Annotated in this window: 48 protein-coding genes and 1 tRNA gene (2 of these 49 cut by a window edge); 19 read left to right on the forward strand and 30 right to left on the reverse strand. The window is 43.3% G+C overall.

The window, feature by feature from the left end:
- Positions 1-425, reverse strand: the 5' portion of a protein-coding gene (locus CH367_RS01345; RefSeq protein ID WP_125226080.1) for a hypothetical protein. Its footprint begins 301 nt before the window's first position; the window shows 425 of its 726 coding nt (coding positions 1-425); the start codon lies at positions 423-425; its stop codon lies off the left edge, out of view.
- A 539-nt stretch (positions 426-964) separates the two neighbouring features.
- Complete coding sequence (locus tag CH367_RS01350; protein WP_100760719.1) at positions 965-2,341, reverse strand: sugar-binding protein; 1,377 nt, start codon at positions 2,339-2,341, stop codon at positions 965-967.
- Between the two features lie 126 nt (positions 2,342-2,467).
- Between CH367_RS01350 and CH367_RS01355 the strand changes: the two genes are divergently transcribed.
- Both CH367_RS01355 and CH367_RS01360 read left to right on the forward strand, forming a co-directional pair.
- Positions 2,468-4,582 (forward strand): adenylate/guanylate cyclase domain-containing protein, encoded by a 2,115-nt coding sequence (locus CH367_RS01355; RefSeq protein WP_100760720.1) that lies wholly within the window; start codon positions 2,468-2,470, stop codon positions 4,580-4,582.
- 87 nt (positions 4,583-4,669) lie between these two features.
- On the forward strand, positions 4,670-6,808 hold the full coding sequence (locus CH367_RS01360; RefSeq protein ID WP_100760721.1) for an adenylate/guanylate cyclase domain-containing protein: 2,139 nt from the start codon (positions 4,670-4,672) through the stop codon (positions 6,806-6,808).
- Between the two features lie 25 nt (positions 6,809-6,833).
- Here the strand turns inward: CH367_RS01360 and CH367_RS01365 are convergent, their stop codons facing one another.
- Complete coding sequence (locus tag CH367_RS01365) at positions 6,834-9,182, reverse strand: dual specificity protein phosphatase family protein (protein WP_100760722.1); 2,349 nt, start codon at positions 9,180-9,182, stop codon at positions 6,834-6,836.
- A gap of 277 nt (positions 9,183-9,459) precedes the next feature.
- On the opposite strand from CH367_RS01365, the gene CH367_RS01370 reads away from it, so the two are divergent.
- Entirely contained in the window at positions 9,460-10,395 is a 936-nt protein-coding gene (locus tag CH367_RS01370; protein ID WP_100760723.1) for an alpha/beta hydrolase, read from the forward strand.
- On the opposite strand, the gene CH367_RS01375 is transcribed toward CH367_RS01370, so the two are convergent.
- Entirely contained in the window at positions 10,392-12,014 is a 1,623-nt protein-coding gene (locus tag CH367_RS01375) for an N-acyl amino acid synthase FeeM domain-containing protein (RefSeq protein WP_100760724.1), read from the reverse strand. The two genes, CH367_RS01370 and CH367_RS01375, sit on opposite strands and share 4 nt — an antisense overlap.
- Entirely contained in the window at positions 12,004-14,880 is a 2,877-nt protein-coding gene (locus CH367_RS01380) for a SpoIIE family protein phosphatase (RefSeq protein ID WP_100760725.1), read from the reverse strand. The genes CH367_RS01375 and CH367_RS01380 overlap by 11 nt, the downstream gene beginning before the upstream one ends.
- Positions 14,881-15,143: 263 nt before the next feature.
- Here CH367_RS01380 and CH367_RS01385 point away from each other — a divergent pair, with 263 nt between their 5' ends.
- On the forward strand, positions 15,144-16,130 hold the full coding sequence (locus tag CH367_RS01385; protein WP_100760726.1) for a phenylacetate--CoA ligase family protein: 987 nt from the start codon (positions 15,144-15,146) through the stop codon (positions 16,128-16,130).
- 106 nt (positions 16,131-16,236) lie between these two features.
- Here CH367_RS01385 and ccrA read toward each other — a convergent pair whose 3' ends face one another.
- The 3 genes from ccrA to CH367_RS01400 form a co-directional block, all read right to left on the reverse strand.
- The gene (gene ccrA, locus CH367_RS01390) at positions 16,237-17,484 is read right to left on the reverse strand and encodes a crotonyl-CoA carboxylase/reductase (RefSeq protein ID WP_100760727.1); all 1,248 of its coding nucleotides are present in this window, start codon (positions 17,482-17,484) and stop codon (positions 16,237-16,239) included.
- A gap of 110 nt (positions 17,485-17,594) precedes the next feature.
- On the reverse strand, positions 17,595-18,119 hold the full coding sequence (locus CH367_RS01395) for a hypothetical protein (protein WP_100760728.1): 525 nt from the start codon (positions 18,117-18,119) through the stop codon (positions 17,595-17,597).
- A gap of 23 nt (positions 18,120-18,142) precedes the next feature.
- A complete protein-coding gene (locus tag CH367_RS01400) occupies positions 18,143-19,561 on the reverse strand; it encodes a zinc metalloprotease (RefSeq protein WP_100760729.1) in 1,419 nt (472 codons plus the stop codon).
- Positions 19,562-19,806: 245 nt separating this feature from the next.
- Between CH367_RS01400 and CH367_RS01405 the strand changes: the two genes are divergently transcribed.
- Entirely contained in the window at positions 19,807-20,577 is a 771-nt protein-coding gene (locus tag CH367_RS01405) for a YqjF family protein (RefSeq protein WP_100760730.1), read from the forward strand.
- A 213-nt stretch (positions 20,578-20,790) separates the two neighbouring features.
- Positions 20,791-21,549, forward strand: coding sequence for an LIC10244 family PerRA/PerRB upregulated protein (locus CH367_RS01415; protein WP_100760732.1), 759 nt, complete (start codon positions 20,791-20,793; stop codon positions 21,547-21,549).
- A 137-nt stretch (positions 21,550-21,686) separates the two neighbouring features.
- Here the strand turns inward: CH367_RS01415 and CH367_RS01420 are convergent, their stop codons facing one another.
- Genes CH367_RS01420 through CH367_RS01430 form a run of 3 tightly spaced genes read right to left on the reverse strand, consistent with a single transcriptional unit; the run spans position 21,687 to position 23,946 of the window.
- Positions 21,687-22,403 carry a PPK2 family polyphosphate kinase gene (locus tag CH367_RS01420; protein WP_100760733.1) on the reverse strand — a complete coding sequence of 239 codons (717 nt, stop codon included), beginning with the start codon at positions 22,401-22,403 and terminating at the stop codon, positions 21,687-21,689.
- Between the two features lie 29 nt (positions 22,404-22,432).
- The gene (locus CH367_RS01425) at positions 22,433-23,119 is read right to left on the reverse strand and encodes a TetR/AcrR family transcriptional regulator (protein ID WP_100760734.1); all 687 of its coding nucleotides are present in this window, start codon (positions 23,117-23,119) and stop codon (positions 22,433-22,435) included.
- Positions 23,116-23,946: an ankyrin repeat domain-containing protein gene (locus CH367_RS01430; protein ID WP_100760735.1), complete on the reverse strand. Its 831-nt coding sequence runs from the start codon at positions 23,944-23,946 to the stop codon at positions 23,116-23,118. Before CH367_RS01430 ends, CH367_RS01425 begins: the two co-directional genes overlap by 4 nt.
- Before the next feature lie 187 nt (positions 23,947-24,133).
- Between CH367_RS01430 and CH367_RS01435 the strand changes: the two genes are divergently transcribed.
- The 3 genes from CH367_RS01435 to CH367_RS01445 are packed head-to-tail and all read left to right on the forward strand — an operon-like array spanning position 24,134 to position 25,545.
- A complete protein-coding gene (locus CH367_RS01435; protein WP_100760736.1) occupies positions 24,134-24,484 on the forward strand; it encodes a PadR family transcriptional regulator in 351 nt (116 codons plus the stop codon).
- A gap of 1 nt (position 24,485) precedes the next feature.
- A complete protein-coding gene (locus CH367_RS01440) occupies positions 24,486-24,992 on the forward strand; it encodes a hypothetical protein (protein ID WP_100760737.1) in 507 nt (168 codons plus the stop codon).
- Positions 24,993-24,999: 7 nt separating this feature from the next.
- Positions 25,000-25,545 (forward strand): GyrI-like domain-containing protein, encoded by a 546-nt coding sequence (locus CH367_RS01445; RefSeq protein ID WP_100760738.1) that lies wholly within the window; start codon positions 25,000-25,002, stop codon positions 25,543-25,545.
- 14 nt (positions 25,546-25,559) lie between these two features.
- Here CH367_RS01445 and CH367_RS01450 read toward each other — a convergent pair whose 3' ends face one another.
- Positions 25,560-26,489, reverse strand: a complete 930-nt coding sequence (locus CH367_RS01450; RefSeq protein ID WP_125226081.1) for an alpha/beta fold hydrolase — start codon at positions 26,487-26,489, stop codon at positions 25,560-25,562.
- A gap of 175 nt (positions 26,490-26,664) precedes the next feature.
- Between CH367_RS01450 and CH367_RS01455 the strand changes: the two genes are divergently transcribed.
- Entirely contained in the window at positions 26,665-27,201 is a 537-nt protein-coding gene (locus CH367_RS01455) for a redoxin domain-containing protein (RefSeq protein ID WP_100760740.1), read from the forward strand.
- 3 nt (positions 27,202-27,204) lie between these two features.
- Here CH367_RS01455 and CH367_RS01460 read toward each other — a convergent pair whose 3' ends face one another.
- The 3 genes from CH367_RS01460 to CH367_RS01470 all read right to left on the reverse strand — a co-directional run bounded on the left by CH367_RS01460 (position 27,205) and on the right by CH367_RS01470 (position 28,827).
- A complete protein-coding gene (locus CH367_RS01460) occupies positions 27,205-27,672 on the reverse strand; it encodes a MarR family winged helix-turn-helix transcriptional regulator (RefSeq protein ID WP_100760741.1) in 468 nt (155 codons plus the stop codon).
- A gap of 86 nt (positions 27,673-27,758) precedes the next feature.
- Positions 27,759-27,953 carry a KTSC domain-containing protein gene (locus tag CH367_RS01465; RefSeq protein ID WP_100760742.1) on the reverse strand — a complete coding sequence of 65 codons (195 nt, stop codon included), beginning with the start codon at positions 27,951-27,953 and terminating at the stop codon, positions 27,759-27,761.
- A gap of 1 nt (position 27,954) precedes the next feature.
- Positions 27,955-28,827: a hypothetical protein gene (locus CH367_RS01470; protein ID WP_100760743.1), complete on the reverse strand. Its 873-nt coding sequence runs from the start codon at positions 28,825-28,827 to the stop codon at positions 27,955-27,957.
- Between the two features lie 76 nt (positions 28,828-28,903).
- Between CH367_RS01470 and CH367_RS01475 the strand changes: the two genes are divergently transcribed.
- Both CH367_RS01475 and CH367_RS01480 read left to right on the forward strand, forming a co-directional pair.
- Entirely contained in the window at positions 28,904-29,464 is a 561-nt protein-coding gene (locus CH367_RS01475; RefSeq protein WP_010573585.1) for a polyhydroxyalkanoate synthesis regulator DNA-binding domain-containing protein, read from the forward strand.
- A 50-nt stretch (positions 29,465-29,514) separates the two neighbouring features.
- Positions 29,515-30,393: a HEAT repeat domain-containing protein gene (locus tag CH367_RS01480; protein ID WP_100760744.1), complete on the forward strand. Its 879-nt coding sequence runs from the start codon at positions 29,515-29,517 to the stop codon at positions 30,391-30,393.
- Positions 30,394-30,580: 187 nt separating this feature from the next.
- Here the strand turns inward: CH367_RS01480 and CH367_RS01485 are convergent, their stop codons facing one another.
- Both CH367_RS01485 and CH367_RS01490 read right to left on the reverse strand, forming a co-directional pair.
- Entirely contained in the window at positions 30,581-31,783 is a 1,203-nt protein-coding gene (locus CH367_RS01485) for an MFS transporter (RefSeq protein ID WP_100760745.1), read from the reverse strand.
- Positions 31,784-31,837: 54 nt separating this feature from the next.
- Positions 31,838-31,914, reverse strand: a tRNA-Val gene (locus tag CH367_RS01490).
- A gap of 267 nt (positions 31,915-32,181) precedes the next feature.
- Between CH367_RS01490 and CH367_RS01495 the strand changes: the two genes are divergently transcribed.
- The gene (locus CH367_RS01495; protein WP_100760746.1) at positions 32,182-33,015 is read left to right on the forward strand and encodes a metal-dependent hydrolase; all 834 of its coding nucleotides are present in this window, start codon (positions 32,182-32,184) and stop codon (positions 33,013-33,015) included.
- 114 nt (positions 33,016-33,129) lie between these two features.
- Here the strand turns inward: CH367_RS01495 and CH367_RS01500 are convergent, their stop codons facing one another.
- The 8 genes from CH367_RS01500 to CH367_RS01535 all read right to left on the reverse strand — a co-directional run bounded on the left by CH367_RS01500 (position 33,130) and on the right by CH367_RS01535 (position 40,955).
- A complete protein-coding gene (locus CH367_RS01500; RefSeq protein WP_165783211.1) occupies positions 33,130-33,738 on the reverse strand; it encodes a DUF1569 domain-containing protein in 609 nt (202 codons plus the stop codon).
- A 175-nt stretch (positions 33,739-33,913) separates the two neighbouring features.
- Complete coding sequence (locus CH367_RS01505) at positions 33,914-34,405, reverse strand: Mpo1 family 2-hydroxy fatty acid dioxygenase (RefSeq protein WP_100761303.1); 492 nt, start codon at positions 34,403-34,405, stop codon at positions 33,914-33,916.
- Between the two features lie 51 nt (positions 34,406-34,456).
- Entirely contained in the window at positions 34,457-35,215 is a 759-nt protein-coding gene (locus CH367_RS01510) for a helix-turn-helix transcriptional regulator (RefSeq protein ID WP_100761304.1), read from the reverse strand.
- A 106-nt stretch (positions 35,216-35,321) separates the two neighbouring features.
- Positions 35,322-35,729 carry an STAS domain-containing protein gene (locus CH367_RS01515; RefSeq protein ID WP_100760748.1) on the reverse strand — a complete coding sequence of 136 codons (408 nt, stop codon included), beginning with the start codon at positions 35,727-35,729 and terminating at the stop codon, positions 35,322-35,324.
- A 14-nt stretch (positions 35,730-35,743) separates the two neighbouring features.
- Positions 35,744-36,736: an LB_137 family protein gene (locus tag CH367_RS01520; RefSeq protein ID WP_100760749.1), complete on the reverse strand. Its 993-nt coding sequence runs from the start codon at positions 36,734-36,736 to the stop codon at positions 35,744-35,746.
- On the reverse strand, positions 36,733-38,181 hold the full coding sequence (locus CH367_RS01525) for a hypothetical protein (protein ID WP_100760750.1): 1,449 nt from the start codon (positions 38,179-38,181) through the stop codon (positions 36,733-36,735). Before CH367_RS01525 ends, CH367_RS01520 begins: the two co-directional genes overlap by 4 nt.
- A 5-nt stretch (positions 38,182-38,186) precedes the next feature.
- Entirely contained in the window at positions 38,187-39,668 is a 1,482-nt protein-coding gene (locus CH367_RS01530) for a SpoIIE family protein phosphatase (protein WP_100760751.1), read from the reverse strand.
- A 303-nt stretch (positions 39,669-39,971) separates the two neighbouring features.
- The gene (locus CH367_RS01535) at positions 39,972-40,955 is read right to left on the reverse strand and encodes a c-type cytochrome (protein WP_100760752.1); all 984 of its coding nucleotides are present in this window, start codon (positions 40,953-40,955) and stop codon (positions 39,972-39,974) included.
- A 259-nt stretch (positions 40,956-41,214) separates the two neighbouring features.
- On the opposite strand from CH367_RS01535, the gene CH367_RS01540 reads away from it, so the two are divergent.
- The gene (locus tag CH367_RS01540) at positions 41,215-41,829 is read left to right on the forward strand and encodes a hypothetical protein (protein WP_100760753.1); all 615 of its coding nucleotides are present in this window, start codon (positions 41,215-41,217) and stop codon (positions 41,827-41,829) included.
- 86 nt (positions 41,830-41,915) lie between these two features.
- On the opposite strand, the gene CH367_RS01545 is transcribed toward CH367_RS01540, so the two are convergent.
- Positions 41,916-42,542 carry an Lcl C-terminal domain-containing protein gene (locus CH367_RS01545; protein ID WP_100760754.1) on the reverse strand — a complete coding sequence of 209 codons (627 nt, stop codon included), beginning with the start codon at positions 42,540-42,542 and terminating at the stop codon, positions 41,916-41,918.
- 14 nt (positions 42,543-42,556) lie between these two features.
- Positions 42,557-44,740: an Lcl domain-containing protein gene (locus CH367_RS01550; RefSeq protein WP_100760755.1), complete on the reverse strand. Its 2,184-nt coding sequence runs from the start codon at positions 44,738-44,740 to the stop codon at positions 42,557-42,559.
- A 709-nt stretch (positions 44,741-45,449) separates the two neighbouring features.
- Here CH367_RS01550 and CH367_RS01555 point away from each other — a divergent pair.
- Together CH367_RS01555 and CH367_RS01560 are read left to right on the forward strand one after the other, a co-directional pair.
- Positions 45,450-46,613, forward strand: coding sequence for an AraC family transcriptional regulator (locus CH367_RS01555; protein ID WP_100760756.1), 1,164 nt, complete (start codon positions 45,450-45,452; stop codon positions 46,611-46,613).
- 310 nt (positions 46,614-46,923) lie between these two features.
- Positions 46,924-48,117, forward strand: a complete 1,194-nt coding sequence (locus tag CH367_RS01560) for a DUF1554 domain-containing protein (protein WP_165783192.1) — start codon at positions 46,924-46,926, stop codon at positions 48,115-48,117.
- A gap of 7 nt (positions 48,118-48,124) precedes the next feature.
- Here CH367_RS01560 and CH367_RS01565 read toward each other — a convergent pair whose 3' ends face one another.
- Complete coding sequence (locus CH367_RS01565) at positions 48,125-49,093, reverse strand: hypothetical protein (protein ID WP_100760758.1); 969 nt, start codon at positions 49,091-49,093, stop codon at positions 48,125-48,127.
- 65 nt (positions 49,094-49,158) lie between these two features.
- Positions 49,159-49,662, reverse strand: a complete 504-nt coding sequence (locus CH367_RS01570; protein ID WP_425268776.1) for a tellurite resistance TerB family protein — start codon at positions 49,660-49,662, stop codon at positions 49,159-49,161.
- 116 nt (positions 49,663-49,778) lie between these two features.
- Here CH367_RS01570 and metG point away from each other — a divergent pair, with 116 nt between their 5' ends.
- The 3 genes from metG to CH367_RS01585 all read left to right on the forward strand — a co-directional run bounded on the left by metG (position 49,779) and on the right by CH367_RS01585 (position 56,399).
- Positions 49,779-51,866 carry a methionine--tRNA ligase gene (gene metG, locus CH367_RS01575; RefSeq protein WP_100760760.1) on the forward strand — a complete coding sequence of 696 codons (2,088 nt, stop codon included), beginning with the start codon at positions 49,779-49,781 and terminating at the stop codon, positions 51,864-51,866.
- Positions 51,867-51,904: 38 nt separating this feature from the next.
- Complete coding sequence (locus CH367_RS01580) at positions 51,905-54,535, forward strand: bifunctional uridylyltransferase/uridylyl-removing protein GlnD (RefSeq protein WP_100760761.1); 2,631 nt, start codon at positions 51,905-51,907, stop codon at positions 54,533-54,535.
- Between the two features lie 166 nt (positions 54,536-54,701).
- Positions 54,702-56,399 (forward strand): acyl-CoA dehydrogenase family protein, encoded by a 1,698-nt coding sequence (locus CH367_RS01585; RefSeq protein WP_100760762.1) that lies wholly within the window; start codon positions 54,702-54,704, stop codon positions 56,397-56,399.
- Between the two features lie 38 nt (positions 56,400-56,437).
- On the opposite strand, the gene CH367_RS01590 is transcribed toward CH367_RS01585, so the two are convergent.
- On the reverse strand, positions 56,438-57,671 hold the 3' portion of the coding sequence (locus CH367_RS01590; RefSeq protein ID WP_100760763.1) for a GGDEF domain-containing phosphodiesterase. 485 nt of this gene lie beyond the right edge of the window; the window shows 1,234 of its 1,719 coding nt (coding positions 486-1,719); its start codon lies off the right edge, out of view; the stop codon is at positions 56,438-56,440.

A 57,671-nucleotide genomic window follows, 5' to 3' on the forward strand; every position in this document is an offset into this window, starting at 1 on the left:
ACTTTAAAAGGCGCAATTCCTTCCGCACGTAGGTCGGCAATCGGATAGAATCTGGTTTTCTCAGCGGTTGTATCAAAAGCGGTTTGAGCCGCGGCGGTCGAGTTTGTAGTCGCTACGTTGTTTTTTGAATTTGTTAAGTTCGTGATCGTGGTTGAATTACAGCCTAATGACGTCGCTAACGTGATTGCGGTATCATATTTACCTTGGGTCAGCACGGTTGCATCGGCTAAAGTGGAACCCGTAAGTGTTGCTTGGTTGCAACCTCCCTTTGGAATGACGTTCAATTGCGCTGAATACAAAGTTGAGCTTGTTCTTGTAACCATAGCGCAGTTCCCGCTGGTTTGATCCACTAAATAAAGCAATCCCGCCGTTACGACATCATCGTTTCCATCATCCTTTGGTTTGCAAGCTACCAATGTAAGCATCAGTGCTAACCCCGCGATTGCTTTTGTTATATTTCCTTTCATGAAAAACCTCATTTGTTTTGTTTAAGTGAGTAACTATCACTTGTAGGTTATTTCTTTTGCTTGTGAATGTAGGTCAAAGTTTTTAATAAAAATATAAAAAAACACAAATGATTTGTTTTTAATAATAACTATTAAAAAATAATAATATTCTAATGTGTGTTTAATTTAATTAAGATGTAGGCAATAAAATTAATTCTAATTATAGAAATGAATAGGATTGCTATAGTATTTTTTTATTCATTTGATAAGGCGATAAGCTCTTTTCTTGCCTGCCTTATCTTTGTTCGTTGAATAGTTTTGTTTTAAAAGTTGAAAAGTTTTTGATATTGCGGTAGGTGCGAGAATGATTGTTAGGGAAGTTTTTTCACACTTCGAATTTATAATTCAGATAATGTTGATAACAAACTAAAAATAGTTTCGATTGAGTGGAGGAAGTTTTTTTGAATGAGAAGTGGGAATATCATAATTCTATCATATTCCCTTTCCGGATTTTATCTTTAGTTTTCTTGCTTCCAAGTTCCCAAAGAATATTTTCCGGAAATAAGTTCCAATTCTCCCAATGTATACGGATCTTGGTCCTCGATCTCCGAAGTCGCCATTTTCTGTAAAGGTTTTGAATCCCCGTCGAAATCCAAAACGGCAACGCTTGCTAAGAATTTAAAACCCTCGGAAAGACCCGAAACGTTTTCTTTTCCGAACGTCTTCCATGGAATTTTAAACCGAATCGTATAACCGTCCGAAGACGATTGAAGAGCGGCTTCCACGTCTTCTTTGGGATATTTTTTGCCGTTCCGGAGTATTTCTATTTTGCCGTTTTCTAATATTCGAAACGAAAGGAGAATTCCTTTGGGGCCGATTTTTTTACGAAGTCCGGCATTCGTGTCGAAGTCGAGGAGAGTGGAATCGAGATCGGCGGTAAACTCGACCCGATCACAATCCCTCGACGCGAATTGAGAATTGCAAAATCGAATTTGATCGTCTTTGACGGAAACCTGTAGCGCAAGAAATTGAGAATTCCAACCGGATCGAATCCGAAACGAAAGATCCTGCGGTCCTTTCCAAGAATTGTTTTTGCCGATCATCCAATTTCGATCCTGAATTTCAAAAGGAAGAACCGGTAAAAAATCCCAAGCCGCGCCGAAGGAAAATCCGTTTTGAGTTTGAGAGGAGAGAATTTTTTTAAACCGAATTTCTTTTCGGGGCGGAATGGATTCCTGTTCCGATTCCATTTTTCCATCGTAACTTCGGGAAGAATCGAGATTGATCCGATTGAAGGAATGTTTCAAACCGTCCCCGAAAGAAGTATGATAACTGTAAGTATCGCTTCCGATCCATTGCCAAGCTGAAGATTTAAACCGGATCGTTTCCGAGTTGGACCATCTCCAATTCGAACCGCCGTACGAATTTACTTTGATCTTTCCGCCTGAGCACTGTAAGGTGATCTCCGGTCTTCCGTAAACTCCTCCGCAGGCGTTGCAGGGAATCATCGGTATCATCGAATCGAAACGGTAATTTCCTTTCGGATCTCCTAAGGCGATCCCAAGAAATCCGTTTTGATCCATGGCTTTTTCATCCGAAGAATCCGTTTGTTTGACGCGCATCGTGAACGCGAAGTCTTCGATTCCGTCCTTGTTCCAATCGTTTTTGCAGAATTCTTCTCCGCTTCCGAACTCGAAGGAAAACGGAAAGTTTTTCTTTTTCCATTCTTCCTCGAATCTTTTTTTGATAACGGATAGATTGTCGCCTTCCGATCCGAGCGGAATCCAGGCGCCGAGAACGGCGATTGAAAGAATCGAGATTGCGTAAACCGATTTTATTAAAAGGACGAACGCGTTCGTCTGCGGGAGAATGAATTTAAACCGAAGCTGTGACATCTGATTGTTAACAAATCAATCCGGAATTCTTGATGAGAATTGATTTATAGAGTTTGAATATTCATTGACCTATTCGTTTAACAACGCATAATTTCGTATAACTCGAAAGAACTTTTCGGTATCATTATGAGCCTTGTGCGATTTTCCGTCTGCCTATGTTGTCTTCTTTTTTTATCCTGCGATTGGCTTTCGCCCACTCAGTTTCCAAAAGCCGAACGCGGTGTTCTGGATTTGAGAGAATGGGATTTTGATAAAAACGGTCCCGCTCTTTTGGAAGGAGAATTTCGATTCTTATGGAAGAATTTTTCCTCCGAAGTGTGGACGGAAAATTCGGATTTCGCAGTCGTGCCGAAGGCTTGGATCAAACTTCCGGATTCTCAGGAAAAGAATTATACCTCTCTTGGTTACGCGACTTATTTTTTAAAGATTCGTTTACCGGATTCTTTTCTCGATCAGGAACTTGCGTTTCAGACGGATATTTCCGAAACCGCGTATGAAATCTATCTGAACTCGCAAAAACTCGGCGAGGTGGGTAACGTGGGAGTTAGCGCCGAAACTTCCAGACCGGAATGGAACAAAAAGATTTTTTCGTTCCACAACAAGGATAAGGAAATAGTTCTTAAAATTCTAATATCAAATTTTCATCATGCACGGGGAGGGCTTACCGGAAAATTTTTTATCGGCAAAAGTTCTTCGATTCAATCGATCCGGGAAAAAAGACTTACGTTGGAGGTCTTCGTTTTCGGAAGTCTTGCGATTATGGCCTTGTATCATTTGACTTTGTTTTTCTTGAGACAAGAGGAGAAGTCGGTTCTCTATTTCGGTATATTGTGTTTTATTTATTGTTTTAGGGCCATGAGTACGGGGGAGAATCTGGTTCAGATTCTGGTTCCGGGTTTGGATTATTCGATTCATTCCAAACTCGTTTATCTTTCCATTTATCTGGCCGTTCCGGTTTTTGCGGCGTTTTTTCGTTCTTTGTTTCCGACCGAATTCAATTCTTATTTATATTATGGAATTCTAATTATCGGCGGTTTGTCCTCCGCGATCGTAGCGATCACTCCTCCTTCGTTCTTCACCGGAACGATAGACGTTTATTATCTTTTCACGTTCTTCGTTTTCTTTTACGGTTTTTTTATTCTTGTGACGGCGATTCTTAAAAAAAGAAGCGGCGCGATTCTTTTGCTCAGCGGTTTGCTCGTGTTCTTTGCCGTTTTTCTTCAGGATACGCTCTACAATAAAAGAATCATCAATACGGGTTATTTTTCGCCGATCGGTCTGCTCGCGATGGTTTTTTCACAGGCTTATCTTCTTGCGAACCGTTATTCTCAGGCGTTCGGCGCGATCGTGGATCTTACGAAGTCGCTTAACAAAACGAATACTTCGTACGGACTTTTTGTTCCGAGGGAATTTCTGAAAATTCTGAACGAACACAATTTCATCGACGTAAAACTCGGAGACGTCGCCGAAGAGGAAATGACGATTCTTTACAACGAGATCCGAACGGCTCAGTTCATCGGTGATCAAGCCAACGCAAAGGAGAATTTCGAATTCATCAATTCTTACTTGGGTAAGGTCGGGCCTTTGATCCGGGATAAGAACGGATTCATCGATAAATATTTCGGAGACGCGTTTCTGTCCCTATTCTCCCAAAAGGCGGAAGACGCTCTGGAAAGCGCCGTTGGGATCCAGGGTATATTAAAAGAAATTAATATGATTCGAATCGGCAAGGGTAAAGAAGCCGTTCGAGTCGGAACGGGTCTTCACAAAGGGCCGATTCTTCTCGGAACTATCGGAGAATCGGAACGGATGGAAGGCGCAGTGATTTCTCCTTCCGTTACTTTAGCGACTCGAGTCGGACAGCTTTGCAGATTGTTCGATTCTTCGATTTTGATTACGGATCACGTTTTATTCGGTTTGGAAAATCCCGAAAAGTATTCCATGCGTGTCATCGATCGGATTCAGTTGAAAGGTCACAACTCGGTTGTGACGATTTTAGAAGTTTTTAATGGACAATCCGAATCCCTTCTCGATCAGTTTATGGACACGAAAGAAGAATTCGAACGCGGAATCGCAAACTTCAGACAAAGAAATTTCGAGGAAGCCTGCGTGATTTTCAATCGGGTTTTGGAAAGAAACAAAATGGATCAACCCGCGCGCTGGTATCTTGAAAAGTCGATTCATTACTGTAGATTCGGTTCCCCAAACAATTGGGACGGTATTACGGTCTTGGATGTTTAAAAAAAAATCTTCGTTTCGCAAATAGGTCAGGTCGAATATTCAACTTGACCGACTCGAACTTCGAGGGAGAGAATCAAGAAAGGCTCCATGACTTTCCATAGCTTTTTTCAAAGACGAGTATTTGTTCTTCTTGGACTCTTTTTTGTTTTAAATCATTGCGCTTTGGAATCGGAGCGTCCTCATATCTCCGCGTCTTCCGGCGCGATCGATCTTTCGTCTTGGAATTTTGAAGAATACGGCCCCGTAGCTCTACAAGGCGATTGGACTTTTCGTTGGAACGAATTTGCGGAAAGCCCGAACATCGAGCCTGAAAAAAACAGAATCATGCCGGTTCCAAAGGCTTGGACCCGGATTCAAGACTCCGATGGAAAGAATTATCCGGGAACCGGAATCGCAACATATTTTTTGAAAGTGATTCTTCCCGAAAATAAGAAGCCGGTAAATTTTGCGATCTTGGCCGAAACTTCCGAAACCGCTTACGAAGTTTGGATCGACGGAAATAAAATTGGAGCGCACGGAGTTCCGGGGAAAGCCGCGGATTCTTCCACTCCGGAATGGAACGTGAAGATTCTTCCGTTTCAAATACAAAAACAGGAATTCCTAATACGAATTCCTATATCAAACTTTTATCATGCAAGAGGCGGTTTGACAGCGCGTTTGATATTGGGAAACGAGGATCAGATCATTCGTCTCCGTGAAAAAAGAATGACCGTGGACGTTTTTCTTCTCGGGTTCTTGGTCGCGATGGCCTTGTATCATTTCACTCTTTATTTTTTGAGAAAGAAGGACGTCGCCCTTTTATATTTCGGAACTCTTTGTTTCGTTTTTTGTTTTAGAGAGATCACCACGGGGCAGAATCTCATCCAAGTGATTTTCCCCGGAGTTTCCTATCACCTTCACATGAGAATCGTGTATTTGAGTTTTTATCTGATTCCTCCGATCACCACCGCGTTTTTACGAGCGTTGTTCCCGGATGAAATGAGAAAGGAACTTCACTACGCGGTCGTTTTTATCGCTTCGATCTTTTCCTTGGTCGTGGTTTCTCAGGATCCGGTTTTGTTTACGGGAACGATCGAATACTATTACGTTTTTACGTTCCTTTGTTTTGCGTCAGGGTTCTTCGTATTGATGCTTGCGTTAATCCGAAAAAAACCGGGTGCGATCGCGATTATGATCGGTATGTCCGCGATTTTTCTCGCGTACAGTCAGGACATCTTCTACAACAAAAGAATCATTCCCACGTTTATCCTCGCGCCCTTCGGTTTGATCGCTCTGATTTTTTCCGAAGCATTCCTTTTGGCGAAACGATATTCTTTGGCCTTCGACGCGGTGGAGGATATGTCCGAAAGTTTAAAGAAGGTGAATTCTTCTTACGGGCTGTTCGTTCCGAGGGAACTTCTTAAAATATTAAATAAACATGATATTCTCGACATAAAACTCGGGGACATCGCGGAAGAGGAGATGAGTCTTCTCTACAACGAAATTCGAACCTTTTCCGAATTCGCCGAACAGATGGACGGAAAGGAGAATTTCGAGTTCATCAATTCCTTTCTCGGAAAGGTCGGGCCCGCGATTCGGGAACGTGACGGATTTATCGATAAGTATTTTGGCGAAGCGTTTCTTGCGCTTTTTCCACCCGAACCCGAAAAGGCGTTGGAAAGCGCGGTTGAAATTCAAAGAATTCTAAGAGAGTTCAATCGAGAAAGGATCGCGAAAGGAAAAGATCCGGTCCGTTCCGGAAGTGGGATTCATACCGGGCCGATTCTTCTCGGAACGATCGGTGAAGCGGAAAGAATGGAAAGTACGGTTATTTCCTCGTCGGTGAGCGTTGCGTCTAAGATCGGTCAGTTGTCGAAGATGTATGATTCTTCCCTGTTGATTACGGACTCGACTTTATTTCGTTTAACAAATTCATCCAAATACTATTATCGAGTTGTGGATCGGGTTCAGATTCGGGAACAAAGAAGTGTCTATACGGTTTTGGAAGTGTTCAACGGGCTTCCCGAAACCTTAATCGATTCCTACATGAACACACGCGAGGAATTCGAGCGAGGAATTCTTTTGTTCCGTGAGAAACATTTCGAGGAAGCCTGCGTCGTTTTCAACAGGATCTTGGAAAAAAATCGGGCCGATCAAGCCGCCCGAGTTTATCTGGAAAAATCGGTTCACAACTGCAGATTCGGAGTTCCCGAAAATTGGCAGGGAGTGACCTTGCTCGGAGATTGACGGAATATTCTAAAATTAGAATATTCTAATGTTTTACTTTGATTTCGAAGTCCGCCAGGAATTCTTCCTGAATTCTGGATTCGATCGCTCTTCCGCTTCTGGATTCCCGCACTAAGGAGATCGCTTCCTTCGCGTCGAGTTTTTCCTTCCAGATCGTATACGCCGCGGCCAAGGTTCCCGATCTTCCCAAACCTCCCACGCAGTGTATGAGAACTTTTCCGTTTTTTGAGATCGCTTTGTCCATCCATTCCAACGCGGGAATCGCCTGGTCGAACAAGGGCGCGGTCTGATCCAAAACCGGACAATGATAGACTTTCAATCCGTGTTTTTCGTATTGCGTTTTGAGATCCTTCACTCCGTATTCTAAAAATTCGTTTTCGGTCAACAGACAAAGTATATGAGTGATTCCTTCTTTTTGAATCGTGTCTATGTCCTCTTCCAAATTTCTATCACGATCCTTTCTTCCCGGAAGAATGGTGAGTCCGATCTTCGAAAAATTTTGATCGTGCGGATCCGTTTTGAGAAAATCGATTCGAAGAGTTTTGGATCTTTGAATGTATTCTCGGATTCCTTCTATACAAAGACTTCCGTGATACAAGGCCCATTTCTTTTGCCATTCGTTCGATTCGTCGAAAGAAAGTGTGTGCATCGCGTATCGAAGTGCGGCCGCGTGTAGTTGATACGGATCGCGATCCATTCTTATCAAGGAAGGATAAAAAGAACGGAGATGTGAGATCACTGAATAAGCCTTTGCGATCTTAGGATGTTTCCAAATTCTTTTGGAAGTTTCGGGAAGCGGAACTCCTAAGTCCGCGACTTTCATCAGTTCGTCGCTGAGTAGAATCGCTTCTTTCCATTCTTCGACGTTTTGAATTTTCGTGAATATGAATAGAATGTCGTTCTCGAGTTTGATCAGATCTCGGAGAATATGTCCTTTGTGAGTGTGAAAAAAATCGATCAACCACACGTTGTTCTGAGCGTCCAGTATGATGTTGGCCCCGTTTAAATCCCCGTGTACATAAGAAGTATAATGAGCGACGGCCGCGTATTCTTTAAGAGAAACCAGATCCTCTTCGTAGAATTTACAAACGTTTCGAACGGAAACTCCGGAATCGATTTCGATCGTATCGCCCGTGGCCGGTTTCCCGAGAATGGTTTCGGTTCTTTTGCGAACACCCGGCGCATACTTGGATTGAAAATCATAATATTCTAATAAGTTTAACTTCTCTTGGGAGGCCGCTTCGTATAGTTTTCCGAGTTGTTTTAAGAACACCACGTCTAGGACGGAGTTCAATTCCTGCACATTCTCCGAATTTTCAAACGTTTTTTGGAACGTTCTTACGTTCCCTTCGAGCATTGCCGCGTAACGGTATTTGATCGCACCCCTTGTTTCCAGTTCGGCGAAGTCCACGATCGAAGGAGCGTTGTTTCCGAGAACCTCTTCGATTCTTTCAAAGGAAATTCTTTCCTTGGCGATCAAATCCCTAGGCCCGATCTTAATCACGGAAGGAACCTGATTGTGACCGATGTGATCCACCGACTTGGATTTTAATACAACATTGCCGGAAAACCCTCCGTCCAAACAACGGAACTCCACGTCTTTACAATCGCGGAAAAGATATAGAAGAAGTTTTTCGTCCGTATCTCCGATCCTGTACGAATCGTCGTAACGAAAATGATCCGTTGAAATTCTAGAGTGTGTGATTCTTTTTTCCAAGTTAGGAACGGTCCCGCTTAAAAAGGAAGTGAACGCTCCGATGGACGGAAAAATTTTTACGCCTAAAATTTCGCGCATCTGATCCAAGGCAATGAAGTGCATTCCGATCGAAGAGGACGCGGTAAGAGCGGGGCAGATCGCCAACTCCCATTCGGGATAACGAGTTCTGAGATCGTATGCAAGAAATTGAATCTTTGCTTCGGTCCAAACTCCGGTGATTCCCACCTTGATCGAATGTCCTTTTAACGGTTTGAGAATTTCCTCCAAGGACGTGTCCACAAAATCGTTCAAACCGGACGCGTTTACGATTTCGTGTCTGTCCTTTTGATTTCCGATCCAGGATTCGAAAACGAACTCGGCGCCTTTGGTATTTTTAATACAATGAGAACCGAATTGGGAAAGATGTTCTTTTTGAGAAGAATCCGTTAGGTCGTGCCAGTCGCGTATATGAACGATCCAAAGATCTTTTTTATCCACGGAATAAGCCCATTCTATCAAAGAATGAACCGGACCGTATTCGACCATCTCGCCTAATAGACGTTTTGCTTCCTGATAACCGACGTGTAAAGCGTTTGGAAGCGGATCGTATTTTTCGATGAGAGCCGTAAAATCGTTTTGAAGACATTGAGTGAAAAGAATCGCTTTGGGAAGGTGCATGAGTTTTTAAAACAATCGATGGATTGGGAAAGAAACGGTATCTAAAAAAACGAAAAAAATCAATCCGTTTTATAGGACGTTCATTCCTCTTTTCGAAAAGAAATCGTATCAAAATAGAATAATATTCAAATTAACGGTTCGTTCTTAAATTATGTTTTTTTAGTCCGATTGTTAGATAAAAAACTTTTTTTTGTCATTTTGTTCACTTCGTACGCAATAATAGATTGACTGAAGGTTCGATTTCCTTAAATTACATTTTTCGAATGGTAGCCTATCTATGAAACGATTTGTCATAATTTTAAGTTTAGTTTCCGTTTCTTATGCACTCGCAGTGTTTTATTTTTCGGATCAGATCATTCATTTTAAGAAAAAAACTTTAGAAGAAGATAAAAGGGAGCAGAACATCGCGTCTCTCGCCAAATTCGGTTTAGACGATAATCCTACCGAGGTAACGATTCCTTTAAACCAAGTCACGATCAAGGCTTGGTTGTTCGAACCGAAACATAAGAAACGTTGCGGTTCGGTGATTACTCACGGTTATACGGTCACTCGATACGCGGTTCTCAAATACGCGCAGTTTTTTTATCGTTTGGGATGTTCTTCCCTGGTTTATGACGTTCGTTATCACGGTTTGAGTACGGGAGAATCGTCCACTTACGGTTATTACGAGAAGGACGATCTTTTGGATATCATACAGTGGTTTAAAAACAGAACCGGTTTGAAATCCTCCGAAATTGCGATCGCCGGTCAATCCATGGGCGCCGCGATTTCTCTACTCGCTCTTGCGAAGTCGGGGGAACGATTCTCCTTTCTTCTTGCGGATTCTTCTTACAGCAAGGCCACTGCGGTGTTTCAAGAACGGGCCATCGTTCAATATTCTTCTTTGATCTTGACGATGTTGCCTTCCGCGATATGGCTTGCGTCTGTGCGATCGGGTGCGGACTTAAAGGATTCTTCCCCCGAGTCTTTTGCGGAGGATATCAAAACTCCGACCTTGTTGATGCACTCCGCCGCGGACATTGCGACTTTGCCTTCTCATTCGGAAAGAATTTTCTCCAAGTTATCCGTTCAGGAAAAGGAAATTCACCTAACAACGTGGAATGCGAAACACAGCGAGAATTGGAACAGAAATCCGAAAGAATACGAACGGATCATACGTTCCTTCATCATCCGTTATAGAATCGCACCCTTTTACAACCTCATCGAACGTTAGGAGTTTCTTTCTCCGTCCGAGTTGTTGTTTTTTCCGTTCTCGGATTGATTTTGATAGTTATCGATAAATCGTTTTATGATTTCGTAATCCAATACTTTTTGAACGATTCCCGATTGGATGATTCCCTGCTGAGTCTGTTTGATCATCTGATGAGAATTGTCCAAAAACTTCGCGTATTCGATATAGGTTTTGTAGATCGGAGAAAGAATCTTATAACCCATTGTCTTCGGCAACGCGCCTTGACCGTCCAAATATCTGGACATGTCGCGATAGAGTTCGTTCCAACGCATCGGATCCAGTTTTAGACCGCCGTATGTTCCCACCCTTCTGTGAACCATGATTACGTCCAGAACCAGTTCTCTCGTTTTATGAAGAGTGTATTTGATTCCGGTTTTTTCAAAACCTAAAGGTTCGTACACTTTCCAAAGATAAGGATCGGAAGCCGCAACGATATAGGATTTGTTGGTCGTGATCAAAACGTGGAAGATTCTTTCGAAGATTCCCATCAGAATATCGCTTTTGCGATAATCGTGATGCATACACAAACCCACAACTTCGATCATGTCCTTAGGATTCGGAAGTTTTTTGAATTCTTCCGGTTTGATATGTCTTTGCAGTTCGAAAGGGATGTCTTCTCCGTTTGCAAAGAATACGTTCGCACTTCCGATCAGACGATTGTGATGCCAAGCGGTGATAATCCTACTGTTCGGATCGTACCAATGGGAAACGTCCGAAAGATCCGCTTCCTTACTCAGTTTTTTAACCGCGGAATACGCAAGTTTTCTTAACTTCAATACTTCGACGTATTCCTGCTGAGACTTGACGAAACGATACGTCATGATGTTTTTTATATTAGCGGTATTGAATCCGATTTTTCTCAGAGCGAACGGACCGATGTCTATCAATCGGAGAAAATAACGGACGATCGCCTTTTCTGTGTTTTCCGAAAGAAAATCTATGTTCGCCAAGAAGCTGATCCCGCCGGCGATCGGACGAACGGCCTCGACCTTTGCGTGAATCGGTTCGTTACCCGTGAATAGATTCAGACTGAAGACGATTTCCATGGAAGGGAAGATCGCAAGAGACAGATCGTAGTTTTCGATCAGGAATTGTTTTTTGGAGATTCGTTTCACTTTGATAAGCGAAGTCTGATCGTATAAAAAAGGATGATCCATTAAACCGAAAAGAGGAATCTGATCCGAGATTTCCATGAGGCTTTCGGCTTTATCGCCGAACATATCCTCCGAACCCAAAAGACGATGAAGTCCCAATCGAACCGGTTGGTTCTCCTTTTGCGATTTGTTGGCGATACGACAGATGAAGTTGTACGGGTTTGTGTCTTTCGGTGAAAGTCTGAAGTCTACCTTGATCGAAATGTTTTCCTTGAGTTCGTCGTTCGATAAATCCAAATTCTTATCCAGACTTTCGATTCCGAGTCCCAGGGAGGAATAATCCAAAACCTTGAATTCTTTCGTTTCCTTCCAGTTCGGATGAGAAGCGAACAGAATGATGTCCCCGCCCATACGAACGTCGATACGGCCGTGTTCCCTTCTTTCGGTCGAAGGGGCGTATTGTTTTACTTTTTTAATATTCGAAATTAAGGTGTCTTCACTGTTCACTGTGGTTTCCGTTATTCTCATAATATTTGGCCTCGTTGATCAACATCGTAGCGCGGCTTACGTCGCCGGCGGTCTGATATATTTCTGAAAGATGTATTAAGTTTTGTTTATGTTCCGGATTTCTAAGTCTGAGTCTTTCTCCGAAGTCGGTCGCGTTCTTTATGTTGCCAGAATTCTTATAACATTTGGAAAGAATAAAAAGACAATCGGAATCGTCCGGGCTTGTGTTGCTGTAGTGAAGCGCGATTTCCGCCGCTTTTTGATATTGTTTTTTTTGAATATAGGCGTTTGTAAGAAGTTTGAGAATTTTTCTGCTTCTTTGATAGATCGGATCTTTCGCGAGAATCTCTTCGAGAAGAGGAATCGTATCGTCGTAGTTTTTCTGTTTGAATTCCTGATGCGCTTTTTTGTAAGCCTTGTTGATCTCTTCGGATTCAACGAGTTCTACCGCGTTGTTCAGTCTGTATTCCACTCGGATCAGGGAGATGTCGTCCGTAACTTCTCCGGCGCCTTTGATCTGTTTGACGATCTCTTGCAGATTTGCGTTCGCTCTTTCCACACATCGTAAGAAGAGTTCCTCGTTTTCGTTCATGTTCGAACCGGATTCGTCTTGGATGAGAATGTCGTCCCTTCCGTCCGAACCGATCAACAATACGTCGTCCGGTTGAAACTGAAACGTGTTGATGTGAAGACTAGTTTCCATGTTGATCGGCATTCCGAGTTTTCTATAAAAGAAACGATGAGGAAGAAAGTTCGCTACCCCGTCCCTGTAGTAAGCGGGAAGGGGATGTTCCGCGTTCATATAATACAGAAGACCGGATTCTTCGTCGAGAAGACAGACAAAAACGGAAACGAGCATCGTGCCGTCGAAGCTCGTGAATATATTATGAAGTTCTATAAAAGTATTCTTTAACCAACGCTCCGGAAAAAGATTCATCACGTCGAAGGAATTTCTGGAACGTTCCAAGATCGCTTCGAATACGGAGCCGAGAACTAACGCACCTCCGGCTCCCTGCATGGACTTACCCATCGCGTCTCCGTTGAGAATGACGGAATAACTTTTTCCCTTGAGAGTGATCTTACTCGAAACACAAAGATCTCCCCCGATCTCGGAAGCCCAACGTTTGAATTGAAATTTCTTTTTTTGTTCGGTTAAGAATTCTACGAATACGTTTTCCGATGAGGATTTGTTCTGACCGAGAGGTTGAATCAAAAGAGAAGTGAGATAATAGTCCGCGTCCTGTTTCGTTTTGAGTTCTTGAACCTTCTCCAAACTTTGTTGAAGTTCGGTAGTTCTTTCTACGACTTTCTCTTCCAGAGTTTCCGCGTAGTCTTGCAGTTTTTCCTGAGCCGATCGAATCGAAGCAACCATGTGATTGAAGGATCTGGACAGGAATCCGATCTCGTCCTCGGCTTGCACCGGAACGGAAACCTCGTATTGACCTTCGTTGACTTCCTTAACTCCGCTTAAAAGAGACATCAAAGGACGGATCAATCCTCCGTGGAATAGATAAGGGAATAATAATAGAATCAACAATGCGGTGAACACGATCAAGGTCGCCATCTTTAGAACGATCGAATGAACCATCTCCATATAAGAAGAATACGGATAAGCGACCTCGTAGATGGAATCCCCGCTTTTAAACAGATAACGAACGAGAAGAATCGTTTCTCCGTTCGCCAGTTTTAAGGATCGATACATACGATTGGAAACGGATACGGAGGAATTCTCCTCGATTCCGTAATAGTCTTTCCATTCGTTTTTCGAGGATAAAACCTTGTTTTGAATCTTCTTTAGATACTTTCCCATTTCCGAAGCTTCGCTTTGGAACAGAAGTTTGGATTGGATCGCGTTGAGTTTTCTATGTTCTACTCGAAAGCCGGTAGCAAACAAGCCGTCGCTTTTCGGCCTGGAAGAAACGTATAAAACGTTATCCGGAATTACAGATTTATCTAATTTACTAATATTCTTGATGATCGTTTCGATTTCTATGTTTCGAGCTTCGTCGAAATAGGTTTCGTTGATTCGAAACGTGATTCTCGAAACCACGCTGAGAATCGTCAAAGTGGTAACCAACGTGACCCCCACGATCTTAACCATAAACGAGGAGGGTTGGGGGGAATTGTTTAGATAGATGACCGTATAGATGAAAAGTTGCAGGCTCGTAGCGGATGTGAGAATGAGCTGAAAGTCCGCGAAGGAAATCTTATTGGCCGCGTACAGAACATAGACCGCGGAAAAACAAGTGTGTAAAACGACCGCCCAACCGAAAGAACGAAGCATTCTCGCGTTCGGACTTAACAGATGAAAGAATTTCGTATCCGCGTTGTTTTCGATTTTTCTGAATTCTCTTTCTTCGCTGATCGTCTTACGAATGATAACGGTAAGAATCCAAAGAAACGTAAGAAAGTGAATCAAACCCATCGGCGCGGTGGATTGTGGAGTTTGAAATTCGAAAAGTTGCGTGTCGAAGTTGTAGAAAACTTCAGAATTAAGATTTTGTAATATATAATACAGATATCCGTAGATACCCAACGCCGCTAAAATAAAAAAGAAAACGTAGGATTCCTTTTTGTTTCTATTCTTTGGAAAGGAATAGATGAACGAAAGAAGAACCAAATTCGAAAAACAAGTATAAAGAGCGATGAGGAAACTCGCGGGTTTCGCGACTTCTTGAGTAAAGAGAGATGTTCTGAAAACGAAACCTACGTTGAGGATCAATGCAAAGAGAAAATAACCGACTAACAACCAGGTTTGTTTTGATTTTCCCTTCAAGCTCAAGAGGTAAACCAAGAGGAACGCGGAGAAAATCGTTCCGGAGATGTAACCGATCGAGTAATAATTGAGCTGGAGAAAATTCGTCATTGTAAATCCCTTTTCGAATCAAAAGCGTGAAAAATTCTGAAGGGATATTAAATGGAGTTGAAATAATAGAGTCAAACGGTAAATTAATTTCCCCGTGAAATTTGATTATTATAGAACGGGCGAAATGAAAAGAAGGCAATGCGTATAGCGATCATTAGTTTATCAGTCCGTTATATGGGAAATTAGGAATATCGTATAAGCTAATATCCTAATTTTAATGCGCCGCAAAAATTAAACAATGTCATTTGATAAAGAAGGTGAAAATGAGCGAGTATGTAGGAAAGGATTATCTAAAAAAAGAATATTTGGAAATTCTTAAGAAGGGAAAACTTACGGAACAAGAGATCAACTTGTTTCTCGAGAAAAAACCGATCGGAGAAGACGTAATCATTCAGGCTTCCAGCGGAAGCACATCGGAACCTTTGTTGATTCCAAGGTCCAAATCGGACGTAGCGGACATAGCGAAGAGAGTGATTCGGCCTTATGTCGAATTCTATCAGACTTATCCCGAAAGAATCGCTTTGTTCGGCGGGATTTCTCATACGGAAGCCGCCGTTAAACTGCAGATGGGAGCGATTTCTATGAGATCGTTTCAACTCGACGAAGTGGATCAGTTAGACGGTTTCGATCCTCACGTCATCTCCTGTTATCCGAGCGTGATTCGAGAGTTGATCGACGACTCTTCCGTTTCACTTTCCAATCTGAAAGGAATCAAACTCGGCGGGGAAAGAATTTATTTCTCCGATATTAAGAAAATCTTTCAGAGATTTCCGGGAATCTTTCTGATCGAACAATACGGTTCGACCGAAATGCCCGCCGTTGCGTTAAGAACATTTAAGAACGCGGAGGACGAATCCGTTTATGTTCTGCAAAAGGAAAGATTCTCCTATCAGATTCCAATGGAAGTGGACGGATGGCATCCTTTGATCGTTCAGGATAATTTTCCGGATCTTCTCTTTCCGATCGGAAAGTTTTACGATATGGGAGACGACGTGTTTTGTAAAAACGGAAAAATCACGGACGTAAGAAGAAGAGGGGATCGTTCTTTTGATTATAGGGAAGAAGTGGAACAACTCCTGAACTTGGGTTTGACAAACGTTCAGATCGACACACAACAAGCGCAGGTTTTTTATTCGGGAGATTCTTCCTCGGACATCGGCTCGTATGCGATCAAGGGCAAAACCTATTCTCTTTTAAAACAAAAACTGAATCGGATTCATCCTTCCAATAAATTACCCGTTTTGGTTTGAGGACGGTTCGACGCGCGATTTAGAATCGTTCGATTCCAATAAAAAACCCCGAAGGCTTTCGCTTCCGGGGTTTTTTTATCCGAAGATCGGAGAAGTCGGTAAGAAATTATTTTCTTCCTAATCCCAGTTTATCGGCTCCGACAAGAATCGACATGTTTCCGGCCGGGTGTTTGTTTTCTTTCATCAGCTGGTGAGAATGTGCGGTCTCGTTCCAAGCGAAAGTTTTAGAAAGACAAGGATCGACCTTTTTCTCGATGACCAAGTCGTTCAAACCTTTTGAGTTTTCGTCGTTCGCAAAGTGAGAACCTTGCAGACGTTTTTGTCTCATCCAAAGGTAACGAAGATCCACGGTTGCGTTGTAGCCCGTAGTTCCCGCGCAGATAACAACCATACCACCGGTTTCACAAACGAATGTGGAAGTAGGAATGGTGGTTTCGCCCGGATGTTCAAAAACGATCTTAGGATTGTTTCCTTTTCCTGCGATGTCCCAGATTGCCTTTCCGAATTCGCGAGCGGCTTTGGTCCATTCTACGAATTTTTCGGTTTTGTTGATCTCGGAAGTAAGAGCTCCCCAGTGGTTGAACTTCTTACGGTTGATCACACCTGCGGCGCCGAGTTTCATACAGAAGTCGATTTTATCGTCTTCGGAAACTACGGCGATTGGAATTCCACCCGCGGCTTTTACGATCTGAATCGCCATCGCACCGAGTCCGCCTGCGCCTCCCCAGATCAGAACCACGTCGTCTTTTTGTACGTCGTTCGGTTTCCAGTGATGAAGCATTCTATATGCGGTAGCTCCTACGAGCATATACGCCGCGGCTTCTTCCCAAGTGAGATGTTTCGGTTTTGGAAGACACTGATGATCTTGAACCTTGCAGAATTGTGCGAAGGATCCCCAGTTGGTTTCATACGCCCAGATCAACTGAGAAGGCGCGAACATAGGATCTTTTCCCGCTTTCACCCAAGGATCGTTTTTATCCCAGATTCCGCAGTGAAGAACGACTTCGTCGCCGACTTTTACGTTCTTAACTTCGGAGCCGATTTTATAAACGATACCGGATGCATCGGACCCGCCGATGTGAAACTTCTCAGGTTCGCCTTTTTTGTTTCTTGCGCCGATGACGTCTACGGGAAAGCCGAGTGCGGCCCAAACGTTGTTATAATTTACACCGGCTGCCATTACCGCGACGAGTACTTCGTCCGGAGCTATTTCTGGAACATCGATGAGTTCTTCCTGAATTGCTGTGATCGGATCGCCGAAACGCTCGGGACGAACGACCTGTGCATACATTTTTTTAGGAACCTGCCCCAGGGGTGGGAGGGTTCCGATTGGAACGGATTCAATTTGGCTCATGAGCACAGATTTCTGAACTTTGGTATTTGATCTACACCAATTTTGGTAGGAGTTCCCGCGTTTTTTCGTTTTACAAACGAATGTAGGAACTCCTTCGAATTCGGAAGCGGTTACTTTTTCAACTGAGAACGATCCAATTCTCGGTTCGGAGAATTCTTAGAATCCAAAGGCCGGTTCAACGTGTATTCTTTGAGAGTTCTTTGGACAAAACCGCCCAAATTCGAATCCGATTTGAATTTCCCCAAAAAGGATTCCACCTTTGAAGATTTATCTTTTTGAGAAATCGCATAACTGCGGATCGCGAATTTACGAACGGAATCGTGTTCGTTGTTCGCCGAAATCTTAGATTCCAAAAACTGAGCGGTTTTATCCGAAGAATAAAACTGGAGCAGGTTGAGGGCGCGGGTCCGAACGTAAACTCGGGTTCCCGGTTCCTGAATCACCGCCATCAAATAGGGAGAAGGATCGACTGCGATCACTTCCAGATCCGCCTTCAATTCGTTCGGATCTTCCATGTGTCGGGTTACCGACAAAGTCTTACGAATCTCTGAAAGTTTTTGAGGATCCAGATTCTCCGCAAACGACGGAAAACAAAGAATAAAAAAAGCCAAAAAGATAATAGTTAAGTTTTTCATAATTTAGAATTTCCTAATTTAGTTCAATAAACGAGAGGATTCATCCTAAGAACCCAGCCCTGTTCCCCCGTAAGTTGGGTTTGTTGCGTAACCCCGTCGCCCGCCCAAAACATCAGGTTCAAAGCTCCCGAATCGAAAAAACCGGTCCCGCTACATTCGGAAATATCCACGACCCCGTTCCCGTTTGTGTTGCGAGCGGAAGTGCAGATCGGAGTTTCGATCAAAGGGTCCATCGTATAATTCGGATAACCGCTTCCGCTCTGACCCGTACGCTCCACGATATGAAATAACCCGAGAAAATGCGCGGCTTCGTGGGCCATCGTATCCGCCAAAAAGTTTTGATCGGCTACGCTGAGAATCGAGCCCAAAGCGCCGGAGGAACGATGCGGTTCTATGAACACGATCATTCCCGATTGAGGAGTTCCTTTTAAACCGACCGTTCCGGGAATACCGCCGGAAACGCCCAATACGCCGCCGACCTCGGTTTCGTCCCTTGCGATATAAAGATTTAAAGAAGTATCCGATTGTACCGCAGAAGTTGTTGCGAATAGTTTTCCCAAACTTCCGGAAGTCGTATAAGCGTCCGTGGATAGAGCGGATAACGTTAAGAATTCCGAAGAATCCAATTCCGTTACTGTGAATTGAAGATCGATCTTAACCGAGTTCTGAGAATAAATCGACTTCCAACGATCCAACGCGGTTTGTAAACCGGATTCGGTAGGATTCGGATAAGCGCGATCCAAACCGTTCTTGATAAAGATCAGATTTATATTCAATTTTTTGCGATTGGTCCAGATCTTAGAAAGGCCGTTCGTGCTCGTACTTCCGCCGCTTGCTGAAAAGAATTGTTCGTCGGAATCCATCTTTCTACAATTCGTCACGATCGATGCGCTCGCGTTTGTAGTCGCCGGATTGACCGGAAAGTTAAAATCGACCGCGTTGATTTGTCCCGATGAGGAAGTGTTCGAGATGAATTTATTCGCGTAATAATATCCGTTGTATCCGTAAGGACTCATCGAAGTTACGGTGAAGACGTTCCATATTTCTCTTCCGAGGTAATTCGATCCTGTTGAATCGTAGAATGTCGGAAACACCGGTCTATAATCCGAGCTCGGATTGTTAAACGAATGATCCTGTTTCGCATAAAAGAAAGAAGAAGGTTTGGAAGTCGACAACGTGTAAACTTTGGCGCTGGAATAATAGTAAGGTTTACTGCTAAACGTCCACGAGGTTCCGCTGGATATGGTAAAGGAATTCTTTTCCATACAAGGTGCGGATATGGTCGGATTCGAAGGTTTGTTGTTTGTGTTGTTCGCCGCGGAGTTTCCCATCGCGAGCACGAGAAGGGAAGACATATCGCTACCTCCGCCTCCACCGGGACAATTCGTAAGAAGAACGGACAAAGAGAGAATCAAAATAGACTTTTTAAAATTCTTTTTCATATAGGGGAGCCTTTGTAATTGCTATCAACAAGGTCGGTGGGCGCAGACAGGGTTTTTATTTTTTAAGTAGATTATTTACATTTATAAAAAGACATCTTTTTCGAAAAAGATTTTTTAGATGTCCGGCTTCTGATTCTCGAAGATAGAACTGTAGTCGTAAATTTGTATGAGTTCCCACAAAACCTTCCCTTAAGTATCAAATCGAAATTGCCTCGAACGATTCCAAAAGAGAAACTAACACTTCCATGAATCCAAATTCTCTTTCCAACATTCTGAGCCAAACCGCACATCGACCCTGGTCTTTACCGACAACAAAACCGTTTATGATTCAGTACTGGGAAGAATTGGCATTTCTTCACTGGGAGATTCCGCAAAAATTCTTAGAAGAAATTCTTCCCAAAGGATTGGAAGCGGATACATATCAAGGCAAGGCTTATATCGGATTGGTGCCGTTTCGAATGAAAGGGGTTCGACCGATTTATCTTCCACCTCTTCCATGGATTTCAAACTTTCCCGAATTGAACGTTCGGACTTATGTAAAGAATGTAGGAAAGGATTCCAAACCTGGAGTTTATTTTTTTAGCCTGGACGCGGACAATCGTTTTGTCGTCGAGATCGCAAGAAGTTTCTTTCATCTACCGTATTTGAACGCGGATATAAAACTCAAAGGAACTCAAACTCAAAAAGAATTTCTTTGTCGTCGAAAAGATTCGCGCGCGATCCTCGGAGAATTCAACGCGACGTATCAACCCGTATCGGAAGTCTATCATTCTTCCCCGGGAACCTTGGAGCATTGGCTCACCGAAAGATATTGTCTTTATAGTAAGGATTCACAAGGGAGAATCTATCGAGGTGAAGTACATCATCGATCTTGGCCGCTTCAAAAAGCGGAATGTATCGTTCATCGCAATACGATTTTAGAAAGTCATAAGATTCCGCTTTTAAGTTCCTCACCTTTGGTTCATTATTCGAATTCAATCAAGGTCGCGCTCTTCCCTTTGGTTCAAGTGCCGTAACACGAAAGGATTAAAAGTCGAGAACGAACCGAGAAACGACGAAAGATTTCCCATTTTTGCTCAAGAAAACGTGCGAAAAGGGTTTGAAAAAAAAGCAAATTCACGTCTATTGAAGCATCTTTATAAAAAGAGAACTCGTTGATTCCAAACGATCCGTTTTTATGCGATCGATAGATTGGAAAAATCAATACTAAGATTCGGAGAAACCAAAGCATGCTGGCAAATATACGACAAGACCAACTTTTTTGCAAAGACACGGATCGGGAACAAAGTCTTCAAACATTAGGAATGATGTTGGAACTGAGCGAAAAGTGTTATGTCTTTGGAAAATATTTTTTGATCGATGCTTTTGATTCCGAAGAACATCCGTTTCTGTTGAGAAAGGGATTTGATTTGATGGGAATCGGAATGGATTCCGAAAACATCCGCAATATTTTAAAAGGTTATATCATTTCCGGAAACTACGAAGGAAAGGAACTTTTGGATAGAATCATCATTCTCGAAGGAATGGAAGTGATTCAAAACGAACTTCATATCTCCATCTTTTTGGAAAGGGTCGCGTCTTATTTCGGAGAATCCTATCAGAAGAGCTTCTGGAACTTCGTGACTCAAAAAAGAAAAGAGATCGATACGATTCTTCTCAACGATTTTTACGCCGAGTTCTGCAACTCCAAACCGCAGATAGATTCGGATATTCTTTTGAGCAGAGCCTTTCATTCTTTATCATACGCCGAACTGAAGGACTTGTTGAGACAGGTAAGCCTTCCGGATCTCGCCGAAGCTTTGAAAAGCGTTCGTGAAAAACTCGTAATCCAAGTATTAGATTTTCTTGATAGAGAATCTTCTCGTTGGCTGATGAAGGAATTGATGAGGTCCGACGATTCTTACGATAAATCCGAAAAGGTCAAAGAGGCTCAGTTGAAAATTCTCGGGGTATTCGCTTCTAAAAAAGGAATGAACCGGGATTACTGAAATAGAATAGGTCTCTTTTAGTTAGAGTTGGAAGGTCGGGCGAAAGCTCGACCTTTTTTATTGCGACATCGGCGCGGACAACCGGTTTCGATAAATCACATCGACGATCGTCGCCCACGATCCACATCAACTTCTTATTAAACAAGATTCTCCAGTTCCTTGCAAAGAATTTTGGCGACTTGATAATTGCGGAACCATTTCTTATCGGCGGGAATCAGATTCCATTCCTTTTCCCGATCCTTGTCCTTAAAGATCATTTCGTATGCGGCCTGATAATCGTCCCAACGATCCTGGGTCGTTTGATCCGAAGGATCGTATTTCCATTTTTTATCCGGATCGGAAAGTCGTTCCTTGATTCTTTCCTGTTGTTCTTCCTTCGAGATATGTAAGAAAAACTTAATGATCCTTGTGTCGTTTTCCCTTTCGAGATGTTTTTCGAAATCTCGGATCGATTCCATTCTTTCCTCGATTCTTTTGTCGGAAAGGGTTCCCATGATTTTAGGCATCAAAACGTCTTCGTAATGAGAGCGATTGTGAATGTAGATCATTCCTTTGGGTGGAACGTATTTGTGGATTCTCCATAAAAAATCGAACTGAATCTCTTCCGAGTTCGGTTTTATCCAAGACTTAACACAACAACCTTGAGGATTGATTCCTCCGAAAACGTGTTTGATCGTTCCATCCTTGCCCGCGGTGTCCACTCCTTGCAAAAGAATCAAAATCGAATTCTTTTTCTGCGCGTATAATTTTTCCTGAAGGGTGGAGAGATCCCGAACATATTCTTCCGTTTTTTCAAGGATCTCCTCTTTGATTTTATCCTTCGGCGGAAGAGTGTCTATATCTTTGAGGCGCATAAGATGAACTCCTAAGAGAATATTAAAGATTACTTTTTGAATAAATCGATCATGGATAGAAGCGATTTACGGATCGATCGAAAAAGAGGAAGCGAGGATAGTTTCAAAAGTTGGAATATAAGATCCAGACCCTTTTCGATCAAAAGTTCGGTTTTCTTTTTGCCTTGCGATTCGTCGAAAAGCCAAACGTAAATGACTCCGACCTGATAAAGCCAAAATAAATAGGGGAGTTCTTCTTTTAAATCCGCCGGTACGGAATCTTTGGAACTCGCAATTGCGTAACTAAAAAGTGCGATGGCATCCTCTCGGATTTGTTTCGTTTCCTTGCTGAACGGGGAAAGAGGATGATTCGGATCGCCTCCGCTCCTTGCAAGAACGTGTAGGAATTTTTCGTAACCCCGGAATTGTCCGAGTTTGAATCGAACTATGTTTTTGATTCTTTCCTTTAGATCGGACTCGGATTTACAAAATTCAATATTTTGAATGTTTGCGACTTCCTGAGTGGTTTTATAAAATTCTAATACGATGTCCTCTTTCGTCTTAAAATGATAATACGAAGCGCCGAGTGCGAGGCCGGCCTTTTGAGCGATGGCTCTCATCGTCGTTTCGTCATAACCGTTTTTTTGAAAAAGGGAAATCGCGGTTTCAAAAAGAAGAGACCGGGTCGGTTGCGACTTTCCGGTCTCTTTCTGTGATTTTGCTTTTTTTCGAATCATGCGTGAACTTCAGCTTCTCCGAAGGTATGTGAGATTCTTTTTCTGAATTTTGCGAACAGGAACAGGTTGAAAAAATGCATCGCACCCAAAATAAGAAGAACGATTCCCACTTTTGTGGTCAGCACTTCGATACATTCCGCCAAATCTATAGGTTTCTGACTGGAGGTCAAGGAAAGGCTTATGTAACCGATGTTGATCAGATAGAAACCGACGATCAAAAGATGATTGATCGAGTCCGCGAGTTTTTCCTCTCCGTTGAACATTTTCACGAGAAAGATTCTTCCGTTGTTAAACAAGGTTCTTGCGACCCAGATGGTCATCAAAATACTGATGATCAGATAACCGAAGTAAAGTCCGATTGTATACGGGCCTGAAACCGGTTTGGAATATTTCATTCCCTTCGCGGTGAGATAAGCGACCACACTGTGATTCCCGTAATAAGAAGCGATGTCGAGCGCGTTCTCGCCGTTTCGAGTCAGATAGTTCAGGTAAGAATCCCGATTGAGAACCAAGTCGATGATTCTGCTGTCCGGATTTTTCGCCGCGTAGTGAATCGGATATTCTCCGGAATTATCGGGAACGTCGATCCGATTGTTACGATCCAGGACGAACTTGAGCACGTTTACGTTTCCGCTTTCGATCGCGTAAAATACGACGGATCGACCTCTGCTGTCCGTATTGTCAAATGAATCGGGCGCAATGGAATGCGCTTTTTCAAGATTCTCCAGATTTCCTTTGCGGGCTTCTTCGAACAAATCCGATTGCGCGTCTGCGTAACCGGAAGCGGTGATTCCCAAGAACACCGCCCAAAAAAAGATGCGTTTCATAATTTTTCTCCAAATTTGAACATGTTCAAAAAATACAACACGACGAATTCTTTTGCAAGAACAAAATTTGAACATGTTCAAATTTATTTTCGAATTTGTAGCCTTCCGTTTCCGGAGTTTGGGAAGAATCCGGTTCGGTTTTGTAAAAAAGGCTTGAGTCCGATTTGAATATATCCATAATGGATATATGGCTCTCAAGGAAGAATCGCTCGAAACAAAAGGAATTACACCCGCGATGTTTCATATTCTTCTTTCTTTGGCGGAAGGGGCGCAACACGGATACGGAATCGGAAAGTCCGTCGAAGAATCTTCGGAAGGAAGTTTCAAACTCGGACCGGGAACCTTGTATCGAACTTTGGAATCGATCCGCGGTTTCGGATGGATTCGTTATTCCAAGAAAAGAGCGAACGAAAACGACGATCCGAGAAGATTGTATTACGAGATTACGTCCGAAGGAAAAGAGATTCTCGTGTACGAACTTAAAAAACTCGAAGTTACCTTAAAAAGAGCGAAGAAGTTGGACTTGTTAGGTAACTAAAATGCTTTTCCGATGTTTTCAAATCCTGATCGAAACGGCTTATCCTTCCTCTTTTCCGAAAAGAATGAAGGACGCATTGCAAATCCATCTGGAAGACTCGTATCTGGACGGCAATTTTAGAATATTCCATTTATTTGATATACTCGGAGTGGGGTTTAAGGAAAGAATTTCAAGCGAATTCAGATTGTTTCGTCTTTCCTGGCAAAACGAACGCGGGTCCGTTCTCGGTTTGATTCTTTTAATTCCATGGAATCTTTTTTCGGTTTTGATTTTGGCGAGTTTGTTTCTGGGCGGACCGGGTTGGTTGAAAACATTTCGGAATTTTCCCTATGAAAGAAACGGTTCCGCGGAATTCTTTCTTCCCGCTCTTTTATTTTTGGCGGGAATTTTATTGGTTCGGGATTTGATTTTTCTAAAAAGGGAACGTTCCGTTTTTAAAAGATATTCCTATCTGTTCTATATAAATATGAGTTTGATCGTTCCTTTCTTTTTGATTCTAATTCTTTGAGGTGTATATGAAAATTTTCGCACTGAGCGTTTTAGTATTAACGCTTTTGATCGTTGCCTTTTTGTTTTATATGGGCGCTTTCGATCGTGTTCAAGTTCAGGAAGAAGTGAAGGGACCTTATTACGTTCTTTCCCACGAAAGAATCGGAGATTACAGAAACGTGGGAGTCACTTTCGAAACTCTTCAAAAAGAACTTCCCGAAAAAGGAATTCGGGACTTTAAACTTTTCGCGATTTATCTGGACAATCCGAATCACGTTCCTAAAGAAAAACTACGATGCGAAGTAGGCGCGGTACTCGCGGAACCTATATCAAAGATTCCTGATGGACTTTCGATCGAGTTGAAATCGAGAACCATTCCCGCGAGAAAATATCTTTTTGCGGAATTTCCGCTGAAGAATTTCGTTTCCATCTTTCTCGGAATCTATAAGGTTTATCCGAAACTTTTCAGAGCCTGCGAAGAAAAAGGTTGCGACTTAAACGGAAGAGCTTCGATGGAAATTTACGAACCTCTTACCGCAAATAAAACGACTTATCTTCTTCCCTTGGATTGAACGTATAACGGCTCTTATTTTTTTAAGAATTCCAAAATTTTAGGAGCCACTCTTTCCGGAGATTCATAGTGAGGAACATGTCCTTCCTCATCCAGTGGCAGAAACTCCGTACCGGGAAGAGTCTTCAACACGATCTCGTGTAGATAAAAAGGAACGACCCGATCCTGTTTTCCCCAGATCAAAAGTTTCGGGATCGGATTCTTACCGAGTCTTCCGTATTCTTCCTGAAAGGATTCGAGACGCATATTGCGAAGACTGGAAAGAATGGCTCGTTTGAAACCGATGAACTGCATCTGTTCTCTGTATTCTTTTTCCAAATTGGGAAAACGTTCCGGTTTAAAAAAATTCTTTTTAGCACCTTTGCGAAGAATTCCGTCCCCGAAAGATTTGCTCAGATATTCGCCGATCCAAGGCAGACGAGTGATTCTACCGATCGAAGGGATTTCCATTGGAAAACCCGCGGGTGCGATCAATACGAGTTTTTTAACACGTTCCGGATGTTTGAGAATGAAGTCTGTTACGATGACCCCGCCCATGGACGTTCCGATAAGATATATCTGTTTTTGAATATTCAAAGAATTTAATAAATTACTCAACTGTCGATCGAACAGATCCGGATTATACGTGGTGTCCGGGCGATCGGAAAGCCCTCTTCCAAACAGATCGAAACGAAGAACCCTATAACCTTCCTCTTGAAGTCTCTTTGAAAGAGGTTCGTATATAAAAATGGGGTTGGAAAATCCCTGCACCAATACGACCGGTTGTCCGTTTTCCGGACCTTCCCACTCGTAATGAACAAATCCGTCCGGAGTTTCTAAAAACGAACCCGTACTTTTGGATCGTATCTCCGAGTCGATGCGTTTGGATTCTCCGTCTCCCAAAAATGGAAGTGCGACGATGATAACGGCCAAAAGGGAAAGAATGGAAATCAGGATTCGTTTCATGGTCCAAGAATAGTTTTGCTTCAAATTAAATGCAAGAAGTTTCCCCGGTTTTTCAAACGTTCGCGATCGTAGAATTTTTTGTAAAAATCCGATTTTTTCTAAAATGATACCTAAATAATTGTTGCTTAGGCAACAAAATGCGTCTAAAATCAAAGAAGAATAAAAGGAGATTTTTATGAAATTAAAAGCGGGAGATACTGCGAAAGAATTCACGGTAAAGGATCATTTGGGGAAAACGATCGGTTTTGCCGATCTAAAAGGAAAACACACCTTGTTGGCTTTTTTTAGAAACGCGGAATGTGCTTTGTGCAATCTAAGGGTGCATCAACTCTTAAACGCTTATCCGGCGTTGCAGAAACAAGGCCTTCAGGTTCTTGCGGTTTTCGAATCCACAAAAGAAAGTATAGAGAAGAGTGTCGGCAATCGCGAACTTCCCTTTTCCTTGATCCCGGATCCGAACAACGATCTCTATCGTTTGTATGACGTTGGGTTTTCTTGGTTCGGAGTTTTTAAGACGATTCTAACTTCTAAAAAGGAAATTCAAGAAGCGGAGAATCTAGGATTCGAAATGAAAAAAGTTCCGGGTATGAAAATGGATCGTATGCCCGCGGAGTTTTTGATCGGTCCCGATCTAAAAGTGGAAATCGCGAAATTTTCTACGAAGGTTACGGATCACATTCCTTTGGAAGATTTAAAGGCGCATCTGAATTGAAGATTAGATTCTTCCGTCTAACACGTTTGCTTCGATCGTTTCGGAGATTCTTTTCAGGGTTTGCAGATCGTTCGGGCTGAGTCCCTTGTAGATCAGCTTTCGTTCCTTCAACATCATGGGAATCGTTCTTTCCAAAAGAGCCTTTCCCTTTTTTGTCATCACGATCTTGAACTTTCTTCTGTCCTCGGAATCGTCAACCCGTTGAACCAGTTCTTTTTTTTCCAATCCGTCCAAAAGACGAGTAACGTTCGGTCTGTCCTTAAACGTTTTGTCCACGAGATCCGTTTGGGACGCTGTGCCGTTCGCGTTGAGTTGGTTGAGTAGAATCCATTGTTCCACGGTGACGTCCTCGTTGTTGTCGGACATGAGCTTAGTAAAATGCAGACGCAAAAGACGATCCGTTCTATGAAAATAATAAGCGAACGCGGTGTCGATGAGTTGTGAGGTTTTTGTTTCTTTGGAAGAGTTCATGGATCATTCTCCGTAGATCCATTGTTGCTTCTATAATCGTTGCTTCAACAATAATATGGTGGTTTTGATTTTGTCGTTCGGTTTCGTTAAACGCCGTCGATCAGTTTACGCACAAATTCCATTTTGGAACCGGATTGCATCAAAGCGACGTAGATTTCTTTCCGGATTTTCGTGAAACTTTGTTCGTTTCCTTCGCGGAATCGAATCAACAGATCTCCGTTGTCCTCGTCGTAACCCACGGATTCGATTTCGGGAGATGATATGTAATGGGTTTCCATCATATCAAAGAAACTCGCCGATCCAGCTTAGAATTTTTTGAAGTTTGATCTTTTCCAGATTGGAGTCGGAAACCTGAGTCGATCTTGTTTTTTCGATCCGAATGCCGGTCGGTCTCGTATCGGTTCTGAATTCGAAGATCATCCGTTTGAAATTTTCGGAACCGTAATTCTCCCTTTCAAGTTCGGGGATCGAATGATTCAAAATTTCGAATATTTCTTTTTCTGAATATAGTTCCTGACAAAAGTCTCGGATTCCCGCGGACAAATCCTGAAAGAGATTCTCCCTTTTTACGTCTCGGATCCCGACGACCGGTGGAAAGATCGCCCTTTGCGGAAGATTCTTCAGTTGATCGACCGCGTCCTTGACGTTCATTCTTTCCCAATCCACAAAGAGCAATCCGGGTTCGTATTCGCGGAACTTTTCTTTGAGCGAGGACAATTCTCTGCAAGGATAGGTTTCCCATCCGATCACTTTCAAGTGAGCGCGGATTCTTTGAAACAAAAGAGAATCGGGTCCGATCACAAGAGCGTTCAATCCTTTTTTTTGCGGAAGATTCTCCAGCGGAACGTCCACGACGTTCGAGGTTTGTAAGTCTAAAAAATAATTCAGACCTTGTTCGAATAAATTCTTCAGAAGGGAAGGTTCGATTCTTCCCAAGAGCAAGGGTTGTTTGGACCAATCCAACGCGGTTTGTAAGGAATCCGTTTCGATCGTTTTGCGAATGACGATTTGTCCGGGGTTTACATCGGGAAATCTTCCCGCTCCGGCCCATTCTTGAACGGAAATTTCTTTCCAATCCAAGAGAGAGAACAACAGCTTTTCTTCCTTTTTTGTAAGTCCGTTTAGAAAGAGACAATCGAAGAGTAGGCTTGCCATGGGTATTTTGCTTGACCGAAGGCTTTTCCGGCGAATTCTAGAATTGTGCGATGCGTAAAAGACGCAACCAATTAAAATGAAACTTCTGAAACGATACGCGAACCGAAGACTCTACGACCCCGAGACGAGTAAAACGATTACTCTCGAAGACGTCGCGGAGATGATCATCAACGGAGAAGAAATCCGCGTGATCGATAATATGTCCGGTTCCGATATCACTCCGAAAATTCTCGGACAAACGTTTTTGAAAGTTTCTCTCGGTCAAAGAAACGAAGAATTTTCCAACTTCATGCTTTCCGCTTTGATCCGCGAAACCGGTAAGGACATCAGCTCCTTGTTCGGTCGTCTTGTCCTCGGCGGAATCGGCGCGAGTTATCTGACACGGGATCGTTTGGAAAAAATTCTCCAGTCGATGATTTCGCTCGGCGAACTTAAACTCGAGATGGCCACCGAATACCGGGACGATCTTTTGACTCACATGGCCAGCAGGGCCTCCGAAAACAAACTTCGTATCCAAGAAGACCTCAAAAAAATCGGAAAAGAGCTGGAAGAATCCACCGAAACCGATCTACCATTGGAAGACCTATCCGAAAAAATCCGCAAAATTGCAGAAAGTGTAAAAGAAAAGGAAGCCTGAAACTTTAAGCCGACGATTCCGAAAACCGATATTACAAGAGAGGGAATTCCATGTTTAAGAATATTTCGATCTCTATCATTTTGTTTTCTATCAGTGTTTTGCCTTTATTTGCCGGTGGCGATAAGGCGGTAGAATACGCCGATAGAGCCTATTTCGAACAGATCCGCAAACTTGAATCCGGTTCTTACGAAGAGAAAGTGGACGCGGCCGATTATCTCAAATTCGTCAGCAACAAACTCGCGGTTCGCCCTCTTTTAAACGCGCTTCGCGGAAATCCAAAAGTTCCGAAGTCGCTTGAAAATCATCCTTATTTAAAATTCACGATCGCTCAGGCTCTTTCCATGATGGATCAGGAAATCGCGATCAAACCTACGATCGAAGAATACAAAAAGATCGAACCGACCATTTTGGAAAAGGACGAACCGTATTTTACGTCTAAGGACGATTATACGATGGTCATCGCCGCCGGTGAAATTTTAAGAACGATCGGAAGTTATCCGTACGCTAAGGAATCCGAAGACGTTCTCGTAAACGCTCTCAGTCATCCGAACTTTTATATCCGCGCGTCCGCGGCCGACGGTTTGAAATTTATGAACCGCAAGGAAACCGTAAACTTTCTCGTTTCCACTTTGGAAAAGGAAAAGAACGATTTCACAAAAGCGGCTCTTCTCAACTCGATCGTGAATATTATGAAAGTTGCGGATAAAAGTTTTTACGCTCTTTGTGATATGATTAAAAGCGAGAATCCTTCCGTACGTTATAGAGTTTCTATGGCTCTCGGCGAAGTGGATTTGAAAGCCGCGGAATTTTATCTTCGTCAGGCGCTTTTGGTCGAGGATAAACAAAACGTTCGCGATCAGATTCGTAAGGATTTGGCGACCGTTCTCGGGTTTAAACTTCCCACGATTTCGGTTCTTTCCGTCGAATAAGAGACATTATCGAATTCTAATATTCTCTCCTAAATCAAAAAGATAAACCAAACCGGTACTGAAAGCTCCCGAATAGGGAGCTTTTTTGTTTTTAGGGCATGGTGTCGTTGCGAGATTCGTCGAAGTTCTTTCGAGATCCGCGGGTTTGTTGCTTGGATCGTGATCGATTGATTTGATCGTTTTTAGATCAACGAGAATTTTCGCTTTCCACTTCTTTGGAAAAGAAAAGAAAGAATCCCGCGAACAAAGATGCGACTCCGGAAACTCCGAGAGCAACGGAAGAATTCCAGTTTGTCCAAAGATAACCGGTGATCGAACTCGCAAGAATCATACAGACGCTTTGAAACGCGTTGAAGGTTCCGAGCGCCGTCGCAGTTTCCGTTTTGGGAACAAGGTTCGTGATCCAGGCTTTGGAAACTCCTTCGGTGGACGCCGCGTAAATTCCGTAAACTCCGAACGATCCCCAAAGAATCCAAGAAGCGCTTCCGTAACCCATGCTCCAATACGCGATCGTGTAGGCTATTAAGCCGAACAGAAATAATTTTTTTAGTCCGATCTTATCTCCGATCACTCCGAGCGGATAAGCGGCGAGTGCGTATATGAGATTGTAAAAGATATAAGCACCGATCGAAAGTGAATCGCTCAATCCCGCTTCCTTCAATCTTAGGAGCAGGAATATGTCCGAGCCGTTGAAAAGTGTAAAGAATAGAATTCCTTTACAAAGATTCTTATAGGATTCCGGAGCCAGTTTCCAATATTTGAAAAACAGAAAAATGGAATATTCTTCCCTGCTTGAATCCACTTTGGGAGGTTTTGATTTTTCGCGAATCAAAAACGTAAACGCGATCGCCAAGAACCCGGGAATAAACGCCAATAAAAACAATTCCTTATAAGAACCGGGATAGAAGTAAAGAAATACAAGCGCGGATACGGGCCCTAACACCGCTCCGAACGTGTCCATGGATCTGTGAAATCCGAAAACTTTGCCCTTGTTTTCCGCATCCGTTTCATCGGAAAGCATTGCGTCTCGTGCCGCGGTTCGAATTCCTTTTCCCAATCGATCGACGGTTCGCACAAAGAAAACCCAAACCGGCGAAAGAAAGAACGTCATCATCGGTTTGGAAGCCGCGCTCAAAAGATAACCCCATCGTACGAACGGCAATCGTTTGCCGCTTAGGTCGGACATTCTTCCGAAGGAACCCTTGCTGAATCCTGCGGTCGCTTCCGCCACACCTTCTAAAATTCCGATCAGTAAAATGGAAAATCCGATTTCTTTTAAGTAGATGGGAAGAATCGGATACAACATCTCGGAAGCTATATCCGTTAAAAGACTGACAAAGGATAATACGAGAATCGTTCTCGTGATGATTTTCTTTTTGAGAAACGACATGCGACAAGATTGGATTTTGTCGGTTTGAAGTAAAGTGGATCTCGGAAAGGGAAGTGGTGGGAGATACTGGGATCGAACCAGTGACCTCTACCATGTCAAGGTAGCGCTCTAACCAGCTGAGCTAATCCCCCGTTCCTGGTCGCTTTCCAGAATTTGCATCCTATCTAATCCGTAAAGAAGATTCCTGATTTAAGGAATTCGTTTTCGAACTCCGATTTAAAGAAATCAAAGGATCAAATCCGGGAATTCCCGAAAGAAGAACGAGAAAATCCTAGCCGATTTCAAAATCCATCAGTCGTTTCGGAATTCGGAAAGAACGAAAGTTCGAGATCGGTTATCCTACTCGCCGAATCGGAAATAAAAATGATCTTCTTTGATAGTCAAGAGGTTGGGTAATTATGAAAAAACCGTTTACCAAAACGATCGACGGACAAGCTCCTTCTGTTCGTAAGATGGACTTCGAAGGTTTGGAAAATCTTCCCAGACATTATTTCAACGATAACTCGATCATGACGCACGCGCTCAACAGCTTTCACGTGATCTTTCCGGAAGGGGAAAGATATTTTATTCGAAGCGTAAAACCGTTTCAGGATAAGATTCAGGACGAATCCCTAAAGAATCGCGTGAAATCGTTCATCGGTCAAGAGGTTCAACACGGAAAGGAACACGAACGGGTTTGGGATTCCATCCGTAAGGTCAATCTTCCCTTGGATAGAATCGCGAGATTTTATCACTTCACCGCTTTCAAGGTGATCTTTCCTTTTTTCCGTTTTCTTTTCGGTCCTAAGATCGATCTTGCGATCACCGCCGCTCTCGAACACTACACGGCCACGTTAGGCGAAATATCTTTGAAATACGATCTGTCCCGCGACGCGCACGGAGACATGAGAAAACTTCTCGTTTGGCACGCTTGCGAAGAGATCGAGCACAAGTCGGTCGTATACGACGTGCTTCAAGCGTCGGCTCCGAGTTATTTCCTGAGAATTTTCGGTTTTGCGATCGCCACCGTTCTTCTTTGGTCTTATGCGATTTTGTTTCAGTATTGGTTTTTGATCGCAGATCCCGAAGTTTCCTGGAAGAAATTCAGAAGCGATCGAGACTACGCGCGCAAACACATGCGGACCGCGGTGCCTCCGCTATTTTACGGTTGTCTAAAATACTTTAAGCCGGGTTTTCATCCGGATCAAATGGGCGGATACGATTTGGCGGAATCGAGTCTGGCGGCCTTGTAACCTTGTAATCATTTTCTATTTTTTTCACTTACGAATCCATCCGAAACACTTGCTCTCGGACTCCGGAGTTCTTTGGAATTCCGGAGTCTATTTTTTTTAAGCCTCAAAAAAGAATCAAGACTCGAACGTCAGGAAACTAAAATGATTCGCGAGATGCATCGCGTGCGCTTGATCGTATTCTTCCTTGGATAAACTTCCGTATGCGAAATGAGGTTTTAATTCTCCTCCGTATACCTGAAACTTCAGAATGGTTTCCTTCAATAACGAAAGACTTTCCTTCCAGTTCGTATCGGTTTTGATCGGAGTCGCTCCCGGAATCGGCGCTTCCAAATCGTGCGACATTTTTCCGGAAGAGGAGAATTTTAGAAATACGAGTTTTCCGATCGTGTTTTGAAAGAGAGCGCTTTTGTTTTCGGGATAACCCTGGATCGAATACTCGATCGACTGAGCGCAGTGAAGAAACACTTTTCCCGCGTCCCAATCTCCGTAACCGAGAATTGCATTCAATTTATTGAATGTTTCAAGTTCGGTCAACGCTTGTGCAAGGGAAGAATAACGAATATCCTTACTTACGATTCCTTTCGGTCCGGAATTGCAGGCAGTTGTGGAGGATAAAACCGTTCCGCTTACGCCCGCGATTAGAGCGGCCTTTGTGGAAACGCGAATGAATTCTTTTCTGGATAGTCCGTTCGGATTTTTAGGATTCGAGGATGACGTTTGGATCGTTTTCAATTTTGATTCTCCATAGTGGAAGAGGATGTTAACTCCGTTTTTAAACGAGTCAATCGTTTTCGGCGAAGTTTTGTTTTGAAATTTGATTTCGGATTAACGTTTGGAAATTCTCCGTCCCGAATTCTTGAATGCGCTCAAGATCGAGACGGAAACTGTTTACGGATTCTTAATAGGAAATTCCTACTTTTTTATAGAAGTAGCTCAGACACCAAGCGGGTCCGATCAACAAAAATTGAAGATCCTTAAAGAAGGAAGGTTTTTTTCCTTCTACCTTGTGGCCGATAAACTGGAAGATCCAAGCCACTACGAAAATTCCCACGGAGGTGCTGATCAAAGTGGTAATACCGGCGAGAGAAATATAATAAACTCCGGTCAGCATGATCGCGACCATAGCCATCATTCCTAAAAACATCGGAATGGAAAGTCTGAGATAAAAAATTCCGGTGATTAAAACGAAGATGGTCGCCCAGTTTAAAAACAATCTCGCCTGACCCAAGGACTCGGGTAGAAAACTTTGAATGGTTTCCGACGGAATGGACCAGAGCATTCCGAGCAAGGTAAACATAATGGTCGGTACAGCGATCCAGTGAATTCTTTTATTGACTATGTTCTGGTGACTTTCCGCGTACTCGGTAAGCCATTGTTCTATCGTTCTCATATCAACTCCCTTCATCAAAGATTAAAGCCGTTCTTTGGATTTTTCGGCCCTTTAGAGTCGCTCATCATCCTCGATTTTGCAGAAGATTACTTGAACGGAACTGCTATTTTTCAAAAAAAGGGAAGGTTTCAAACCGAACATTTCTCGAAAAGTCCGGCTCATGTGGGCCTGGTCCGCGAAACCGGCTTCGTGAGAAGCGACCGTCAAAGAATTTCCGTGGGAAAGAGAAAGCACGCAGGTTTTGATTCGAAGCCATTGAACGTATTTTCGCATCGGAATTCCGACCTCTTCCTTAAACAAATGCATCAATCTGCTTTCGGATAAACCCGTGGACGAGGTCAATTCTTCCAGGGGGAGATTGTCCGGAATCGTATCCGCGATTTTTCGGACGACTTGTTCGATTCTCGAATCTCGGACCTTACGCCCGTTTTCGTTCGGATCGAGTTCGTTTAGAATTTTTTTCCAGAGCTGGACGGCTTCTTCCCCCGTTGCGGGAGGAACTAAGAATTTTAGAATTTTTGCATATACTTCAGGTTTTAATTCCAGATATTCCGGACTAAAATCGAAAACCGCATCCTGAATGCGTACGCTGTCCGGATCGAAGTGAATGATGAATATGTCCTCGTTCGGAGCTTCGAGTTGTTGTTCCACGTTCGGGCGTACGAAGATCGCCTTGGATTCTATCCAATCCGATTCTCCCGTTCTAAAACGGAAAGGTTCCCCTTTGCTCAAAAGTAGGGAAGCGCTGTAGTGTTCGTGCAATTCGTTGCTGATCGGAACTCCGGTTACGAGTACGTTGGAGCCGATCAAAAACAGCTTTCCTGCCATCGCAGGAAAGCTTAGGAAGCATTCAACCCATTGCAACTCATTTTGGGAACGAGAGTTCCCGTTCGGAGCGCAATTGTAACGTTAAACGTTAGGCCATCGCCTTGTCGATAGCCGCGTCGAGGTCGATCGTGATTCCTATCAATTTGTCGAGTTTGGTAAGTTCGAAAATCTTTTGAAGGTGCATCGGCACGGAATAGATGATGATCTTCCCCTGAGCTTCCTTAAAAAGTCTGGCTTGTGTGCTGATAAAAGCCGCCAAACCGGAGGAATCGATATGGGAAGTATCGGATAAATCCACTAAAAAGATATTCACCCCGTTTTCGATTCGTTCGGTCATCGCTTCCTTGAATTTTTTTGCGGAGAATAAGCTGATTTCTCCGGTAGTTTTCAAGATCGCCATATTCTTTTTAAGAACTCCCTGCACGTGCGAGTCGGTGATTTCTCGAACGGAAAGTTCGTCTTTGGATGCGAGTCCGCCAGAAGTTGTTTTTTGCATATAGTTGATTCTCCCTAAAAGTTATACGTCATTTTAAATTCGATGTTCTTTTCTCTCATCATCGCCTGCGGAACCGGAACCACCGCCTGTGGAACGGCTTTTTCGGTCGCAACAATGGAGAACATGGCGGGAAACGAGATCAACGCCGTGTTGAAAATATAAGTCAATGATAAGGATATTAGAAAAAGGTGATTGAGTTGTTTGTGTTTGGAATATTCGGAATTGTCCTGATCGAACAAAAGAAAAGTTCCGTTGTCCTGAGGCAAAAGAAGGGGTTGTTTTTCTTTCACGTTCATCCCCGAATAATATTCGTACGCCGCTCCGAAAGCGAATAAACCGGTAAGTGCCATCATCGCGTAACCGGATTTTACGTATTCGTTTCTTTTGAGATAATAACCGGGAATCAGATAATCCCAGAGCACAAGGCCGCTCGCCGGATTTTTGACGACCGGTTCTTCCAGCTTGTATACGATTTTAGTAATATTCTTATTTTCTACTATGATCGGGGTTTCGATTTCGCCTTTGGTCAACATGATCGATTCGTCGTTGAGGATCGAAAGTTTGGAAAGAATGTCGTCGTCCGTTTCGGAGGAAACGATGAACTTAATTTCGGTTTTGGAAAGCTGTTGAAGAATTCTCGGAGAAGGTTCGGTGATCTTCGCGTATTTCACCCTTTCGATCGCGACGCGAAGATATTCTCCCTCTTCGGTGACGTAGAACAAGGTTTGTGCGTTGATCCTAGTGATCTTGTATGTACAAACACGTTTCGGATCTTCGTCCAATTCAAGACAGAGAATGTTTCCCGCTTCCTCGAATCTCATTTCGGAGATTTCGCTTTTTTTGATTTTTCTTTCGCCGTCTCCGGTTTGGATCGTGATCTCTTCCAAGGTCGGATCGTTATCCGTAACCTTACCGGAAATTTCTTCACCCGTTTTTAGGATGATCCTATGCGCCGCGATCTCGATCGAAAAAAGGAGAATCGTTAGTATCAAAAGAATTCTGCTCACTGGGTCACCTCGATTTTGATCGCAGAATTGATTTGGACCTTCTTTTTGGAAACCTTGTCGGTAAGCGTAATCGAATCGTCATCCACGGAAGCCTTAATAAAAGATTGTTTGTTTGAGTCTTTAGTCATGATCAACTGCGTCGTTTTAGTCGCGTTCTTATCCATCGAGATCGATTCGATGGAAAAAGTGGGAAGCGTGATCGGGAAGTGCGAAGAAAAAAGTTTAGCCTTATCCCCTTCGATCACGATGCGATTCGCATAAACCGGATCGGCGTCCGCAACCGTGATCTTGATCATCGGTTTTGGAGGAGGTGTTTCGGCTTTTTTCAAAAACTGATTCGATTTTTGAATCACTTCCTCGAGTAGCGCTTGGTTTTGTCTGGAGATTTCCTGATTGAGCGCTTCGTTTCTGAGATCCGGATTACCGTTGTCGAGAGAACGACTCGGTTGTTTTAATTTTTCGGAAGAAGTTTTGATCTCGTTCGCTTCGGACTTATCGCCCAAACGTTCCGCGTTTTTATCGGAAAGACTTGCGATCTCCGAACCCGCGTTGTAATAATAACCCAACATCAAAAGTCTTCGGTTGGCTTTGATCGCTATGTCCTTATTCTTATCCGAGAATGCAAGAGCCGCATATTCCTTGATGGCTTCGGGTTGATGACCCGTTTTCTCGAGAGAATACCCTTTGATATAATTCATCTCCGGGTTGTTGATCTTCGCCTTTTCGATTTCTTCGAGAGCCTTTGCGTAATTCCCTTTGGCGAAAAAAGCCTTCGCTCTTTTTTCGGGATCGTCGAGATTGTTTTCGATTTCTTTAACGCTCTGCTTCGCTTTGAGAATCAGAGAAATCAAAATCTCCGCGTCGCTGGAAAGCAACGTGCCGGGATGATTGGCTTTCACTTCGTAAAGAGGACGAAGCGCCGAATCGAATTCTCCCTGAACCGCGAGACAAAAACCCTGGTGCAATTGGATAAAGCCGCCTTCTTCGGATTGTTTGCCGAATTGGTCGAATGAATCGTCGTAAGTGCTGTATGCTTCTTTGTAGAATTGATTTCGTTCGAGTGCGAACGCGTGTTCCAAAAGACGGATCTTGGAGGAATTCAAATGAAGATTGATTCCGGCTTTCAGCGAAAGGGAACGAACCGTATTGATCAGAATCGCTCCGGTTTCATGAATGAAAGTCGGTTCCAGTGAAATTTCGGAATTCGTGTTGTTGATCATGGAACTTTGAAGATGATTCAGTTTCATTTCCGCTTTGATGTTTTCCTTGTTGGAAATGATTCCCTCGAACTTGGAACGCAAAATCTCGCTCGAAAACGAGAAGTTTAGAATTTTACGTCTTTCTAATATGATTCTTAACTCGAAAAGTTTGGTTTCGAGTACGATAAATCCCAAAGGAAGAATCAATAGGAATCCGATTACGGCTATGAAAACGCTCTTCTTCATAAGAATTATTGAATTTCGATGATTCCAAAGGTAACGTCGTCCGGGAAATGATCCGCAAATACATCCATTTCTTTTTTGATCTCGTTCGTGATCTGCTTCGCTTCCTGATGAACGTTGGCTTGAAACACTTCTAAAAGACGGTCGTCACCGAACTGTTCTCCGGTCGGCGCGGTGGCGTCCAAAATTCCGTCCGTATAAATCAGAATCTTATCGCCTGGTTCGGTTTTAATCTTAAGAACCTCGTATTCTTCCGGAATTCCGATTCCGAGGATATGACCGGTCGAATTGAGAGTGACAATCTTCCCTTTGTTCTTGCGGTAATAGTAGATCGGGTTGTGACCCGCACTGCAGAAGTAAGCGTAACCTTCCTTGTCGAACAACACGAAAATTCCGGTAGCGAAGAAGGAACCTTGCAGGGTATCGAAAAGTTTTTCACTGAGTCGAGTGAAGATAAACGAAGGGTTCACCGTTTCCTTCATGATGTTTTCGATATTGAAGTGAATGATCGAAGTGATCAAAGCCGCGGAAACTCCGTGACCGGTCGCGTCCGCGAGAAAGAATCCGGTTCGATCGTCGTTGATTTCCAGAATGTCGTAGATATCGCCGCTGACTTCACGCATCGGTTTGTAGTAGATGTCCGCGGTGATCAGATTAAATTTTCTTCTGCGACCGGGAAGAAGACATTCCTGAACGTTCTTACCGATTTCGAGTTCCGTTTGAATCTGTTGGTTTTTGAATTCGAGACTTTCCACCTGTTCCGCGATTCTTTCCACCATTCCGTTGAACGTACTTCCGAGAAGATCCAATTCGTCTTTGGATGAAAAGTTCCATTGAGCGCGCGCGCTTAGATCGCCGGTGGACATCGTTTCGCTGACTTCCTTTAGGATGAATAAACGAACGAAAATTTTTCTATAGAGAAAGATTCCGAAAAGAATGTGAAAGACTACGCCCCAAAGAAGCAGAAGACCGAGCTGAATGTATAAGGAATTGAGGCGGTCGAGAATTTCTTTAACCTTAACCTGGGAGACTAAAAAAGTTTTTTCCGTAAGATAGAAGATAAGATTTACGATGAAGTTTTTGGAATCGAGTTCGATATCGTAAGAACTGTTGATCGCTTCCTTCGCGTTGATGATCGTTGCGAGTTTTCCTTTGAGATAATCGATCGAAATCCGATTGCCGTGTTCGAGATTGATCTTAAACTTTTCAACGGAACGATCTTCCACCGAAATTACGGAAAAGTTTTCGATTCCGATGCTGAGAAGTTTGCTTTCGATCTCCGCGAGTTTTTCCGGATCCTCATAGTTTAAGGATTCCATACCTTCGATTTTTTTAAGAATCTTTCTGGCGATCTGATCCGATTCCAGAGTGAAGTTATCGATCAGCAAATCGGTCTGATTTTCAAAGATCATGACCGCAACGAACGTAAGATTGATCACTGTTAGTAAAGAATAGATCGAGATTATCTGAAGTCGCAGTGATCGTTTCATGGCTACTATGAGTATACTCAACTTATTTCGCATTATCATCGTTTATTATAAAACGACAATTGCTGAATATATAGAGCCAATGCTGGTGTGCAAGAATGTGAATTTACGATCTTGATTTATAAAAGAATTAGAAAACTACTCAAACGAGTGTTCACACGGTTCCTTGGTAAGAATTTATTTCATTTTTGTGGCAATCGACGTCTTTGATTTCGTTTTAATATAGAAAATTCTTTCCTAAATGATTCACTGATAAAAAAACTCGGGCACGGTACGGTTTCAAATCGTAAATGCCCGAATCTTTTTTTATTTTTCGAAAATCTTAACGGAATTAGGAACCGCTTTCAAACTCATCAGATAATCGTAGATCGCTCCGAGATCCTGGTCGTTCATGCCCGAGTATTCCAACCAAGGCATAACGCTGTTGAATTCTCCCGGTATAATATTAGGATTTGCTTTAGCTCTTTGTTCGTTGGCTTTGAATCTTGCGATGAAATTTTCCTTGGTCCAATTTCCGATTCCGGTTTTGCGATCCGGTGTGAGGTTTGCGCTTCTTACGATTCCTCCGGTAGGAATCGGAAAGGAAGTTCCTCCCGCAAATTCAAAACCTTCGACGACTTTTCCTTCTACTCTTTGAGTGTGGCAGTCGTCGCAACCTGCAAAGGTGACTACGTATTTTCCGTACGCTACGGAATCTTTCGGATCGGGTTTCTTTTGAAACTCAGGGGCTTTGGGAATCGTTCTTACGATGAGGTTCACCGGGAACTTGAGACTGGATTTCTCGATTTTGTTTTCAATGGGGGTTAACGTTCTCAAATATGCGATGATGGAATGTATATCTTCGCGATCCATCTGAGAATAATTCAAGTAAGGCATAATCGGAAAGAGGGGGCTTCCGTCTTTGGAAACACCGGAGGTGATCGCGTAAAAAATTTCCGTGTCCGTCCAATTGCCCAAGCCGCTGGAAGCAGACGTTATGTTTTTTGAATAGAAGGTTCCAGGAAGGCCGAAGTTGTCTTCAGCGAGTCTTAGATTTCCTGCGCCCACGTTGTTGATCACTGGAAAATAAAGTTTGTTTGGGTCTCTGTCTCCGGTATGACATCCCATACAGGCGGCCATATGTTTTACGAGGTATTCGCCCCTTTTTACCTGTTCCGGCGTATGTGCGATTTTGATTTCTTGTTTTTCGCCCACGTCCGGAAACTTTAAAAAGAGAAAACTCAGAGCTCCGATCACGATGAGCAAAAGTGTAAGAAGAGTTCTCTTTAAAATAATTCCGAAAATTTTCATTCATTTCTCCTGTTGCATTCTAAACAATTATGGAGAATATATTTGATATTATAATAAGCTCACGGATTCCCAGATTATAATAGCTTGACTATTTGATAATTTTTGAATATGAGCCTTCATCCAAGTTAGGATAAATCGAAAGTGAACGCAGGTTTAGTTATATTCGAGTTTTTTTCTATGCGGACACTTTTGTTAAAAAAAAATTGAATGTTTCCCAATTTCCATTCAAAAAATTTAGAGATTCGTTGTTTCGAGTTATATGATAAAAAGAGTTTCCTATATTTTATCGGCGTTTTGGTTGATGTCTTGCGCTTCCGCGCAAACACAAGAGCCGGAAAATCAGAATAAAATTGAAAAGATACAAACTGCGAAGACCGTAGTGGTCGAATCCTTTTTTCCGGCGACGATCCGTGAAATCTGCGAAAAAACACCCGATCCTTCCGTTGCGGATTCGGACGAAGAACCTTGTATTCACAAAAGAAAACAGGAGCTTTGGAAAAAAGTCTATTTCCCGACTTCCAAAGAGAAGAATCTAACCAAGGCCTTGGAACTCGTTCTGGTTCTCAAAAAGGTATTTCCGAAAAAGAAGATGTTGATCGGAAAAGAAGGCGAAATCCACGTTAGACATATCCAACAGAAAGTGGAATACTGCGATCAAAACCAGTCGAATTGTGTTCCGGTCATTCATAACCTGATTTCATTTTCCGATTCCGATCTTCACGAAGCGAACAAAACATATACTTTGATTCCTCAGTTGAGTTATCTGGAAAAAGAGGATAAGGTTCTTCCCGTCGCAAAATGGAGCGAACGTCTCGATTCCATCTCGAAGGAAAACATAGAATTCATGCTCAACGCTTGTTTCGTTTTAGAATAAATTCTTAGATTTGAATATTCGAAAAGAATGAAATAAAGGCGTCCGCAGATTCGAATTCACTGCGGACGCGAAAGAGGGGAGAAGGATTAATACGGTCCGCTTACACAACGAACGTATCCGTTCGTGTCCGTTTTCGGCTTTTCCACAACACCTCCGATCATAAAGTCCACGATATATGCCATGGATCGATATGCTGTACCTTCAGGAATTTTATAGTTTTGCATACTATTGTTGGCACTTGCCACATATTCCTTTGGATCTGCATTGTCGAACCCAGTGCTCGATATGACCGGGGAATTTCCGGCAACGAAAGAATTTGTCGAAGTCCAAAATCTTCCTTCCGCCGTATTCGGAAACAAAGTCTGATTGATGATCGGTTTTGTCGTTTTGCTATAGTCTACGATCGATATCAGTTCCTTTACGCTGGGCAATCTCCATTGTCTACCGTCTCCTAACGTTATTCCGAGGTTGCGACAATACGCGACTGCCGTTGCCCAATCGCTCGTTTCTGCGGGTCCGGAAACAGAACCGCAATTCGTGTAGTTCATGGCCAAAGTTCCGCGTCCTCTTCCGCACTTTCTCCAGAGAATGCGGTTGCCCGTATCGTTGATCGTTCCGTCGTTCGGGTCCGTATAGGGGCCACCGATGGCGGTTAATGTTTCGATGATTCCAAGTAAGATGGTAAGAAGTATAAATGGTTTCAGTGATTTCATGGTAGTTATTCTCCTTAATCAGCGATGCACATAGCTAATGCATTGTAGTTTGGCCAGTACCAAGATCTCGACTTCCCTTTGTGGCTCATATGGGTCCCTCCTCCAAATACGGAGATTTGCCATGCTCCCCAAGCGTTCGCCGTGTTTCCTAAGTCGGTTCCGATCATTCCATTGGTTGTCGAAGCGCTGACGGCGTTCGTAGAGGTCCAATATCTTTCGTAGTCACTTTTGATAAAACCTGGGAAACTCGAGTTCTGGACCGTTGCGTTTCCGGCAGGGCCTTCATAGGTAAGAATTCCCATCTGTTCGCTAAGGGTCGGCAATCTCCAAGTTTTTACACCGGCAAACCCCGCGCCTGAGTTGGCGAGGTTGAGTTGTAAACAATACTCGATAGAATCTCCCCACGTTAAATCCAAGATTGACGATCCCGTGTTTCTGTTGATCAAAGCCAAGTTATAAGGATCAACTGCGTCTTGAATGCAGGTCCCGCCGGACCAAACATACGTCGCAGGGCAGGTTTTCCAGATCACGTTGTTGATCGTATCTTTTGTAATTCGATCGTTCGGATATCCAGGATTTGTAGTAGGTGTTCCAAGACCGTAAGGCATAACACTGAGTTCCGAATCCTGACCGGAACCGGTGCAAGACGTTAAGTTTCCCGAAACATCGTAACAGCTTGTTTGAGCTGTATCCGTGATAAGAATTACTTTGGTTTCAGCGACGGTTCTATAATCTAATTGAATCGTTCCGGAAACAATCGGACTGCCTGTAACGGAGTTTCCCGCTTTGTCTTTAAAATTTGCAACCACTGCACTCGCAAATAGAAGATAAAACGTATGCAATTCCGGTAATTTACTATTCAACGATATTTTGTAGGTTCTGGCATCGGGCCACGTTCCCGTCATCGTAGGCCATGGAATCAGGCTGTTCGGACTCGGACCGCTGTCATAATGCGACGGTAGCGGTTTTAGATTTACGTCCATATCTTCGTTAAAGGTAAACGTGAAATCGTTCTGATCCACGCTTAAGCTCAATGAATTGTCTGCCGGCGAAACGGAAGAAAAGGTTGGCGCGGTATTGTCGATGTTGATCGACGTTCCGTTGTATCCCACGTTACTTCCCGATGTGGTGAGGCAGATTCGAATCGAGTTCGCACCGACTGCAAGCGGGGCAGCGCCGCTGATCGTGCTGGTAATCTCGGTGTTTGCGGCCGCCGCGCCGGTGAGGGATAAAGAAACTCCGTTCGTGCCGGAAGTACAATTGGTTCCACCCAAACGAATATCGTAGTTTCCGGCAAGATCCGATTGCCATTTGATAACGCTCGAATCCACGCTTCTCATATCGGCTTTGGAAACGGAATTGATGGTGATCGTAGGATTTCCCACTGCGACGACGTATTGACTCGTGCTGACCGCGCTGATATTTCCCGCTTTGTCTACTGCGATCACTTTAACGTCCGTAGTTGCGTTATTCGCCACCGCAAAAGCAGAAGAATAAGCCGTGGAACCTGAACCGACCGTACCGTCCGCGGCGATCGTAGGATCGGTTCCGTCGTTACGATAAGCCCAAGCAAGACAACCGGAAGAACCCGTGTCGGTACAAGATAAGGTGATATTCGGAATCGAAGAACCAAAGGTTCCCGCTCCCGGACTAAAACCGATCGAAGGCGCCGCATCGTCTCTGATTCCCGTGATGGAAACGTTATCCCAAGCGAGAGTTCCGTCGGGACTTTTTAAACAAAGTTTGATTCCGTTGCTTCCCGGACTCAAATCAATCGCGTTGATTCTGTTGGTGGTGGAAGTGGAAGCGGTCACCGCAGAATTTGTATTTACGGTTCCGTCCGTACAATTGGTCGCGCCTGTACGAAGCTCGTAAGAGGCGTTCAAGCTCGAAGACCAAGAAATATCATAGTATTGAATCGCGCCGGAAGTATTACTCACATAGAATGTAGTCGCGGTGCTGTATGTAAGAGTTCCCACAGGAGCTACGGGTGTAGTAGGGATGATAGGAGAATCCGAACCTGGAATATCCCCCGGAAAAGAAATGTTAGAACCCGGAAGAAAGAAAAAATTAAACCCTTTCTTTCCCTCACCAACCAAACAATTCGAAAATAGAATGACCCAGCAAAAGCTAAGAGTATATAATAAGCGAATTTCTTTTTTTATTTTCGCATGTTGTCTTCTGATTTGTTTGATCATAAGAGATCCTCCACAACATTCTCGTTCACAAAATTTGCATTCACATGGAGGTAATTTACTCTTTTTTATTCAAGAATACGTCATCGCATATAACTAAGGAATTCTTTGATTATAAGTTAGAGTTTAATTCTCTATAGAGAATAGGACCACTCTGTAACGTTAGTCGCATTGTTGTAATAGTTTTAAGGAATGCTCTGAAAATGTGAGAAAAGTATGTTGAACTCTGTTCAAAGTGCAGTGCTTTGCCGTTTTTTCTAAAAATCCGTTATTCGATCATCCGCTAACGTGACTCGCTCTTTCTTTTCGCTAAATTCTCCCCGTTTTCAAAAAGATTTCGATATAAAAACTCGCTGAGATTGATCCGGCTTTCCTATAATTCAGGAGGGTTGAAAATTCTTACGTAAAACCTCGGTTTTGAGCGGGTTTTCGAGGGGCTTTATTGTTTTGGCTAAAAACAATAAATTTTTAACCCCGATAGTCATAAATTTTTTTCAGGAGTTTACGAATTATAATTCTAAAAAATAAAAAATGAGCAAATGCTCGGAAACCAGCTGTTACCATTGTGCAGGGAAAGCTATACGCAAAAGCAAGTAGCAAAGAGTGTTTGGAAAGAATTGTTTGCACGATCGAACAGCGAAGACATTCCCTCCCGAAATAAAAAGAAGTATGTCTGGCAAAAATACAAACAAAACGACAAAAGGATTCGGATGTGGAAGAGGTTAAATATTATTCTTTAGCGGCAATGTTATACTTTATGATTGCCGCATTCGGGATTTTTAAAAGGAATAAGCAAAAGAATCTCGGCGCCCCGGTGCTGTTTTTCTTGATGGCTTGTGTTTTTTGGTCTTTTACGGCCACGATTTTTATCACGGAAAATACTCTCGCAAAGAAGTTAGCCCAGTATTTTTACGCTTACTTTTCGGTAACGATCGCTTTCTTTTTTATGAGTCTCGCGGCAAACGCGAAGAACGGTGTTTTTCAGTGTATCTATGAGGAATTCTCCGCACTTCGAAAATTACTTTTGAGAAGTTTTGCGGTAACTGCGGCGATCGTAGTTGCTTGGGATCTGCTCGACGAATTCAAAATTCCGAATTTATCGGAAATGATTTCCTTGGGAACTTTCGTATTTTTCGTTTATCTTTTGTTTCAGATCGTGATCCCTTTGCGTTCTTCTAAAAATAAGGCGGCGATGGTGAGAATTCTCCCTTCCGTCGGAGTATTGTTGATCATCAAACTCACCGAGGTATTTCGTTATTTCGAAGGTGCGAAATTCATCGAACCGCTCAACACGATCAATTATTACTTTCTCATTCTTTCCCCGATCATTCTGAGCGAGTTTGTTCCGATGATTTCCGATCTTCAAAGAACTCAGAATGATTTTCTGTTGCGTGATTCCGAAAACGAAGACGATGGAGATAAGAATCTTGCGCAAAGGGACGCGAATCAAGAAAAACGATCCCTTTTAGAAGATCTCAATATCGAAAAGGTGGAAAGTAAACTTACGGAATTGATGCAAAGTGAAAAGATTCACTTGGATGAGGAGCTTAGACTTCCTTCTTTGGCATCCGAAATGGGGCTTTCCGTACACCACTTATCCGCATTCCTCAACGAACATATGGGAATGAATTTTAATTCCTTCATCAATCATCACAGGGTGAAAGAAGCCAAGGTGATGTTGTTGGAAGAACCGGATCGTTCCATTCTTTCCATAGGAATGGCAGTCGGTTTTAGCTCTTCCTCCGCGTTTCACAGGGCTTTTTTGAAAGAGACTAAAAAGTCTCCGAAGGCGTTTCGTGAGGAGAATCTTCCGAACTACAAAAGTAAAGAAGATGAAATGGAAGATTTAGATTCCAGATATTCCCATTCTATTTAAGAATCGAAGAAGCACGAATCCTCGTTTTGTCGCGTTAGTAGCTAGTAGCGCGGCTTTTCGAGGAAATGGAAATCCGCGGTTTTATTTTTTGGCCTCTACGCGCCTCGGCTTTGTTGTATACTTTTGGAAATGTAGGATCTATTACATTTTTAAAAAATGAGATTGGATTCTTACGTTTAAAAAAATGTCAAAACGAACGATTTCTTTTGAAAGAACCGAAAAGAAATTAGTTTTCACTAAAAATCGATTCAAAAAATAGTCTATGATTTGTCTTTCAAATAGGTTCAAACAAAGCGAATTTTCGAAAATCATGAAACCTGTTCCATTTTATAAAAACGTTATATTCTTTTTTACATCGATAATGCTCGGGTCCTGCGCCGAAGCAAATCGTTTTGCCTTGGACGGACAAAACGGAGCGTTACTCGCCTATGTCCAGGATACTTCGGAAAGTTCTGCCTCGGCCGGAAACTTGCCCGGATTTCGTTTCAGCGGAGTCGTTCAAGGGATCAAAACGGGAACCGTCGAACTCAAGTTAAACGATGAGATTCTCACCATGTCCGCAAACGGAAGTTTTCAATTTGTGAAGTCCGTAACGCAGAATAAAAGTTATCAACTCGCGGTTTCAAATCCGCCGAGCGGACATTTCTGTAAGATTTATTCCGGTTCAACGGAGAATTCTTCCGGTGTTGCGACCGCCGACGTTTCCGATTTGGTCGTTTATTGCACGACGATTCTCATCAATGGAAAGTTCAAAGGTGATACGATCGACATCAAAGAAGACGGAACCGCTCTCAACTTCGACATCGCTCTCAGCGGACCTCATGGGCCCGGAGATCCGGTGACTCATATCGGACTTTCCACAAGTGCGACGATCGATCATTTCAGTCCAGGACCCGAAGCGTTCGATACGAACTTTGCGAATCCGGACTCGGTTTCTGTGAGGGCTTCCGATTTGGCTCCGACGAACAGCGGGGATTTTGGAAATAAAAGTTATACTCTGACCGTGACCGCGGCGCCGATCAATTTGTCTTTGGATTTTACGATTCGAATTCTGGACAACGATCGTAGGGTTCGTCAGATCCAAAGAATGAGCGGCGGGAACATGCAATACGGAGGCGCCTCTTTAGGCGTTCAAGGCGCCGATTCCGCGTGCAGCGCGGACGCGGGATTTATTTCAAAGGCATTGGTCGGAGTCGCATCTCGTGTTCCCGGAAACGCGGACTGGCCCATTCTTCCGAACACAAGATATTATAACTACGATACGTTGAGTGCCATCGCGACCGCGGACGCCAACGGTGTGATTCCATACGCGACTTTGTATGGAAGTACGGCGATCGGCGCCGCGAACTTTTGGTCCGGTTTTAATACGAACTGGACCTTGAATGCAAATAACTGTAACGATTGGACGAACGGTTCCAGCGGAACGGGATTAGCCGGAGACGCTTCTACAAACGTTGCGTGTACTACGGGAAACCGTTACACACTTTGTATTGAACAACAGTAAAAGAAAATCATTTGTGATGATGCGAGCGGTTTCTTCCGATGATCGCATACAAACCTTTTGCTACGGTTTGAAGCGCTCTCGTCATCACTCCCTTCAACTTGATCTTTAAGAACAATTCCAACACGAGTTCTCGCAGTGCGAGGTCGAACGGAAGATTGTAATTCTTCCAATCGATCGTAAAGTGAAACGGATAACTCTGTTCCGGTTTATCCTGAGAATGCGGAGCGAAGTGAATCAACGTTCCTTCGACCGCGGTTTGATCCGCGTTGATATGTTTGAATTCCACGTAGATCTGAACCCGATTTTTTAAGAACGGAAGAGGGATCACTTGTAACCCTGCGAGTTCGGACCAGGTGATGTCGCTTAACGATAAGAATCCTCTCGTTTCTCCGCCTAAAACGCCGATCTTGAGACTTCCCCGTTTGCCGAGTCTGCAGGAACCGCTTTTGGTTCTGAAAAGAATTTCAAGAGGGGATCCAGAATCCATATAACCGCCCTCGATCGCGATATCCTGCAGTCGTATCGAATACGTCGGCGTCAACGTTTTGTCCACGATGGAGATCGATCCGTTTTCTATTTTCATATTTTGGAATACGATTCTTCCGCGTTTGGGCATCAGGCCGATCTTCTTGTGCGGGCTTATGATGTTCGTGTAATCCATATGAAAGTTTTTGAATATGGATGACGGAATTCTCAACTTACCTTTGAAGAGGGAAAGAAAATCGATCTTCATGTTGAGGGAGGAGATTCTCGCGTAAACCTGGTCGGTTTTTAGAATTCCGGGAAACTCGATCGTGCAGTTTTTCGAGATCACGTAAAAGATAGGAAGTAGAATTCCCGAAGAAAGCCAACGAAACTTAAAATGACGGAACGAAAAGAAATTAACGAGAAGTTGTATGACCGGGCCGGAAACCAAAAATTGAAGACCGGCGTAGACGATGAGAAGATAGAATAACGTTTCCCAAACCCAGTTCACGGAAGCGACTCCTTGAATCGGTATGAGTAAAAGAATAGAAGACGGTTGTTTCTCAAAAGATAGGGTTACTTCTTTTTCTCGAGAATTCTATTCTCGATATTCTTCTTATCCATGGAAGAGATTTCGAGTTCCTTCGCGAGGTCGTCCAAAAATTCTCTTTCCTTTTTTGTCAGCGCTCCGTCCATCGATACGATGACACAAGCGTCTTCGTAAAATCCGGCGGCCATAATTGGATTGCCTTCCGAAAAGTTACGAACCGTTTTTACGGGAAGAGGATTTTCGAATACGTCCGATAACTCGCTGATGATCGCGGTTTTTTCAGCCTGATGATCGAAGAAAATACAACCTTCTTCGAAAAGAGCTTTGACCATCTGCCCGACAAGACTTCCTTCTTTTTGATGAAAGATTCCATCGGCCATGCAGGAATAAGACCAGATGCTGACGAGAACCTTCGCGTAGTTCATCTTCAGATGGAATATCTCTTGTTCGGGGTTCATTTCTTCTCTGAACTTTTCATAGAATTCATGCCCCGGCAGGACTTTACTTGCAAGGGATGAAAGATTCTCCATTGGCATCGGGAGTTCCTCCAGGTTTTCAGAAAATTCTATCCTAACCATTGATTTTGCAATGAAAATCTGAAAAGAAAGACGTTGATTTTGACCTAAATTTTAGGAACCTGACTTTTGTGAACTCTTCTCTTAAAAGAATCCCAAGAAAGATACTGGTTACATCGGCGCTTCCCTATGCGAACGGTCCGATTCACTTAGGACATGTCCTCGAAGGAATACAAACGGACATCTGGGTTCGTTTTCAAAAAGCCAACGGAAACGAATGTTATTTTTTCTGCGCGGACGATACACACGGCACTCCGGTAATGTTAGCGGCGCGTAAAGAGGGAATCACTCCCGAACAACTCATTGAAAGAGTTCAAAAGGAACACTATCGGGACTTGAGCGCGTTCGGCGTTCAGTATGATAATTATTATTCTACGAATTCCGAAGAAAACAAAATCATTTCGGAAAAAATTTATTTAGAACTTAAAAAAAACGATCATATCGACCGCAAAGGCATCGAACAATCTTATTGCGAACACGATCAGATGTTTCTTCCCGATCGTTTTATCAAAGGAACCTGTCCGAATTGTAAATCCAAGGATCAGTACGGAGACAACTGCGAGGTCTGCGGTAAAACATACAGTCCGAAGGATCTGATCGATTCTCACTGCGCTCTTTGCGGTACCGCTCCGGTTCTGAAGAATTCGGATCATATCTTCTTTAAGTTGGAAGACTTTCAATCCTTCTTAAAAGAATGGATCGAATCGGGAGATCACGTAACCGAAGGCGTTCAGAAAAAATTGAGAGAATGGTTCGAAGCCGGTCTGCAACAATGGGACATCTCGCGAGACGGACCTTATTTCGGTTTTGAAATTCCGGGCGAGAAGAATAAATACTTTTACGTTTGGTTGGACGCTCCGATCGGATACATGGCTTCCTCTTTGAACTTTTTCAAAGGAGATTGGAAGAAGTTCGATTCTTTTTGGAAGGACGAGAATGCCGAGATCGTTCATTTCATCGGTAAGGATATATTATACTTTCACGCTTTGTTTTGGCCCGCGATGTTACACGGAAGCGGTTATAAAACTCCGAAGAACGTTCACGTTCACGGATTCATCACCGTCAACGGAGAGAAGATGTCCAAGTCGAGAGGAACGTTCATCAACGCGAGTACGTATTCTAAACATCTCGATCCGGAACATCTTCGTTTTTATCTCGCCGGAAAGTTGAGTCCGGGTATGGACGATCTCGATCTTTCCTTTGACGATTACGCCGCGCGTGTGAATTCCGATCTCGTCGGAAACTTGGTCAATCTCGTTTCCAGAATTTCAACGGGTATCCTGGATCAACTCGATCGAACGCTCGGAGTTCTTCCGCAAGACGGCAAAGAATTGTTAAACGACTTGATCAAACAAAAGATCAAACAGGGAACCGGCGAATACGAGATTTTGGATATTATAAAAATCGCATACGAACAAAAGAACTACGCGAGAGTGATGCGCGAAATCACACGTCTCGGCGATATGGTCAATCGTTACGTAAACGACAACGCTCCTTGGAAACTGATCAAGGAGAATCCCGAAAAAACCAGAGAAGTCGTGACCACGGTCTTGAACGCGAGCAGAATTCTCGCAGTGTATCTATATCCGGTCGTTCCGAACGTTTCCGAGAAAATCTACGCATTGCTCGGTCTGAAGGAAACTCCTAAGTTTCACGATTTGGAAGAATTTAAAACATTAGAAAATACAAAAGTAAATCCGTACGAAATGATCACCAAACGTGTGGATGAAAAGGCAATCAACGTTATGTTAGAAGAAAACAAACAATCCGTGGACGCATCCAAAAAAGCCGAACCTGCAAAAACTACGAACGATTCTCCACAAGAGGAAAGAACGGAGATTTCGATCGACGATCTTGCAAAGGTCGAACTTCGAGTCGGTCAGATCGTGGAAGCCGGGCCGGTGGAAGGCGCGGACAAACTTGTGAACGTGAAAGTGGATCTCGGAGAACTCGGAATCAAAAACGTTTTCGCCGGAATCAAAGTCGCTTATCAACCGGAGGATCTCAAAGGTCTAAAGGTTGTGGTGGTCGCCAATCTCAAACCGAGAAAGATGAAGTTCGGAGTTTCCGAAGCGATGCTTCTTGCGTCGGGAGAAGGAGAGTCCTTAAGTTTGTTCGTTCCGCATAAAGACGCAAAACCGGGCGATAAGTTGAAATAGGATTTTGGTCGCTCGGAAGGACTTTCGGGTTTTATAATATGCCTCTGCAACTGGATATCACATACAGCTTTCAAAGACTCTTGGAAAAGAGCAAGAACGTGGGAGGCCGTCTCGTATCCAGACAACTTACGCATATCGTAGATTCTTTTATTCTTTCCAAGTTCGAAGAGTTCGGAGTGGAATTCAAATCCGGGGAAGAACTTTGTATCATCGCGATGGGCGGTTACGGAAGAATGGAAATGGCTCCCCATTCGGACGTAGACTTGTTGTATCTACACAACGGGATCAAAGTACAAAGACTTGAATCGGTCATCGGCAAGATCAACACGTATCTCTACGATTCCGGAAAGGAAGTCGGACATTCCTGTAGAACGATCAAGGAATGTTTTCAATACTTGGACGATATGTCCTCTTATCACGCTTTTTTGGACGCGCGTTTTCTTGCGGGTTCGAGGGCGTTGTTCGAAAAGTTCAAGTCGGACTTTCTCGAAAAACTTCCGTCCAAATGGACAAAACGTTATAACGAAGTGAAGGAGGAAATTTTATCCTCCCGTTTTCTCAACGAAGAAAGACCGATTTTGTTAAGCGAACCGAATTTGAAAACGGATCTCTGCGGTCTTCGCGATATTCAATATATGTTTTGGATGGAAAAGTCGGTTCGGAATCTTCCTTCTCTCGGAGGATTGTCCATTCTTCCCGTGTTTCAAAGAGGGGAAATCCAACTTTTGCAGGAAGCGTACGATTTTATTCTTCGCACTCGAATCGCGATGCACAAGATCACTTCCAGAAAAACGGATCGTCTCGATCTCAATCTTCAACAGGACGTCGCCGAATCCTTGGGCTTCGGAAAAAAAGAAGAACTATCCTCGGTGGAAAAGTTCATGCACGTTTTGTATCGTCATCAGAAGAATATCTACTTCATCATTCGCACTTATTTGGATTCCATCATCGAAAAAAGAAAAAGTTCGGAAGGGGAAAGTTTTCCATACGAGGATCTCCATTTCTTTAAGATCGGGAACACGGTGTTCCCTCCCGTGATCGGAACCCTTTTTACGAGTCCGCATACGATCTACAGGGACGTTATGCGCTCTTTTCGAATGATTCAGGAAAAGAATCTTCAGGTTTCGGGAACTTTGTTAAACGAATTCAGATTCGCGTCCAACTTTTTGGACGACGACTTCAAATATTCTCCCGAAGTAAACGAGGAGTTTCTCAAAATCCTAAGAACCCCTTCTCAAAGAGGAAGGGTTTTAAAGCTCATGCACGAGTCCGGCGTTTTGGGTGCGATTCTTCCCGAGTTCGGCGCTTGTACGAACTTTCCCTTGTTCAGTTATCATCACGAGTTCACCGTGGACGAACATACATTATTGATTTTGCATGAACTTGATCTTCTCGATCAGGGAGAATTTCAGGACGCCGAGGTTCAAAAGGCGTATAAGGAATGTTCCAAGATAGAATTGCTGGCGCTTGCGATCGTGTTGCACGACGCCGGAAAGGTCAAGGAAGGAGATCACTCCGAATACGGCGGTGAACTTGTGGTTTCGGTTTGTGATCGATTGGGTTTAAGCGAAGAAGATACGGATCTTTGCCGTTTTCTCGTCGAAAAACACACCATGATGTCCGAGCTCAGTTCCAAAAGGGACATCGGCGATCCGAAGCTGATCTTTGATTTCGCGAGAATCGTCGGAAGCAGAGAAAGATTGAGAAAACTTTATATTCTTACCGTGATCGATACGAAATCGGTGGGAACCGGCGTTTTGACTCATTGGAAAAGTTCGATTCTCAACACGCTCTATCAGAATACGATTCCGTATCTCGTGAGCGATTCCAAGGATAACTTCGGCGAAACAGGACCTTCTCGCGACATTCAATTGGACGATCTTAAGAGTTATCTGATCACCAAGGAAGGTTTGGAGGAAGGAATCGTAAAGTCGGTTGTCACGTTCGCGAACGAGGTGACCCCTTCTTCTTATCTCAACGCGGTATCCAATCGTAAAATATTAAGAAACTTTAAAGCGATCGGGACGCTCGCACAGGATTCTTCCCTGGGAATGATCTTTGAAACCGAACAAGATCCCGCCTTCGTTACGATCGACGTGATCACCGCGAATCAACCCGAAATTCTTTTGGATTTATCCTGCGCGGTTTCTTCCGAGGGTTTAAGTCTTTTGGGAATGAAAAGTTATACGTTGGGCGAGTTTTGGATCACCACGGTTCAACTGACCGATTCGACCGGCGGCGGAAATCTTTCCCAAGAAAAATTGGATCGTATCGAAGTGAAGCTCAAGTCCATTTCTTCGGGCAACTTAAAACGGGAGAGTATTGCGTTTCAAAGAACCGATTGGAATCCGAGAAAACCCACGCCCGAAAGTATCGTCAATCGATCCGTTATGTTTTACAACAGCGATCTTCCCGACATGACGATCATGGAAGTGAGAATGCCGGACGTCGTCGGTTTGGTTTATAGAATTTTACAAATCATTCTTCATCTGGATCTAAAGGTTCGTTACCTGAGAGTTTCGACAAGCGCCGATTATGCGTATGATTCGTTTTATATCCAAACGTCGGACGGAGTAAAACTCGAGGATTCGAATCTTCTGTTTAAGTTGAGGGAAAAAATTCTCACCATACAATTCGGCGAACAAATCCTAGAAGAAGTTTCCTTCTGATTCGAACAAATTCGTTTTCACAAATCCGTTCACGTTAGTTTGTTTTCTCCGTTTTCTTTTTTCGCTCGCTTGAAATCGCGGGTGGACTTATACTTTCCAAAGATCTATTTTTCGAAAATCAAAGATAAACCCGAAGTTTCGGAAACGTTTTATGAAGCAGGAGAGAATGATGCATCCTTTAAATCAAGCCGCAAACCCGGCGCTCGCGCCTTTTGATATTTCCGACTATCGCGGCAATCGTGGAAAAAACTTTTACGAAGAAGACCGGGTTCTGCAAACGCTCGTGGAGAAATATTCCAAAGGTTACGATGCGGCTCATAAGAAGGCGATGATAGAACATCTTCTCGGTTACGGCGCGTTGGTCGGCGGTGTTCTCGACGAACTCACCGATGCTTGTCACAAGGAAGGAAAATACGGAGAGGTCGTAAAATACGATCGAACCGGAAACAGAATCGATGCGATCGTTTATTCCAACGAACAAAAACTTTCCAGAAAAATTTCATATGATTACGGAATCGTAAATCTCAATTATCATCCATCTTGGAAACATCCTTTTACGGATCTACATCGTTACTCTCTCGCTTATCTTGCCAATCAAAACGGAGAAGGCGGAGTCACTTGTCCTCTTGCGATGACGGAAGGAATGATCAAGGTTCTCGAAGCTTTGGGAACTCCCGAACAAAAAGAAAAGTATCTTCGTCTTGTTGCGGAAGAAGGAAGCGAATCTCATTTTATGGCGGGTCAATACGTCACCGAAAGAGTGGGCGGTTCCAACGTAAGCGCGAACAGAACGATCGCCAGAAAACAAGAGAACGGAAAATGGATTCTCACGGGAGAGAAATGGTTCTGTTCCAATCCGGGCGATCTTTGGGTGACCACCGCGAGAGTGGAAGACACGAACACGATCGGAATGTTTTTAGTTCCTCGCATCAAGGACGACGGTACGTTAAACGGACATCATATTCTCCGTAAAAAAGATATCATCGGATCGAGGGGAAAACTCACCGTGGAAATCATCTACGACGGAGTCGAAGCCGAAGCGCTCGGAAGACCGGCGCACGGAATCGCAAATCTTATCAAATACGTAATCGGAATTTCAAGACTGCACGTTTCCATCGCGGCTTCCGGAATTTCAAGAAGGGCTTGGATGGAAGCCTACGAATACGCGAAGTTCAGAACCGCATACGGAAGTAAAATATTAGAATTTTCTTCTTTGCTAAAACAGCTCAGCGATCAAAGACTCAAACACACCGCGATGCTCGCGTCGATCTTTAGACATTTTCATACGCCTGAACCTTTAAAACTCGCGGGAGAAGTTTTGGCCCCGTTGTTGAAATACAAATGTTCCGCGACTTCGACGGAAATCACTTATAACTCCATTCTCGTGTTGGGCGGAAACGGAATCGTAGGCGACTTCTCCGCGATTCCGAGATTGCATAACGATTCCATCATCAACGAAACCTGGGAAGGAACACATCTTTTGTTAAGCGAACACGTTCTTCGCGGATTCAAACGCGAGAAGGTTGCAAAGGCTTTCTTTCAATACGTGGAAGAAATCACCGATTCGAGTTCGGAAGCCGCCGAAACCGTTCGAAAAAAATCGGAACTTCTGCAAGGACTTTTGAACGACTCGACTCAGGAAGAATTGGAACTGAACCGGATCTATATTTCCGATTTGGCGTTTGAAACGTTCGCGTTAGCCGCTCTTTCAGACGTTTCCGGTAAGAATGCGCCAAACGCACAAAAGGATCTTGGCGTATTCCGGGACGGATATTTGGACTTGGTCAATTCTTCCCATACGTTTTCAAAACGCGGAAATTTTTCTGGGAACAGTGAACGTCTTAAATCAGTGATTCACTTCTGATCGGCGATCGACAAGATCGATAGGCCTGATCCGTTTTATCATTCTATCGACGTGGTTGCGGATGTAGTTGTCGTTGTAGAAGCCATCGCAAAGGAAATCGATTTCTCCCGAACTAACTTTTCGGCGAGTTCGATTTCCACCGGATGAGAATAAAAATAACCCTGACCGAAATCACAATTGAGTTCTCGAAGAAGTTTGTGTTGTGTTTCGTTTTCCACACCTTCGACGATGATCGATTTTCCCATCGCTTGAACCAAGTTGACCATGGAAGTGATCACCGCGCGCGTCGAAGTCTGAAAGTAATTAAAAAGAAACATCTTATCGAGTTTGATATAATCGATCGGAAGGTGGATCAATCTTCCCAAGGAAGAATAACCTTTTCCGAAATCGTCGATCGCAAATTTAAATCCGTAGTCGCGCAGTTTTCCCACCACTTTGCTGATCTGAGATTCTCTTGAGTCGAAGGAATCCTCCACGATTTCAAGAATGATCGAACAAGGTTGAACCTTATAGTAGTCGCTCGCTTCCTTTAAAAGCGGGAAAATATTCTTATCCGAAAGTTGTTTCGGAGAAATGTTCAAGGACAAGGAAATATTCTCGGATTTTAATATAGAATTTTCGTAATATCGAAACGTTTCCCAGATCATCCATTCTCCGATGGTTTTGATAAAACTGGAACTTTCCGCGATCGCGATAAAACTTCCCGGAAGAAGTTTTCCTTTTTGCGGATGATTCCAGCGCACCAAGGTTTCCATGGAAAAAATCCTGTTTTCTTTTAGATCGAGAATCGGTTGAAAATGGATTTCCAGCTCGTTTCGGTGTAATACCTTACGGAGATCGATTTCGATCTTCGCCTTTTCCGAAGTCGATTCGATCGCGGTTTGATCGTAATAAAAAAGAGAATTCGGGCCGATCATACAGGAATGATGAAGCGCTTCCCTCAGAATACGAAGCGCGTTCATGTCCGTTCCCGATTTAGATTCGAATTTCGTATAACCGATATTGACGTTGAGATGAAATTCTCTTCCTTCGTATGTAAACGGAAAATCGAAAAGCATACGAATACATTCCGCGAACCATTCCGCCTTCGCTTCCGAATTCACCTGAGAAGAAGATATTAGAAATTTATCGTTTTCGATCCGGAAAAGATGATCGTTTCGATCCACGTATTTTTTGAGTCGATCGGTGACTTTCCCGTAAATAAATTCAAAGTAAGAATTGTTTTCCTTCGATACGATCGCGTCCGGGTTGCAGATCGAAATTAAAAATGAA

The sequence above is a fragment of the Leptospira barantonii genome, from assembly GCF_002811925.1.
GTDB classification, from domain to species: Bacteria; Spirochaetota; Leptospiria; order Leptospirales; family Leptospiraceae; genus Leptospira; species Leptospira barantonii.

What these genes read in the sequence shown, in the direction of transcription:
- CH367_RS01350 (WP_100760719.1), bottom strand. Translation starts at nt 2,341, where the DNA reads ATGTCACAGCTTCGGTTTAAATTCATTCTCCCGCAGACGAACGCGTTC.
- CH367_RS01355 (WP_100760720.1), top strand. Translation starts at nt 2,468, where the DNA reads ATGAGCCTTGTGCGATTTTCCGTCTGCCTATGTTGTCTTCTTTTTTTA.
- CH367_RS01360 (WP_100760721.1), top strand. Translation starts at nt 4,670, where the DNA reads ATGACTTTCCATAGCTTTTTTCAAAGACGAGTATTTGTTCTTCTTGGA.
- CH367_RS01365 (WP_100760722.1), bottom strand. Translation starts at nt 9,182, where the DNA reads ATGCACCTTCCCAAAGCGATTCTTTTCACTCAATGTCTTCAAAACGAT.
- CH367_RS01370 (WP_100760723.1), top strand. Translation starts at nt 9,460, where the DNA reads ATGAAACGATTTGTCATAATTTTAAGTTTAGTTTCCGTTTCTTATGCA.
- CH367_RS01380 (WP_100760725.1), bottom strand. Translation starts at nt 14,880, where the DNA reads ATGACGAATTTTCTCCAGCTCAATTATTACTCGATCGGTTACATCTCC.
- CH367_RS01385 (WP_100760726.1), top strand. Translation starts at nt 15,144, where the DNA reads ATGAGCGAGTATGTAGGAAAGGATTATCTAAAAAAAGAATATTTGGAA.
- ccrA (WP_100760727.1), bottom strand. Translation starts at nt 17,484, where the DNA reads ATGAGCCAAATTGAATCCGTTCCAATCGGAACCCTCCCACCCCTGGGG.
- CH367_RS01395 (WP_100760728.1), bottom strand. Translation starts at nt 18,119, where the DNA reads ATGAAAAACTTAACTATTATCTTTTTGGCTTTTTTTATTCTTTGTTTT.
- CH367_RS01400 (WP_100760729.1), bottom strand. Translation starts at nt 19,561, where the DNA reads ATGAAAAAGAATTTTAAAAAGTCTATTTTGATTCTCTCTTTGTCCGTT.
- CH367_RS01405 (WP_100760730.1), top strand. Translation starts at nt 19,807, where the DNA reads ATGAATCCAAATTCTCTTTCCAACATTCTGAGCCAAACCGCACATCGA.
- CH367_RS01415 (WP_100760732.1), top strand. Translation starts at nt 20,791, where the DNA reads ATGCTGGCAAATATACGACAAGACCAACTTTTTTGCAAAGACACGGAT.
- CH367_RS01420 (WP_100760733.1), bottom strand. Translation starts at nt 22,403, where the DNA reads ATGCGCCTCAAAGATATAGACACTCTTCCGCCGAAGGATAAAATCAAA.
- CH367_RS01425 (WP_100760734.1), bottom strand. Translation starts at nt 23,119, where the DNA reads ATGATTCGAAAAAAAGCAAAATCACAGAAAGAGACCGGAAAGTCGCAA.
- CH367_RS01430 (WP_100760735.1), bottom strand. Translation starts at nt 23,946, where the DNA reads ATGAAACGCATCTTTTTTTGGGCGGTGTTCTTGGGAATCACCGCTTCC.
- CH367_RS01435 (WP_100760736.1), top strand. Translation starts at nt 24,134, where the DNA reads ATGGCTCTCAAGGAAGAATCGCTCGAAACAAAAGGAATTACACCCGCG.
- CH367_RS01440 (WP_100760737.1), top strand. Translation starts at nt 24,486, where the DNA reads ATGCTTTTCCGATGTTTTCAAATCCTGATCGAAACGGCTTATCCTTCC.
- CH367_RS01445 (WP_100760738.1), top strand. Translation starts at nt 25,000, where the DNA reads ATGAAAATTTTCGCACTGAGCGTTTTAGTATTAACGCTTTTGATCGTT.
- CH367_RS01450 (WP_125226081.1), bottom strand. Translation starts at nt 26,489, where the DNA reads ATGAAACGAATCCTGATTTCCATTCTTTCCCTTTTGGCCGTTATCATC.
- CH367_RS01455 (WP_100760740.1), top strand. Translation starts at nt 26,665, where the DNA reads ATGAAATTAAAAGCGGGAGATACTGCGAAAGAATTCACGGTAAAGGAT.
- CH367_RS01460 (WP_100760741.1), bottom strand. Translation starts at nt 27,672, where the DNA reads ATGAACTCTTCCAAAGAAACAAAAACCTCACAACTCATCGACACCGCG.
- CH367_RS01465 (WP_100760742.1), bottom strand. Translation starts at nt 27,953, where the DNA reads ATGATGGAAACCCATTACATATCATCTCCCGAAATCGAATCCGTGGGT.
- CH367_RS01470 (WP_100760743.1), bottom strand. Translation starts at nt 28,827, where the DNA reads ATGGCAAGCCTACTCTTCGATTGTCTCTTTCTAAACGGACTTACAAAA.
- CH367_RS01475 (WP_010573585.1), top strand. Translation starts at nt 28,904, where the DNA reads ATGAAACTTCTGAAACGATACGCGAACCGAAGACTCTACGACCCCGAG.
- CH367_RS01480 (WP_100760744.1), top strand. Translation starts at nt 29,515, where the DNA reads ATGTTTAAGAATATTTCGATCTCTATCATTTTGTTTTCTATCAGTGTT.
- CH367_RS01485 (WP_100760745.1), bottom strand. Translation starts at nt 31,783, where the DNA reads ATGTCGTTTCTCAAAAAGAAAATCATCACGAGAACGATTCTCGTATTA.
- CH367_RS01495 (WP_100760746.1), top strand. Translation starts at nt 32,182, where the DNA reads ATGAAAAAACCGTTTACCAAAACGATCGACGGACAAGCTCCTTCTGTT.
- CH367_RS01505 (WP_100761303.1), bottom strand. Translation starts at nt 34,405, where the DNA reads ATGAGAACGATAGAACAATGGCTTACCGAGTACGCGGAAAGTCACCAG.
- CH367_RS01515 (WP_100760748.1), bottom strand. Translation starts at nt 35,729, where the DNA reads ATGCAAAAAACAACTTCTGGCGGACTCGCATCCAAAGACGAACTTTCC.
- CH367_RS01525 (WP_100760750.1), bottom strand. Translation starts at nt 38,181, where the DNA reads ATGAAGAAGAGCGTTTTCATAGCCGTAATCGGATTCCTATTGATTCTT.
- CH367_RS01530 (WP_100760751.1), bottom strand. Translation starts at nt 39,668, where the DNA reads ATGAAACGATCACTGCGACTTCAGATAATCTCGATCTATTCTTTACTA.
- CH367_RS01535 (WP_100760752.1), bottom strand. Translation starts at nt 40,955, where the DNA reads ATGAAAATTTTCGGAATTATTTTAAAGAGAACTCTTCTTACACTTTTG.
- CH367_RS01540 (WP_100760753.1), top strand. Translation starts at nt 41,215, where the DNA reads ATGATAAAAAGAGTTTCCTATATTTTATCGGCGTTTTGGTTGATGTCT.
- CH367_RS01545 (WP_100760754.1), bottom strand. Translation starts at nt 42,542, where the DNA reads ATGAAATCACTGAAACCATTTATACTTCTTACCATCTTACTTGGAATC.
- CH367_RS01550 (WP_100760755.1), bottom strand. Translation starts at nt 44,740, where the DNA reads ATGATCAAACAAATCAGAAGACAACATGCGAAAATAAAAAAAGAAATT.
- CH367_RS01560 (WP_165783192.1), top strand. Translation starts at nt 46,924, where the DNA reads ATGAAACCTGTTCCATTTTATAAAAACGTTATATTCTTTTTTACATCG.
- CH367_RS01570 (WP_425268776.1), bottom strand. Translation starts at nt 49,662, where the DNA reads ATGGAGAATCTTTCATCCCTTGCAAGTAAAGTCCTGCCGGGGCATGAA.
- CH367_RS01580 (WP_100760761.1), top strand. Translation starts at nt 51,905, where the DNA reads ATGCCTCTGCAACTGGATATCACATACAGCTTTCAAAGACTCTTGGAA.
- CH367_RS01585 (WP_100760762.1), top strand. Translation starts at nt 54,702, where the DNA reads ATGATGCATCCTTTAAATCAAGCCGCAAACCCGGCGCTCGCGCCTTTT.